The 57,671-nt window shown below is 49.6% G+C and carries 45 protein-coding genes (1 of these 45 running past the window's edge); 15 read left to right on the plus strand and 30 right to left on the minus strand.

The annotated features are described in order from the left end of the window. Positions 1-295 precede the first annotated feature (295 nt). Positions 296-1,114, plus strand: coding sequence for an SDR family NAD(P)-dependent oxidoreductase (locus tag F4Y64_07110; protein MXX97369.1), 819 nt, complete (start codon positions 296-298; stop codon positions 1,112-1,114). Positions 1,115-1,896: 782 nt separating this feature from the next. Here F4Y64_07110 and F4Y64_07115 read toward each other — a convergent pair. The 10 genes from F4Y64_07115 to F4Y64_07160 form a co-directional block, all read right to left on the minus strand. After that, positions 1,897-2,691, minus strand: a complete 795-nt coding sequence (locus tag F4Y64_07115) for a DUF1080 domain-containing protein (GenBank protein ID MXX97370.1) — start codon at positions 2,689-2,691, stop codon at positions 1,897-1,899. Further along, positions 2,642-3,892 (minus strand): nucleoside permease, encoded by a 1,251-nt coding sequence (locus F4Y64_07120; protein MXX97371.1) that lies wholly within the window; start codon positions 3,890-3,892, stop codon positions 2,642-2,644. Before F4Y64_07120 ends, F4Y64_07115 begins: the two co-directional genes overlap by 50 nt. Before the next feature lie 136 nt (positions 3,893-4,028). After that, positions 4,029-5,885, minus strand: a complete 1,857-nt coding sequence (locus tag F4Y64_07125) for a hypothetical protein (protein MXX97372.1) — start codon at positions 5,883-5,885, stop codon at positions 4,029-4,031. A gap of 20 nt (positions 5,886-5,905) precedes the next feature. After that, positions 5,906-6,559, minus strand: coding sequence for a DUF305 domain-containing protein (locus tag F4Y64_07130; protein ID MXX97373.1), 654 nt, complete (start codon positions 6,557-6,559; stop codon positions 5,906-5,908). Between the two features lie 58 nt (positions 6,560-6,617). After that, the gene (locus F4Y64_07135) at positions 6,618-9,884 is read right to left on the minus strand and encodes a hypothetical protein (protein MXX97374.1); all 3,267 of its coding nucleotides are present in this window, start codon (positions 9,882-9,884) and stop codon (positions 6,618-6,620) included. Positions 9,885-10,104: 220 nt separating this feature from the next. Next, positions 10,105-10,758 (minus strand): hypothetical protein, encoded by a 654-nt coding sequence (locus tag F4Y64_07140; GenBank protein MXX97375.1) that lies wholly within the window; start codon positions 10,756-10,758, stop codon positions 10,105-10,107. Between the two features lie 13 nt (positions 10,759-10,771). Next, complete coding sequence (modB, locus tag F4Y64_07145; protein MXX97376.1) at positions 10,772-11,452, minus strand: molybdate ABC transporter permease subunit; 681 nt, start codon at positions 11,450-11,452, stop codon at positions 10,772-10,774. Between the two features lie 4 nt (positions 11,453-11,456). Continuing rightward, complete coding sequence (gene modA / locus F4Y64_07150) at positions 11,457-12,197, minus strand: molybdate ABC transporter substrate-binding protein (protein MXX97377.1); 741 nt, start codon at positions 12,195-12,197, stop codon at positions 11,457-11,459. Beyond that, complete coding sequence (locus tag F4Y64_07155; protein MXX97378.1) at positions 12,197-13,195, minus strand: zinc-ribbon domain-containing protein; 999 nt, start codon at positions 13,193-13,195, stop codon at positions 12,197-12,199. The genes modA and F4Y64_07155 overlap by 1 nt, the downstream gene beginning before the upstream one ends. Beyond that, positions 13,196-13,483 (minus strand): HU family DNA-binding protein, encoded by a 288-nt coding sequence (locus F4Y64_07160; GenBank protein MXX97379.1) that lies wholly within the window; start codon positions 13,481-13,483, stop codon positions 13,196-13,198. A gap of 203 nt (positions 13,484-13,686) precedes the next feature. Between F4Y64_07160 and F4Y64_07165 the strand changes: the two genes are divergently transcribed. From F4Y64_07165 to F4Y64_07180, 4 genes are all read left to right on the plus strand, one after another. After that, positions 13,687-13,866 (plus strand): hypothetical protein, encoded by a 180-nt coding sequence (locus tag F4Y64_07165; GenBank protein ID MXX97380.1) that lies wholly within the window; start codon positions 13,687-13,689, stop codon positions 13,864-13,866. 67 nt (positions 13,867-13,933) lie between these two features. Further along, the gene (locus F4Y64_07170) at positions 13,934-16,684 is read left to right on the plus strand and encodes a phosphoenolpyruvate carboxylase (GenBank protein ID MXX97381.1); all 2,751 of its coding nucleotides are present in this window, start codon (positions 13,934-13,936) and stop codon (positions 16,682-16,684) included. Between the two features lie 229 nt (positions 16,685-16,913). After that, the gene (locus F4Y64_07175; GenBank protein ID MXX97382.1) at positions 16,914-18,023 is read left to right on the plus strand and encodes an AAA family ATPase; all 1,110 of its coding nucleotides are present in this window, start codon (positions 16,914-16,916) and stop codon (positions 18,021-18,023) included. Beyond that, positions 17,990-18,712, plus strand: coding sequence for a DUF4276 family protein (locus tag F4Y64_07180; GenBank protein ID MXX97383.1), 723 nt, complete (start codon positions 17,990-17,992; stop codon positions 18,710-18,712). The genes F4Y64_07175 and F4Y64_07180 overlap by 34 nt, the downstream gene beginning before the upstream one ends. Positions 18,713-18,922: 210 nt before the next feature. Here F4Y64_07180 and F4Y64_07185 read toward each other — a convergent pair whose 3' ends face one another. The 3 genes from F4Y64_07185 to moaA form a co-directional block, all read right to left on the minus strand. Further along, a complete protein-coding gene (locus F4Y64_07185) occupies positions 18,923-19,858 on the minus strand; it encodes an alpha/beta hydrolase (GenBank protein ID MXX97384.1) in 936 nt (311 codons plus the stop codon). 158 nt (positions 19,859-20,016) lie between these two features. After that, the gene (locus F4Y64_07190) at positions 20,017-20,781 is read right to left on the minus strand and encodes an endonuclease/exonuclease/phosphatase family protein (GenBank protein MXX97385.1); all 765 of its coding nucleotides are present in this window, start codon (positions 20,779-20,781) and stop codon (positions 20,017-20,019) included. 61 nt (positions 20,782-20,842) lie between these two features. Then, positions 20,843-21,925, minus strand: coding sequence for a GTP 3',8-cyclase MoaA (moaA, locus tag F4Y64_07195; GenBank protein ID MXX97386.1), 1,083 nt, complete (start codon positions 21,923-21,925; stop codon positions 20,843-20,845). Between the two features lie 200 nt (positions 21,926-22,125). On the opposite strand from moaA, the gene argG reads away from it, so the two are divergent. The 9 genes from argG to F4Y64_07240 all read left to right on the plus strand — a co-directional run bounded on the left by argG (position 22,126) and on the right by F4Y64_07240 (position 31,230). Continuing rightward, positions 22,126-23,316, plus strand: a complete 1,191-nt coding sequence (gene argG, locus F4Y64_07200; protein ID MXX97387.1) for an argininosuccinate synthase — start codon at positions 22,126-22,128, stop codon at positions 23,314-23,316. Beyond that, positions 23,313-24,311, plus strand: coding sequence for an N-acetyl-gamma-glutamyl-phosphate reductase (gene argC / locus F4Y64_07205; protein MXX97388.1), 999 nt, complete (start codon positions 23,313-23,315; stop codon positions 24,309-24,311). The genes argG and argC overlap by 4 nt, the downstream gene beginning before the upstream one ends. Then, positions 24,311-25,483 (plus strand): aminotransferase class III-fold pyridoxal phosphate-dependent enzyme, encoded by a 1,173-nt coding sequence (locus F4Y64_07210; GenBank protein MXX97389.1) that lies wholly within the window; start codon positions 24,311-24,313, stop codon positions 25,481-25,483. Before argC ends, F4Y64_07210 begins: the two co-directional genes overlap by 1 nt. Continuing rightward, entirely contained in the window at positions 25,476-26,492 is a 1,017-nt protein-coding gene (locus F4Y64_07215) for an N-acetylornithine carbamoyltransferase (protein MXX97390.1), read from the plus strand. Before F4Y64_07210 ends, F4Y64_07215 begins: the two co-directional genes overlap by 8 nt. Next, positions 26,489-27,268, plus strand: coding sequence for an acetylglutamate kinase (gene argB, locus F4Y64_07220; protein ID MXX97391.1), 780 nt, complete (start codon positions 26,489-26,491; stop codon positions 27,266-27,268). The genes F4Y64_07215 and argB overlap by 4 nt, the downstream gene beginning before the upstream one ends. Beyond that, positions 27,265-28,341 carry a M20/M25/M40 family metallo-hydrolase gene (locus F4Y64_07225; protein MXX97392.1) on the plus strand — a complete coding sequence of 359 codons (1,077 nt, stop codon included), beginning with the start codon at positions 27,265-27,267 and terminating at the stop codon, positions 28,339-28,341. The genes argB and F4Y64_07225 overlap by 4 nt, the downstream gene beginning before the upstream one ends. 149 nt (positions 28,342-28,490) lie before the next feature. Then, positions 28,491-29,837: an anthranilate synthase component I family protein gene (locus tag F4Y64_07230; GenBank protein MXX97393.1), complete on the plus strand. Its 1,347-nt coding sequence runs from the start codon at positions 28,491-28,493 to the stop codon at positions 29,835-29,837. Then, the gene (locus F4Y64_07235) at positions 29,834-30,418 is read left to right on the plus strand and encodes an aminodeoxychorismate/anthranilate synthase component II (protein MXX97394.1); all 585 of its coding nucleotides are present in this window, start codon (positions 29,834-29,836) and stop codon (positions 30,416-30,418) included. The genes F4Y64_07230 and F4Y64_07235 overlap by 4 nt, the downstream gene beginning before the upstream one ends. Continuing rightward, a complete protein-coding gene (locus F4Y64_07240; GenBank protein ID MXX97395.1) occupies positions 30,406-31,230 on the plus strand; it encodes an aminotransferase class IV in 825 nt (274 codons plus the stop codon). The genes F4Y64_07235 and F4Y64_07240 overlap by 13 nt, the downstream gene beginning before the upstream one ends. 74 nt (positions 31,231-31,304) lie before the next feature. On the opposite strand, the gene F4Y64_07245 is transcribed toward F4Y64_07240, so the two are convergent. The 16 genes from F4Y64_07245 to F4Y64_07320 form a co-directional block, all read right to left on the minus strand. After that, positions 31,305-32,864: an exo-alpha-sialidase gene (locus tag F4Y64_07245; protein MXX97396.1), complete on the minus strand. Its 1,560-nt coding sequence runs from the start codon at positions 32,862-32,864 to the stop codon at positions 31,305-31,307. A gap of 154 nt (positions 32,865-33,018) precedes the next feature. Beyond that, positions 33,019-33,954 carry an N-acetylneuraminate lyase gene (locus F4Y64_07250; GenBank protein MXX97397.1) on the minus strand — a complete coding sequence of 312 codons (936 nt, stop codon included), beginning with the start codon at positions 33,952-33,954 and terminating at the stop codon, positions 33,019-33,021. Continuing rightward, positions 33,951-36,530: a sodium/solute symporter gene (locus tag F4Y64_07255; protein MXX97398.1), complete on the minus strand. Its 2,580-nt coding sequence runs from the start codon at positions 36,528-36,530 to the stop codon at positions 33,951-33,953. Before F4Y64_07255 ends, F4Y64_07250 begins: the two co-directional genes overlap by 4 nt. 189 nt (positions 36,531-36,719) lie before the next feature. Next, positions 36,720-40,046, minus strand: a complete 3,327-nt coding sequence (locus tag F4Y64_07260) for a S8 family serine peptidase (GenBank protein MXX97399.1) — start codon at positions 40,044-40,046, stop codon at positions 36,720-36,722. A 75-nt stretch (positions 40,047-40,121) separates the two neighbouring features. Further along, entirely contained in the window at positions 40,122-41,732 is a 1,611-nt protein-coding gene (locus F4Y64_07265) for a citramalate synthase (protein MXX97400.1), read from the minus strand. Continuing rightward, positions 41,732-42,298: a 3-isopropylmalate dehydratase gene (locus tag F4Y64_07270; protein ID MXX97401.1), complete on the minus strand. Its 567-nt coding sequence runs from the start codon at positions 42,296-42,298 to the stop codon at positions 41,732-41,734. Before F4Y64_07270 ends, F4Y64_07265 begins: the two co-directional genes overlap by 1 nt. 2 nt (positions 42,299-42,300) lie before the next feature. Then, on the minus strand, positions 42,301-43,593 hold the full coding sequence (locus F4Y64_07275; protein MXX97402.1) for a 3-isopropylmalate dehydratase large subunit: 1,293 nt from the start codon (positions 43,591-43,593) through the stop codon (positions 42,301-42,303). Then, a complete protein-coding gene (locus F4Y64_07280) occupies positions 43,593-45,209 on the minus strand; it encodes a 2-isopropylmalate synthase (GenBank protein ID MXX97403.1) in 1,617 nt (538 codons plus the stop codon). Before F4Y64_07280 ends, F4Y64_07275 begins: the two co-directional genes overlap by 1 nt. Before the next feature lie 25 nt (positions 45,210-45,234). After that, entirely contained in the window at positions 45,235-46,305 is a 1,071-nt protein-coding gene (gene leuB / locus F4Y64_07285) for a 3-isopropylmalate dehydrogenase (GenBank protein MXX97404.1), read from the minus strand. Beyond that, a complete protein-coding gene (gene ilvC, locus F4Y64_07290; GenBank protein ID MXX97405.1) occupies positions 46,306-47,322 on the minus strand; it encodes a ketol-acid reductoisomerase in 1,017 nt (338 codons plus the stop codon). It abuts the gene before it with no gap. Between the two features lie 24 nt (positions 47,323-47,346). Next, on the minus strand, positions 47,347-47,913 hold the full coding sequence (gene ilvN, locus F4Y64_07295; protein ID MXX97406.1) for an acetolactate synthase small subunit: 567 nt from the start codon (positions 47,911-47,913) through the stop codon (positions 47,347-47,349). 24 nt (positions 47,914-47,937) lie between these two features. Then, on the minus strand, positions 47,938-49,737 hold the full coding sequence (gene ilvB, locus F4Y64_07300; GenBank protein ID MXX97407.1) for a biosynthetic-type acetolactate synthase large subunit: 1,800 nt from the start codon (positions 49,735-49,737) through the stop codon (positions 47,938-47,940). Positions 49,738-50,075: 338 nt separating this feature from the next. Beyond that, the gene (locus tag F4Y64_07305; protein MXX97408.1) at positions 50,076-50,954 is read right to left on the minus strand and encodes a hypothetical protein; all 879 of its coding nucleotides are present in this window, start codon (positions 50,952-50,954) and stop codon (positions 50,076-50,078) included. Next, positions 50,951-52,219 (minus strand): phosphoribosylamine--glycine ligase, encoded by a 1,269-nt coding sequence (gene purD, locus F4Y64_07310; GenBank protein ID MXX97409.1) that lies wholly within the window; start codon positions 52,217-52,219, stop codon positions 50,951-50,953. The genes F4Y64_07305 and purD overlap by 4 nt, the downstream gene beginning before the upstream one ends. Before the next feature lie 14 nt (positions 52,220-52,233). After that, a complete protein-coding gene (gene mutS, locus F4Y64_07315) occupies positions 52,234-54,768 on the minus strand; it encodes a DNA mismatch repair protein MutS (GenBank protein MXX97410.1) in 2,535 nt (844 codons plus the stop codon). Positions 54,769-54,824: 56 nt separating this feature from the next. Continuing rightward, positions 54,825-56,159, minus strand: coding sequence for a hypothetical protein (locus F4Y64_07320; GenBank protein MXX97411.1), 1,335 nt, complete (start codon positions 56,157-56,159; stop codon positions 54,825-54,827). Positions 56,160-56,326: 167 nt separating this feature from the next. Here F4Y64_07320 and F4Y64_07325 point away from each other — a divergent pair, with 167 nt between their 5' ends. Next, a complete protein-coding gene (locus F4Y64_07325) occupies positions 56,327-57,601 on the plus strand; it encodes an HD domain-containing protein (protein MXX97412.1) in 1,275 nt (424 codons plus the stop codon). On the opposite strand, the gene F4Y64_07330 is transcribed toward F4Y64_07325, so the two are convergent. Next, on the minus strand, positions 57,596-57,671 hold the final stretch of the coding sequence (locus F4Y64_07330) for a sugar phosphate isomerase/epimerase (protein ID MXX97413.1). It continues 875 nt past the right edge of the window; only the last 76 of its 951 coding nucleotides appear in the window; the start codon falls outside the window, past its right edge; its stop codon occupies positions 57,596-57,598. The two genes, F4Y64_07325 and F4Y64_07330, sit on opposite strands and share 6 nt — an antisense overlap.

The following is a 57,671-nucleotide window of genomic DNA, read 5'->3' on the forward strand; positions in this document are numbered from 1 at the left end:
TAGGCTCTGAGAGACTTTTTTTGCTATTCTTGAATTTTCGGACAGACACTAAGTAATGTCCAATTGCAGAGATGAAGATTTCTCCCGAGGATCGGGATGACATTCCGGTGAGCCTTACCGGATGCCCTATGCGCCATTGCCTTCTTCCATGTTCTGAACCTATAATGAAGGTAATGGTTTCCTCAACGCATGTCAAACTTCGTATATAATCCCATTATATTGAGTGGATCAACGCCGCGGCAGATGCTCACACGTGCTACGTCTTCAGACAACGCCGATGGCAGGAGTAGCTAACTTGGGCAAGGTCATACTCATCACCGGAGCCTCCTCCGGCATGGGCCGGGAGGCTGCGATCCTCTTGGCCCGTGGGGGGCACACCGTGTACGCAGGTGCACGCCGGGTGAATCGTATGAAGAATCTGTCCGAACACGGCATCACTCCGATCGAGATGGATGTCTCGAAGGGTGAGGACAACGAGCGAACCGTGTGCGAGATCATCGATGCCCAGGGACGCATCGACGTTCTGATCAACAACGCGGGTTTCGGTCTCTACGGGACAGTAGAGGACATCCCGCTCGAAGACGCCAGATACCAGTTCGAAGTGAACCTGTTTGGCCTCGCCCACCTCACCCAACTCGTCCTGCCGCATATGAGGGCGCGGCGCTCAGGCCGAATCGTCAACGTCTCGTCGATGGGAGGGAGGATTTTTACTCCCCTCGGGGCTTGGTACCACGCCACCAAACACGCCCTCGAGGGCTGGTCGGACTGCTTGCGTGTGGAAACCGCCCCCTTCAACATACAGGTCGTCGTTATCCAACCGGGTGCGATCAGGACCGAGTTTGGCGACGTAATGGGAGCCCGCCTGAGGAAATACTCCGAGGACACGGCCTACAAAGCCCAAGTGGACTCGCTTCTGAGGCTGATGGACAGCATCGAACCAAGTGACCTCGGCACCGGGCCGGAAGTTCTCGCCAAGGTGTTCGTCAAGGCCGCGACGGTCCGAAACCCGCGCCGGCGATACGTCAGCGGCACGATGGCGCGCCCCCTGATGTTTCTCCGCAAGTGGTTCGGGGACGGACTCTACGAATTCATGCTGCGCCGCATGTTCCGCTGATGTCATCGGGCCTTACCACGACGACTTCGAACTCCCGTCACCCGAATGGGATTTCCAGCCATTTCAACCCAGTCAGCTCGGATTCGAGTCCACCGGCAGGGAGGGCAGATCGTGCAGTCCCCATAGAACTTACGTGACTTCTTGCCTATCACGAAGCACACCTAATTCTAATAAGCCGAACAAAGTCTCTTCAGTTACGAATTCATATATGAAGCAGATCTCTCCCACTCGATTCGATCCAAGTCACTGATCCAGAATTTAGTAACTTCTTTGCCGGCTCTCCGTAAAGGAACACTGGTTACAACCGATTTACTTACCCGGCCGATTTCTCGGCAGTCAAGTGCCCAAGGGAGACCTGGACGAAATCAACCTAAACACAGATACGATTGACTGGCGACTCCACTTAGGGGATTAACTGAGTTGACGGCCTGAGGCATTTCGCAGACCGAGATGGAATATCATGGTGGCGAGGTAATTGCTCCAGATGGCCTGATTTTTGTTGGAAGAGATGGTAGAAAGATGGGACAAGATTCGGGGCGTGTGTCTGACATTGGGTTTGCCTGAGTGACGCAGCTCGAGTCGGTTGGCTGCTGAGTGAGACAGAAGAAAAAAAACGAGCCTTGGGGACCCAAACCCCCAAGGCTCTCACCACTAAACCTAATGGTCAAAGATAGTGCATCGAGACATACTTTGAATACAAAAGACGCACGCCAACGACAAATCTTCATCGTTGAACATTCAATCCCGCCTCAATTCACCTGCAAGATCCCGAGGGTTGTGGCCTAAGATGCAGACAAGCGACGGATTCGAATATTCCGGAACCACACCGGATCACTGTGATCCTGCAGACAGATATGCCCCACCTTCGTCATTCCATAGTCGGGCATGTCAATCCATTTGCTCTCAGCAATAGAGGCCTTCCAGGCATCACTCCACAGCTCATAGGAGACGATCTTTTCACCGTTGAGCCAATGCTCAACCTTTGCTCCATCAACAACAATACGAGCTTGATTCCACTCTCCGACCGGATTGACTACATCCGCTGATGGGGCATGCATATCATAGTTTGCTCCCGCGTGACGATCTGCGCCCTCCTTGGCGTCGGGGTGTGCGTCATTATCCAGAATCTGATATTCCGGACCGGTACGCCAAGGGTAATCATGTGCCTCAGATACCCTGAACATGATACCACTGTTGCCCGCAGGGGAAATTTTCCACTCCAGTTTCAACTCGAAATTCTCATACTGCTCTAACGTGATAATATCACCACCTTCTCCCTCACCCGAAAAATGTAGTGCCCCATCTTCACTGACCTGCCACGCCTCGGGAATCCCTTCGCCCCCATAACGTCGCCACTGATCAGCACCAAGCTCCTGCCAGGAAGTGTCTGCCGTAACGGCTTCATCAGCTACTTCTACCGAAGCTTGTGCCGAAGTAGAATGCGTTACCAAAAAAAGTGCACCGGTCATTGCGCCAGCTACAATTAATCGCGTCATCATTGTAATCGAGGGTTTGTGAAAGAATAAGCTATTCAGTTTGCACTTCGGCAGATTTATCGTAATCCGCAACTTTGTCATCGAATAGCAGAACGAAGGCCAAGGAGAACACGAACGTTGCAACCGCAAAGATTGTCCAGAATGTACCCCAACCAGCGATATCAAGCTGTCCGTTGTCTCCAAACGTATTTACGTAGGCACCACTTAATTGAGTTCCCAAGAAAAACCCAATTCCCTGGGTAAGGAGAACGAGCAGCCCCTGCACTTGACCGCGGACTTCGGGGGCGGTTTTCTTATCAATGTAAATCTGCCCGGTGACGAAAAAGAAATCGTAGCAGATCCCGTGAATCAGAATTCCAATCATGATAAACCAGTACATCCCCACACTGCCCCCTAATGCGAAGATTGCAAAGCGGGCAACCCAAGCCAGCATGCCAAGAAGAAGCATCCACTTCACTCCCAGGCGGCGGAAGAAAAATGGAATCATGAGCATAAAGAAAATCTCGCTCACCTGCCCCCATGCCATCTCCCCACTAGGGTTGGCAAAGAGATTTGTGCCCGTAAAGACCTCCGTATTAACTTGAGAAAAATACAGTGGTGCGTAAGGGAAATATGTTCCGAACGCAATGAATATGAGCATTGCTGCCGCAAGGAAGACCACAAAGGACTTGCTCTTTAGTGCATTAAATGCATCAATACCAGCGATCTGCTTCCAGGAGGTGGATTGCCCTCTTGACGGTGGTGGTGTGTAAGGAAGTGTAAAACTATATAGTCCAAGAAAGAGCGCGGCGCCTCCTCCGATATAAAGCGGAGTCGGAGAAGCATCTGCCTGGAGGACATATCCCATAAATAATCCAATGGCAGCCCAGCCAATCGTTCCAAAAACACGAACCACCGGAAATTCCTTTTCCTGATTCTTTAAATGATGAAAGGCCAGCGAGGCTGTAAGTCCAAGGGTTGGGAAGTAGCAGAGTGCATGTAACCCCAAGAGTGGAAGGAAGAGATTCGTCCCGGCAGCCGATGGCATCATGCACATGGCGGCACCAGCAATCAGCATGAGTACGCCCAAAAGCTTTTCCGAATCAAAGAAGCGGTCCGCCACCATCCCGAGGAAAAATGGCCCAATAATGCAGGCAATCGGCCCAAGAGCATAGGCTAATTGAATCCAGTCTCCAATCCCCTCCGCACTCATATAATTGCCCAAGGTAGGTGCCCAAGCTCCCCAAATAAAGTACTGGACAAACATCATTACGCTAAGGCGTGCAACAAGTCCTACATTCATCTCAAATCTCCTGTTGATTGACGGATAAAAGAAACGCCGCAGGATCGGTAATCGTACGGCGTCCGAAATACACAGAAACAACCATCCCAATTACGGGATACTGATTCGATCCGTGCTAATATAATCAAGATTTCAATTAATTCTGAGCCTCAATAAATTCTTCCACACGACTGACGATGACTTCCGGTTCAGTTCCATCCGCCTCTGACTGATCAATCTCAGCGCGGAGAGCAGCGATCTCGTCAGCACTTGCCCCATCATTCCTCTCCAATTGGTCTACATGCGCACGCGCGAGTGCAAATGAAGGAGGCCATTCATAGGTCGGCTGTTTTTGCGCATTCAAATATTCAAGCTGCACCGTATTTGCCGCCGCAATCTCGTTCTCCGTGAGAAAACCACTCGGAACAAGCTCGAAAACATCGAGACCACGGGCAATCTCACTATTGTAAATGTATCCGTTATACCAGTAGACAGACCAGCTTCCGCCCATCTGCATTTGATCTGCAGATACGGGACCACGGTCATGGTAGGCAATCTCAATCACATTGGCAGGGTCTGTCCAGTCCGTGATAGAAATCCCACCCTGATACCAGGACTGCACAAAAATATCCCGCCCTGGGACAGGAATTAGTGATCCATTGTGTGCAACACAGTTCTCCTGCTCCGTCTGGGGCACGGGAAGCTTATAATAGCTCTGGAAATGCATCTTGTTCTCTTCATCAATCGTGAAATAGGCATTTGCGCCCCATTCCATCGGATCGGTCTCACGGCATTTGGGGCCTCCACCACCACCCCACTCATCGGTGAAGAGGATTTTTGAACCATCATTGCTGAAGGTTGCCGAGTGCCAGTACGAAAAATTGCTGTCTGCGACGGCATCCAGTCGGAATGGATTCTCTGGATCAGAAATATCAAGAAGAATACCATAGCCTTCACAGGCGCCGCCAGCTAAACCGATTTCTGGATACAGTGTGATATCGTGGCACTGATCTGGACCACGATCCTGATCATCTCCACTTCCCATCATGGCAGCGATCATGTCTGGAAGAGCTTCGCGAAATGCCATGGTGTCTGCCGCGGTTGGCTCGGTAATTCCCTCCTCCTCAAAATATGAACCACTCATTGCGACGACATACCGTTCCGGGAGAATCATCGTGCGTGAGCCCATTTCGACAACAATCTCCCCACGTGCCCTGGCTTCTTCAAACTGGGCTTTTTCAGCCTCTGTTGGCCCATGCACAGGCGGAGCAGTCAGGTCTTCGAAAATTCGTGGAGAACTGACGATCGCTGCCTGAGTCGGATCAGACAGTGGCACTTTGATGACTTCAATGCGGAAGAGTGCGGATTCGGGATCTTCACTCGGAGACATCCCGGAACATCCAGGTAATTCATCTGCCGGGCGGACGGGAGCGGATCCAGATACATACACGTAAACATTCTCATCATCACCAGGGTCCTTGAGCAGTGAGTGGGTATGAGATCCCCGACAGGTCTGGACATTATGGACATACTGTGGATCCAGTACATCCGTGATATCAAAGATTCGAATCCCTCTCAGACGATCCGGACTCACGCTTTCCTCTACGCCCTGGTCTCCGCAGTCAAGCCGTCCGCCTAGCCCTTCACCCGAAACAAATAGTAGGTTTTCATAGACAGACACATCACTCTGAGATGCAGGACATACATATTCTTTTGCAAGGATGGGAGTACTTGGATCAGACACATCCCATATCTGAATACCATTATAGTTGCCCTGGAAAACATAATTCCCTTTGAAGGCAAGGTCACTGTTGGTTACACCAATGAAATTTTCAGAGGGCGGAACAGTCGCAACCATGTTTAAATTCCAAATTGCCTCTTCCGCATCAAACAACCCCGCCTCAAGGCCAATGCGTGGATCATCAAGAACCATAGCCTGCTGGGCAAAGCTGATGTCTAACCGAAACAGGATCACAGTCAGGACCATGGTGGTAAGGAGGGTACAAGTTCTCATTTGTCTTTCAAGTTTGTGTTTCAGTGTGCAACTCCAAGATCATCCAGCATCAGTTTCATGCGATTAATCTCCGTAATCTGATCAACGTGGATTTCTGAAGCTAATTTATAGGTGTCATCACCGGTGATGGCCCCATCTATTTTGAACAATTCTCTAACCATGTGGACAGCTCCCTCATGGTGCATAATCATGTATTCCAGGAACAACCGGTCAAAATCTACACCTTGGGCGGCTTCAAGCTCTTTCAGTTGCGCGTCGGTAAGCATTCCCGGCATATGTGTGTCGTGATGATCCGCGCCATGAATCATCAGAGAATTTCCCTCGATCATGATATGAGGAACCACCTGATCCCGCTTACGCAGCCACTCCTGCATGATTCGGATTTCATCATTCTGAGCATTAATAATCCGGGCAGCCAAAACCTGAATTGTTGGACTAGCCCCATTGGGCTCTGCAAATGATGACATGACAAGAGCCTGTGCATGGTGTGCAATCATGCCCGTCATAAAATCTACATCCGCCTGGGAAAAACGTGCAAGTGCGCTATCCTTGCGAGCCCAAAAAAGTGCTTCCAATTCCTCAGAATCCTGAGCAATGGATGGTACTACTACACACAGACCGAGGAAAAGGGGAAATCCGAACCGAAGCGATAACAACAACTGTTTTCCTTGCATAGCCGGTCGTTCAACTGGGAATTTCTGAAAATGTTACAGGAAATCTACTCTAAAACGGTTAAAACACCGCAGATAACTGCATGCGAACCGTGTGGACTTGAGGGGCATCCTGAGGGCTGCGCCCCGTATAAGTTAGGGTGGCCCGTAAAACACGGTTCAGCTGCATCCATCCGTTTACGTGCCAGAGGAGAGAGCGTCCCCCCCCCCTGCCGTCGGTGAGTTCAAAAAATGCAAGCCCCCTCGAGTTCGGCTCCGCCGTCAATACGACACTGGCAAGTTCAAAACGTGCGCTGATGTTGGATCGACCTGCCCGATCCCACGAACCCTGTAGCGGCAGTTTTATAACCGTTGCCTTCCCCCTTGTCCTCGTGCTTTTCCGGGCATAATCCAATCCACTGGATAATCGGATATTTGACATAGCTGACCACTGAATCTTCTGCACGAATGACCTGGTTTGAATATCGAACTCCCGTGAACCGAATGCAGTACTCTGATTGATTTTATCCGAGAATACCCCTCCTGACTCAAAGGCCCACACATCTCCAAGGCTCCATCGTATCTGCGCCCGAAATTCATCAATACTCCGCATCTCCGTGTCGGCCGCAAAAACATTGGTTGAGCGAATTTTTCGCCAGGAGGTATGGAACCCATACTGAGGCTGATTTCTAAAGAGCCAGAGATCCTGCATCAGATTGAGCGTACCGCGGACAGTGTTTTCTGGGTGACGAAACCTGGATTGCCGCAAAAGATAGATATTCACCGGATCGGAATCTTTGCTTTTTTCCTGTACCTCTATCGCTGTTTTGAGCGTGACCTGACGGAGCCATTTTTGCCATACTGTCTTTGGGGTGCGCCAGCGTTGCATTCCTTCAAACTGGATATTCAACCGAGCTTTTAACCCTGTTACGGATTGCAGCGAGTCGGATGGGATCAGCGTACGTGCATACACTCCTTCGTTTTGGGTGACTTCCGGCGTGAACTCATCAATCTCAACAACCCCATTCCCGTTGGAATCATTCCAGACATACTCTCCCAACTCTGGTCCGGTACGAATGTAGATCTCCTGCAGTACAGGGGTTTGCTCAGAGAGTGCCTCATAAAACCAGTTTAAGCGTAATAGTCGCCCCCACGGCTGTGCACGACCATCCCAGCGGACAACCAAGGATCGCTCATCTAATAGCCCTTGGGTGGTTTGAAAGAAGTCCGTATAATTTGTGTACTGTACGCCTAGCCGCCCTTGGCTTTGAAAAGACTGCCGCTGCCCTGTTTGATAATTCATACTGGTTGTTGCGGTACGTCTTCCGGGTAGTAAACTGTAATTGCCCGACCAAAGGTGTTCCTCCCGCCAGTCAACCCCCGCAGACCACATGCCCCAGTTCCCCTTCAGCTCTACTGCCGGAGATATTTCCCAGTACTGCTGCGAGTCCTCTCGAAGCCCCTGACTTATGTGTTGGTGACGCTGGCTCGTCTTCAAGCGTGTACGGACATTTAAGCGATTCTGCAACAATGCTTTGCTGGCTAGCACTTCATGTCGGACCCATCTCCCCCTCACTGAATTCGCATCACTCTTAATATGGGTGAAGAGATAGTTGAGTTTGGGCAAATAGGGTTCGTCAACGATGAGTGTTGCCTCCCTTCGATCCCCTCTGAATACCCCGAACTGCTCCAATTGACCGATCGTGCCGGCGATTGAGGATGTTTCAGACAACTGCCAGGCTGCACTTGCTTCATCAATCGTTTCCTGATGTGCCTGGACAAGCCCACGATCAATCGGCAGATTCCAGGAGCGCACAAATTCAACTGGCTGCGTTCGATCAAATGTAGCGAAATTCTCCCCTCTTCGGCGACGATTGGCGGTGAATTCCATTTTGCCCAATCCAACGGGCAAGTCGCTTACCGTCAGGCGGATATCGTAGCTGTGCGCCCGGTCGTTGTCTGCATCCAAGGAAGAAAAGCGGTTTTCATCACGATAGGAATGCGCCCACTCTCCCGCGATCTCGACATAGCGGATCGGTGCAAAACTTCCCCGCAAATCAAACATACGCTGCTGCGCTGGCTTCGGCAATACACGTATCGGTGAATACTCTCCCTGCCCAGGGCCACGATAGCTATAAATAATCCCATTCGTGGTTTGACCTTGCCGCACATAATCTCCCTGTCCAGATCCGACCCGGGTAAATTCAACTCGAAAAACTTCACTCTCGGAAGCATCTGTAATGGGTAAGTAGATCTGATAACTTTTTCCAGCGACCGTCGTGTCTACTTGCGTATAGTGTACCCATGGCGCATCAGGATCATAGGTTACCGGGGTTGCACCACTGCGCGAAGCCTCCGAGTCTCCCAACTGGGCAAGGAGCTGCTTATCGTCAGTGGTGAGCCCGAATTCCTGATCAAATGATTTACCATCCGCTTCTCGGATGAAAGTAACTCCCAGAGAGGCTAATGGCGGTCCGGAATCTCGCCCTGTCGTGGCAACAATAGCCTCCGTCGCAGCAAGAGTGCGAGTGAATTCTGTTGTTCGGTATTGAAACTCAACCGCGATTCGATGATGGTACTTGATCAGGCGATTTGTTGTGAAGGTGATCTCGCCTGTAGCATAGTCAATCACATAATCCCGAGACTCGCCGCGTTCCAGGCGAACACCATCCAAGTAAACGGCTTCTGAGCCTGGTATGACGAGAATAAACGGTTCATTTGCACTGCCTTGGAGCCTGTAGGGCCCTTGCACCCCATCTTTGACTTGGAGGTCCTGGGTCTTAAACAGCCCGCGTGACGTCGCCGCTACTGCGTGCAGTGTACCGCTTGGCGTCTTGAATGGTAATGGAGTCGTAATTCCAACCCCTTGAATCTTTCGGTTGAGTCTGGCGAACGTACTGTGATCAAGATCTAATTGAAAGTCACCCAGCTGGGCTGAACTGAATGGTGTATCAATTTCTATGAATACCCGGTCCAGTTCGCTCAGTCGCTGCGTCGTTCCTTCAGGAAGAATGGGAGTGTTTTCATCCGTCAGTGCTGCTCTCACGTGGATATTCGGTGAAAGCTGCCCTGACATCTGCAGACGCAACCCTGACTCAATCGTTGCATCGCGATTATTGCCTGCCAAGATGCCACGCGTAATGGATCCACTCCGTCTTAGTTGAGTCGGTTGCGACAAGGGCGCCGACTCCTCCAGTTGAGTTGGAACCAGTGAATCCGTTGGAGGCAAAGGCCCCAAGACCCTTGTAAACTGATCGGGAAGATTTAAATCCCAGATTCTGTAACTGACCGTCGCTGTATCATTCGCGGCAATGGACGGGATCCAGAGGCGATGAAACCGGGTGTCCAATTGATAATCACTTGGACCAAGTCTTCTGCCCTTCGCTGATACAACCAGTGTGCCTGGGACGGTAAAAGGATGCAGAACAAATGGTTGTTCTCCCGTCAGAGTATCTACCCTGGCTTGTGGAGCCTGGCCAAATGTGGAAGAAGAGCATAGCACTGCGCAAAGGTAACATATACACAATATGCTCCCCGATTTCGCAATCCAAACAAATTTTTGTGCCTGCCTAAACCCCAAAACTAACGTCGTCCGCTAGCTCATTGGTGTCATCTGATCGAATGGCAACGCCAGCTTTCTCAAGAAGATGTCCGCACTGATGAATGCCTTGCACAAGCCCTTCCACTAACTGCCCCGCCTTTATATGTTGCCGAATTGTAGTCACAACCTCTATCCAATCATCCGTGTCAACCTTTGCATTGATACCGGCGTCCCCCACAACTTCAATCCGATGTTCTAAAAGTGATACGAAAAGCAGAATGCCCGTACGTTCACGAGTTGAGAACACTTCTTTCTCTACAAAGGCCTGCATTGCCCGCCGATGGGTTGCAAGGGCCAACCTGACCTGTCCTGCGAAGCGGCGCTTTACGGCGGGGATCCAGTGTACTAGAGCAGCACCAATCGCTGCCGCTGTGATGATCAAAAGTACCGGTACTATACCTTCTGTCAGGCTACTACCACCCCACCCCGAGAACCAGCGGGTCCCCAGAACGACCGTGTACGCCAGGATTGCAAACAAACCAGCCCCCCGCCAAACGGCGACCTCATGCGAAGCACTCTGTGGAACGATATAGGGGACGATCTCTCCTGATGTTTGCTTTTCGGCTGTAGCTACCGCTTCTTTAATCCGATTGAGGTCAGCCTCGGTCATCATTGCCTTCATGGAATTCAAATCACTATGTACGTGTTAGACGTGTTGACAAATAAGCGTATACAGACAAGCTCAGGACACTCAAAGCTACGGCCACGAGGACCAGTCTAACTAGGGATGCCTCCGTACCAACCTGTCCGAGTCTGGTGAATACGGCAAGTGGGACAGTTTGGGTCCGTCCGGGGATGTTGCCTGCAAAGACAATCGTTGCCCCAAACTCCCCAACAGCTCGAGCAAACCCAAGAATAATACCCGCAATGATCCCTCTTGTCGCAAGTGGAAAGGTTACCCATCGAAATATAGCCCAACGTCCACCACCATATACCGATACTGCCTCTTCCCACTCAGGGTCAATCTGTTCTATGGCTACACGAAAGGTCTGGACGATTAGGGGGAATGCCATTACCCCGGCAGCTATCGCTGCTCCCATGCTGGTAAATGCCAGTTCCAACCCAAACAGTTCGTTCAGCCAGCTTCCCACTTTTCCCCGTGGCCCTAACAGAATCAGGAGTAAGAGTCCTGTGACAACCGGAGGAAGTACTAATGGGAGTTGGACAAGATTCTCAATCACAAACGTTAGTGCAGATCTTCTACGAGCCAAGTACCAGGCAGTCAAAATGCCAGGGATGACCATGATTGCTATGGCGACCGTAGCAATTCGAGCCGATAATAGGATAATGGACCACTCCTGTCCAAACGTATCCATCTCTCTAAGAGTCAAATCCGAATCGTTCCCATACGTCCAACTGAAGCGAGTCTGTCACGAAAGCAACAAAGGCCGCCGCAGCTTCGGGGTGATTCGTTTTGCGAATTGTAGAAATAACGTAGTTGATCTCCGGTGTACACGAATCCGGTACCTGGAACAATACGTTCAATCCAGGCGCGAGTGCCGCATCCGACCCATAAACCATAGCAACGTCCGCCGCCCCGCTGACCACTGCAGTAAGTGCTGCCCGAACATCTAAAGTCGGAATAACCATGGATTCAATGGTATCCCATACCCCGGCACACTGGAGTGCCTGTTTACCATAAACACCCGCCGGAACATGCGAAGGATCTGCCACTGCAAGTCGCCGAGCAGTTGAAAGCTCTGAAAGATTGGTCATTGGGGAGGTTGTCAACGAACCAAGGACAACCAATTTATTCCGTGCAAACGTAATTTCTGAACCAATCGTCAGGTTACGTTGCTGTAAGTAATTGATCCAGTCTGGACTAGCTGCCATAAATACATCTGCAGGGGCACCCTGCTGAATTTGCCTTGCAAGCAAAGAGGTCGGACCAATGTGCGTGTGGACCGTGATTGTCGGCTGCTGAAGTTCAAAGCGCCCGACTACCTCATGGAGCGCATCCGTCAGGGAAGCAGCAGCAAATACTGTGATAGAGGCGTTCGGGGAGTCAGGGGCCGGACTGCACCCAAAGGCCAGACAGACTGCGACCAATAATAGTCGCATTACAAGTTTGTTTGTTCTCGGATCGTTGAAATTAACATCGTTGCACGTTGATAGTGCATTGAAGTTGAGTCAGGGGACAAGGTTAGAACTCGCTCCAGTTGGGTAATTGCTTCTTTGGTGCGATTGATTCGGGCAAGCATGAGCCCATAGTTAAAGTTGGCATTTAAGTGATCCGGATCCTCTTCAAGCACCTTTTTAATCTCCGTAACCCCGAACATTGGACTACCCGTATTCAAATAAGCGGTCGCCATATCTGTGCGAACGTCAAGATCACTGGGATTCAGAGTTAAAACTCTCTGGTACGCACTCACGGCCTGGCCTGCAGCAACGCTGCGTATTTGAGGTTCCGGCTCGTCCGCCATCCAATCGTAGTACAAGTCTCCAGCTGTTTTCCAATCTTCGGCCAGTCCGGTCTCGTCCGCGATCTCTGACTGCACCTCTGCCGCCATATCCGGTCGCCCTCCCTCGACCAGAACATAAGTTTTCTCACGTTTAAGCACAATGGAGAGCGCACTGGTATCACTTTCAATCGCCATATCCAACTCATTGATTCGACCGGCTAATTGACCCGAAAGTGCTGATTGTGAAGAAGCCTCTGTAGTTGATGGTGCGGCAGAGAGTGTGGGCTCCTGAGGCGGCGACACTCGCTTACTGACAAGGGTTGCGATAAACAGTACAACCACCAGGAGTACACCAAGCCCAACAATGGTAAACACCTGCATACCAACTCCCGATTCGACATTGGCTGGACGCTTACGGGGCTTCGGTGATTGCGGCGCGGTCGGCAGTCTTACACTCATGCTCTGCAGTTTTGCACCACATTGAGAACAGAAGTTCGACGCGTTTGGGTTCTCCCAGCCACACGAATTACAGTAAATACGTCCCGGTGGATTTTCCTTAGGTCGGCGTACAGCGTTCGTATCCACTGGCCAGCCACACAGATCACAGCGGTCATTCTCTGCAGGAAGCCGTGCCCCGCATTCTGTACAGATCTCCATTTATTCTGAAGTCCCCCCGTTGATGCGATCCTTAAAGTCTTTCGAGGGTTTGAAGATGGGAACTTTCCTAGCCTCAATACGGAGTGATTCACCCGTTGCAGGATTGCGCACATTCCGGGCGGGACGATCCTGGATGCGGAATGAACCAAACCCACGAAGTTCTATGGATTCTCCCCGAGCCAGGGTCTCTTCAATGGTTTCCCAGAATCCAACAAACACAGCTTTGGTTTCCAGCTTGGTTAAGCCAGTCCTTTCAGAAATCGCCTCAATTAGCTTCGCTTTGGTCACAATAAAATGCGCTTTGATAACGACGTAAAAGCCGTTATTCGTTTCTGGTATGGTCCTAATCAAGTTACACTAAAAATTGCTGTAATTGTGCCATTTCCTCGAAAGCAATGCCCTTGCACGAATGGGTTCAGTTGAATTTTGCTTCGAAATATTGCTTAGTGGACGCACTTTACCGACAATTGATCATAAACATGCATTGCCCCATGAAATCCTTCCAGAAAACCGTTCATGTTGTTACCCGAGAGTTGCGGTGCATTTTGGAGAATATGGCTGGGCTCACCTTCCCGCAGAAAAAGCTACTGCAGAGGGAGAGACGAAACCTAGCCTCCGTTCGATATTTCTATGAGCAAGAGTCTATCATAGACGTACAAGAGACCGACTGAGAGGAGACCATGTCGCCAGGTTGGGACGAAAAGTTCACCAAGGCATACGCCGCAAGAAGTATTTGATATGAATTCTTGGCAGGGATTAAGCTTTGAAGCACACGGTACGGGAATTTCTGTACCTCTGAGCGAACAGATCAATCTTTTGGGTGGCCTACTCGGCCGTGTAATTGAAGCTCAGGCCAGCCCTGAAGTACTGGGTTTGGTTGAGGAATTACGTCAGTTGACCAAACAGGCAATCACGCAGCAGGAACCCCATCTGCGAGATCAGGTGATTGAGCGAATCAAGGGGTTGGATCTTCAGGAAATTGAGTGGCTGTTACGTGCCTTTACAACATTCTTCTATCTAGTCAATCAGAGTGAACAGCAAGAGATTATTCGGATCAATCGAGAGCGTGCACGCCTGCTTCCCGAGGCGGGTCGTGTAGATTCAATTGATGAAGCAGTTGGGATTCTTCGGCGTGCAGGTTATGAGTTGGAAGATGTCTTAAAGATTGTCTCCCGCCTTGATATACAACCGACACTAACAGCACATCCCACAGAAGCACGCCGTCGAACCATTTTATACAAACAAGAATTTCTGGCCTCCCTCATTGATCAACTGCGCTATAGTAAGCCAACCCCGGGAGAGCGTGACGAACTTCTTTATCAAGTCCATAACCAAATTGGACTCTTGATTGCATCCGATAAAGTCCGTGCAAGTAAGCCTACCGTGATTGACGAAGTTGAGAATGGACTCCATTACCTGCGGAACGCCATCTGGGAAACGATCCCACGCATCCATAAAGATGTAGCCGACGCAATTGAGCGCCATTACAATCAGACCGTGGATGTGCCCGTGTTCCTGAAATTCAGATCTTGGATTGGAGGAGATCGGGACGGTAATCCCAACGTAACCGCAGAGATTACCCGGAAAACCTTCTCCATGCACCGTAGAACAGCATTGGCCCGCTATTTAGAGGATTTACGTTCGTTGCGCAGGGATCTGAGTATTTCCGAACTGCAGTTAAAAATCCCTGAGACCCTTTACGAGTCCATAGCACGTGATAAGGAGGTGCTAAGTCTGAGTGCTCATGAGGCGCGCCAATTTGTGCAGGAACCCTTCCGACAGAAAATCAGCTTCATGATGCAACGCATTGAGTTGGCGCGGGATGGGGATTATGAGATCTATAACAGTGCGAATTTTATTGCAGATCTGCAATTACTTGTACATGCCCTGGAAGACATGGGGTATGAAAGTCTGGTCTCTCATGGACGATTGGGGAAACTCATCCTGCGTGCACAGGCGTTTGGATTTCACATGGTTTCCCTAGATATACGGCAACACAGTCGTCATCATGACAATGCCGTACATGCATTGCTCAGGGTTTCGAATGTCTGTGATGACTATTTGGGTTTGGCGGAAGAGGACAAGCTGGCGCTCTTGACAAAAGAATTACAAAATCCTCGACCTCTTTTACCACATGGTGTCAAATTAGAGGAAGATGTCCAGGAGGTACTCAACACGTTTTCCGTGGTTAAGGAGACGGTTGAATGGTCTCCTAACGCCTTGGGTAGCTATGTGATCAGCATGACGCATGCCGTGAGCCATGTGTTGGAGGTTCTATTGCTCGCAAAGGAGGCTGGGCTTTGGCGTATTGAGGGGAATCGCGTGCACTCTCCTATTGATGTTGTTCCTCTGTTTGAAACCATTGAGGATTTGGATCTTGCCGGGGTCTTGTTGACCAATATGTTTGAGCACCCGGCATACAAGAAGCACCTTGAGCATCGTGACAATATGCAAGAGGTAATGCTTGGCTATTCCGACAGCAACAAGGACGGCGGGTATTGGATGGCTAACTGGGCCTTGCACAAGGCAAAGAGGCATATTGGTAAGATCTGTAAGGATGCTGGCATCGACCTCCGACTCTTTCATGGCCGTGGTGGAACGGTCGGCCGCGGCGGAGGACGTGCTGGTCAGGCAATTATTGCGATGCCCCGCATCATCCATAACGGCCGGATCCGATTTACCGAACAGGGTGAGGTGATTTCATTCAGGTACGCCCTTCCCGCAATCGCACACCGACATTTAGAGCAGATTGTACGGGCGATGATGATTGCTCCGCTGCGTGTAGCCGATGTAGAGGAAGATGCGATAATTATGGAGCGTATTGCAGATGTGTCCATGAAAACTTACCGGGAACTGATTGACGATCCAGAATTCTGGCCGTGGTATGCCTCCTCAACCCCAATTGAACAGATCAGTCGTCTTCCGATTGCATCCCGTCCGGTTTCTCGTGGCTCGGTACATCATGTAGATTTTGACGACTTGCGTGCGATCCCTTGGGTCTTTGCCTGGACTCAGACCCGCTATATCGTCCCAGGATGGTATGGAGCTGGTGAGGGGCTTCAGAAGTTACTGAAAGATCACGGTTCGGACCTCAAGCGGATGTACAAGCAATGGCCATTCTTCCAGGCAGTCCTCAACAGTGCCCAACGCGAGATGGCACGAGCGCGATTGGATGTTGCATCAGAGTATCTGACTCTCTCTTCTGATCCAGAAGCAGGAAAACGGGTCAATTGCTGGATTGTCGAAGATTACAAAAAGGCAGAGGCAGCTATACTTGAGATTACCGGGTATGAGAGCCTGTATGGGCATGTACCTGTATTCAGGAAATCTGTCAAACTTCGTAACCCCTACTCTGATGTGTTGAACCTGCTTCAGGTTGAGCTAATCCGGCGGAGTCGCAACGATTTAGAATCAGACCAAGAACGGTTGATTCATGCATTGCTCCTCAGCGTGAACGGGATTGCAGCTGCAATGCAGAGTACCGGGTAACACTGGATGGGGCCATGATCATATCGACGATCAAATAGCTTAATCCCAACTCGAAATTAAAACACGGTGAGAGTATGCAGATTCGTCTTCATAGAATTAATTCATCCTTTGGAATACTTCTCTGTCCTACCACAAAAAATATCTTGCCTTACCTAAGGAGTATAAATCTGGATTGATCCACCACTCGTGAAAGATGTATTTCCATTAAATTAATCTGTGCAAAAAAGTGTTGCTTCGAAATCGGCTAGAGCGAATTTCTCTGACAGGATTCAAGACGCTCAATCCACTTACTGACTTTGAGCCACGATCGCGGACGGTGCTGATCGGCCCCAACGGGGCAGGGAAATCCAATTTCATCTCATTTTTTCGTATGGTGAGCTATGCGCTATCTGGACCAGACCAGTTGGCCCGTTATGTTGCTCAACAGGGCGGCTCTCGCCGAGTCCTTCATGACGGACCGGATTGCACGCGTGAAATCAGGGCCACATTAACGATCCAAACCTCTTCTGGAATGAGTGATTACGACTTTCGTCTGTTCCATGCTGCCGGAGACACGCTGATATTTGCCAATGAGCGGTATCGCTTTACTCGCTCGGAATGGGAAATAAAGCCAAATTGGAATATGCTCGGTGCGGGGCATAAGGATCCAGAGCTTCTGAAGGCTACAAGTGATCACCTGACTGCACGTGTCATCCATACTTTGCTACGGAAGATTGTGGTCTATCAGTTTCACAACACATCTGATAACTCACGGATTCGTGGAAAATGGTCAATCAATGATAACCGTTGGCTTAAGGAAGACGCGGCAAATGTCGCTCCGGTACTCCACCGCCTGAAAACCCAAGAACCCCTCTATTACCAGCGTATCGTTGATCATATCCGACTCGTTCTACCGATGTTTTCTGACTTCGAGTTAGAGCCGGACTATGGCAACTTGATGTTGCGATGGCGAGAAAAAGATACGGATGAGGTATTCGATGCCTCTCAGGCATCAGATGGTTTCCTCCGTATCGTCGCCCTGATCACTCTACTTCTTCAGCCATCAAACGACCTACCAGACACTTTAATTCTTGATGAACCCGAACTCGGGCTACACCCGTTGGCAATTAATATTATCGGCAATCTAATCGCCGCAGCTTCCGTTAAGATCCAGATCATTGTGGCCACACAATCGGTTCTGATGGTTGACTGTTTTGACCCCGAGGATATCGTGGTTGTTGAACGACCAGGTCGTGCGTCGACATTTCGACGACTTGACTCCCACAAACTTGGTGAGTGGCTCTTCGACTACTCTTTATCAGAATTATGGGAGAAGAATGTGATTGGAGGACAGCCTTGAAGTCTTATCGGCTTAACTTCATCGTAGAAGGGAAGACTGAAGAAAGATTCGTCAACCAAGTGTTGCAAAGTTACTTCGCTGACCAAGCAATTTACACCGCAGTGCACTGCGTTACGACCCGGCGTGACCGGCGTATGCCAAACATCATGGAACGAGGTGGTCTGACAACTTACCGCCACGCATACAAAGACATTCAGAAATGGATCAAGGAGGAAAAGACTGAAAATGTCAGATTCACAACCATGTTTGATCTGTATCGACTGCCCCCCAACTTCCCCGGTTACGAGGATGCCAACAATGAATCCGATCCCTACGTTCGGGTGAGGGCCTTGGAAAAGGCGTTGGAGGAATCCATCTGTGACCGACGATTTATTCCGTACATTCAGCTTCACGAGTTTGAAGCCCTACTGTTCTCTGATATACAGCAACTCAGCCTACAAGTCCCGGAGTATTCAAAGGAAATTCATAAGTTGGTGAAAATAGCGTCAGATTTCAGCTCTCCCGAATTGATCAACGACGGACGAACAACGGCGCCTTCGAAACGGATTATTGAGGCAATCCCTGAATACAATAACCTAAAGGCGTTTGTTGGTCCGATTGTCACTTCAAAGATTGGCCTCCCGATACTCAAATCGCAATGCCAACATTTTCGGGAATGGCTGGAGAAACTGACGACTGCCTTTACCTGACTGTAGCGACATTCAATCCCTTTCTGAGGGTTATCAGTGGATGATCTTTACCAATACTTGTCATTAGCCCTTCAACGATCCGCTGTATTGGGGGCAAATCCTATGTTACCCGATCATCACAATTATCCTCCCCTCCTATTTAGTTGATCGAATACCCGTCTGGCTGAATTTCTGGCTCCTGCAACAGTAAATATGTTGTACCGAACTGTTTTAATTGTGGCAAAACTCAGTAACGGCATCCAGAACGGTCGTCACGATATCCTTGCGGTCATAAAAGTCAAATTGATTGATATCATCCGCTAACCATATTTTCTGGACCGGAACTCCCACTGCCTGTTCATAAGCAGCAGCACCGGAAGGTAAAGCCATCCCCTCCGAGCCAACCAGCAGGGTTGGTTTCTTTAACCTTGATGCGGATGAAAGAGCATTGTAGGTAAGCCAAGGCTTCCAGCTACAAACATTGAATTTATTGTCGTATTCTGGAATCAGTCCCCTGTGTTCCTCGGTGTAATAAGGTGCCTGAAACATCACAGATGTATCATCAGTCGCACTGGCGGCAATCAGGATCTCAGGAGAATCTGATTGCTCTGAGGCCTCACTGGCACTGATAAGTTTATCCACCGCATCATCACCACCATAAATGTTGACTGCCATACCTGGATCATGAAGCCAAGGGGCTACTAACGCCAATTTTGAGAGGTTTTTACTATCGGCTGCAGCCTCAGCCATATAACCGGATGATGCACATATACCAAGTCCGCAGAGATTTTGAGAATCAACATCATCACGAGTCATGAAATAGGCAATTGCGGCGTGAATATCTTCGGTCTTAACAGCCGGATCTTCCACATATCGGCGATTCCCCTGACTCTCCCCCCAACCTGTGAAATCGAATGCCAGTGCAATCGTCCCACGCACGGCAAGCTCCCGAGCATAAGCACCCGCCATCTGCTCTTTGACTGTTGTCCAAGCCCCGGTGACAATAACAGCTGGAAATCGGCCACTCTTATCAGCAAGCTTTGTCCACCTTGGACGCGCAGGTTTATACAGTATTCCCTTGAGAGTAACACCTGCACTCGTGAACGTAACCGCTTCCGTTTCGATACCACTTGGGTCGGGAGTATTCTGCAGATTAATGAATTCCATGTCTGGCATTTTGGCTCAAGAAATCAAACAATTTCGCATATAACTATAATGGATGTATGATGTGCTCCCGATTGATTTTTTGAACGAATCACGCCTACTAACGATTTCGACAACTCAGGTACACAACCTTGATTCCCCACAATTCTTTTCGGCGGACACTACTGAGTGAGTTGGATCTGTGCTTTTACAGGCAGATGATCGGAGACATATCTGCCATTTTGAATTGAAACTACTGCTTCATAGCTGGAGACATCCCATTCGGGCGATACGAGTACGTAATCAATTCGTGGGGCTTCATTAAGTTGATCATTTTCAAGAAATCCACTGAATGTACCCACAGGCCCGATTACTGGCATCTTACTCACCACGTGCGCATCCTTTAATAAATCTTCTCCGGTTAAAGTCACAAAAGCATCAGAATCCGGGGTTGTATTCAGATCTCCGAGCAACAATACGGGCTCGCTGAGTTCCTGAATGCGCTCTGCCAAAAGCTTTGCACTCTGCATCCTAGCTTCAATTCCACGGTGATCAAAATGTGTGTTTACGACATGGATATCCAGATCTGTACCCCGCACTTTTAAGTGTACTGAAGTGGCCACTCTGGGAAGGGCAGCGTCCCAACCTCGACTCCCCGGTTGCTCGGGAGTCTCAGATAACCAGAAGGTTGTGGTTCCAAGTAGTTCAAAGATGGCTGTCTTGAAAAAAATCGGGGCAAACTCTCCACCTTCTTTACCGTCATCTCTTCCGACTCCCACCCAATCATAGTCGGGAAGCTGCGCAGCTAATTGTGCAACCTGATGACTGAGTGCTTCCTGAACCCCAATCAGGTCGGCCTGCCGCATCTCACTGGCAACCCACTCTACCCGATGGCTCCATGCACTTGCTCCATCATCGGGATTATCATAGCGAATATTGAAAGACATCGCTGTAAAACCCGCAGGTGTGGGTTGAGCGAGTACGACCATGATCAGCAGATTAAACATGTTATCCTCCTATCGTAATCATTGGGCGATTTTTAGAGGCTGCAATGAGATGCATCCCGGCATGCCGAGCGTGTTTTCTGCTTACCGCTGTATGGATCAGTTCCAGTAAATCCTGATCACTGGCTCCACTTCGCATTACACGGCGTAGGTTTACTTCGGAGCGCCCAAACAGACATACTTTTAGGTGACCATCTGCCGTGATCCGGAGACGATTGCAGCCTTCACAGAAATGATCTGTCATGGATGTGATAAACCCGACTTGACCAAGAAACCCCGGGACTTTGTACAGTTTAGCTGTTTCATTGCGGCCGTTGTGCAGTGCCTCAATTGGATACACTCGGCGAATAATACGGAGCATCTGGTCGTAAGGGACCAGTTTATCCTCATTCCAGCGATTACCATCAAAAGGCATGAACTCAATGAAACGAACCTCGATCGGACGATCACAGGTGAATTCAACAAAGTCGACAAGCTCATCCTCATTCACTCCCCTCATCACAACACAGTTGACCTTGAGCGGAGAATATCCCATCTTTAGAGCACTTTCAATTGCAGCCAATACAAGCTCAAGGCCATCTCGACGCGTGATCGCTTTAAAGCGATCAGGCTGCAATGTATCCAGACTTACATTGATCAAATTCACTCCAGCTGCCCGTAGTGCATGTAGCCTACGTTTTAGCAGTAGCGCATTGGTCGTCATCGCAAGGGTCTGAAGTCCTGGCAAGGAGCCTAGTTCTTCAGCAATTTTTTCAATCCCTGACCTGAGTAGAGGCTCTCCTCCAGTCAAACGGATCTTTGTCACACCCTGCTCAACAAAAAGCCGTGCTAAACGGATGATTTCCTGATCCGTTAACAATTTTTCGGGCGATGTCCAGTCAAGCCCATCTTCTGGCATACAGTAGCCACATCTCAGGTTACAGCGCTCAACAAGTGAAATTCTGAGATAGTTGTGCACCCTTCCAAACCCATCCGAAAGAACGCTGGCCTGACTCTTAGCGGGTGAATAGGATAATGGGAAATCATCGGGAACCTGCGACGTAGGGATGATGTCTGGCTCCGATAAAACCTTAAGTTCGAACATCATCTTTGCACTGCGAGGCTACAAGCAAGTTCTACAACAGTCGGAAATGTAAGATCTGATCTCCAATCTGCCAGATTGAACAACTCTGACAAAGTGATCTGGTTCGTTCATGTGTTGATCAACCCTGCGTGTGGTTTGGGACAGTTATTGATCCAAGGTTACCTCCATGCGTTAAAGTGCGGCTGTTCAGGAATCGAGACAGAATGGGAATCGTACTGGCATTTAGTGGCGGCTTAGACACCTCTTTTTGCGTTCCATACTTGCGTGAAAAGTACGATGAATCAGTATTTACCGTAACGGTGGATACTGGCGCATCCCTGGATGAGACTGCCTTGAAAGCTCGCTCCATACAGCTTGGGGCAGAAAAACATTTTCACATTGATGCCCGTCAGACCCTGTATGAGGACTATTTGAAGTTTCTCATTATGGGAAATGTCTTACGTGGAGGTGTATATCCCCTCTGTGTCGGCGCAGAACGTGTGGTGCAAGCTCTTGAGGTTGTCAAGATTGCCCGACAGGTCGGAGCTCGGGCAATTGCGCATGGCTCAACGGGAGCAGGCAACGATCAAGTACGATTCGATTCTGTGGTCCACCTGTTCGCTGATGAAATGGAACTCATCACACCAATCCGTGATGAAGGACTCACTAGGAAGGACACAACAGGATTTCTTCTTGAGCGAGGATTCTCCGTCCCTGAAAAGACGACCCGGTATTCCATCAATGAAGGGCTCTGGGGAACAACCATTGGAGGTGAAGAAACGCTCGGGACCGCCAAGCCATTACCGGATGAAGCCTACCCACATACTGTACCTGCCGCTGAAGCACCTGAAGCAGGCCTTGAGCTGCGTATTCAATTCGAGAATGGCTTACCCATTGCCTTGGATGGTGAGGAATTGCCTCCCGTTGCATTAATCACCAAACTTGCCTCTGTCGGTGCCAAGCACGGAGCTGGACGAAATATTCATGTCGGGGATACGATATTTGGACTCAAGGGACGAATTGGATTTGAGGCTCCTGCCCCTCTGATTCTGATCACCGCACACAGAGAGTTAGAGAAGCTTGTCCTCACCAAATGGCAACGCTATCAAAAGGATCAGTTGAGCGACTTCTATGGTATGCTACTCCACGAAGGACAATACTTCGATCCCGTAATGAGAGATATTGAAGCATTCCTGACCTCCTCCCAGCATGGGGTTACCGGTTCCGTATTCGTTCGGCTTTATAAGGGTAATATTTCCGTCCAGGGCTGCGAAAGTCCCTATTCCATGTTTGATAATGGCGTGGCCACTTATGGCGAAGAGACTGCTCTCTGGGATGGACCCGATGCTCGCAGTTTTTCGAAACTCAGCGGCCTTCAAGCTTATCTCGCGTACAAGGCACGCTCGAAAAAATGATTCGTACAGCAGTTCTGCATGGCAGCGGCTACGTTGGCCGTGAGCTTATACGACTGATCCTTCAGCATCCTCATGCATCGCTTGCATGCGTCACCAGCCGAACCTATGCAGGGAAACCACTGCATGTCGCACATCCAGCACTACGAGGACAACAAAAGATTCAATTTACCGCTGCTACGGAATTTGATGCGTCAGATATTGATGTCGTATTCGTGGCTGCCGAACATGGTAAGGGGGCGGCGAGCGTCAGAGCATTGATTGATAATGGATATACGGGATACATTATTGACATGAGCTCTGATTTCAGGTTTAAAGATGTATCGAAGTTCGAATCACTCTTTAATGTGAAACACCCTGCTCCTGAACTGATCCCCGAATTTAAATACGGACAACCAGAACTCTTTGCCCCCTACTCTACCCGTTTCATTGCGAATCCTGGTTGTTTTGCGACGGGAATGCTTCTTGCTATCTGGCCGATTAACCAATGCTGTGCGGAAGCCGACGCTTCTATCATCGCACTCACTGGAGCATCCGGTTCAGGAATTCGTCCAAAACCAACGACTCATTTCCCAGAGAGAGATGGGAATGTACGAGCCTACAAGGTGCTTGATCATCAGCATTTAGCTGAGATTTCACAGTTTGTCGGTTCCGGTATTCATCTGGCTATGGTGCCGGTATCTGGACCCTGGACACGCGGCATATGGGGAACAATCCAACTTAAATCTCCCCTACCTGAATCCGAAATTGCAAAATGGTTCAAGGACCTGTATGATCACCATCCGCTCATTCGACTCTGGCCAGGTAAACTTCCAGAACTGCATTATGCCGTCGGTTCTCCGTATTGCGATTTGGGATGGGTCATGCGAGATGAAGATCTCGTGATTGGCTTTGCTTTAGACAACATGCTTCGCGGGGCTGCTTCACAAGCAATCCAGAACATGAATCTGTTGACGGACTTGTCGATCACAACCGGGCTTGTAGCGGAAACTCACTGATGAAAACGCAAACGATCTTGAAGGATGAAGATACATTTCTCATCCCGACCTATAAGAAAATGCCCCTCGCACTCGTGCGTGGCAAAGGATGCTATGTATGGGATGCGGATGGGAATCGTTATCTGGATTTTTACGGAGGCCACTGTGTGACTGCCCTTGGGCATTGCCCTGCCCCGGTGGTGGATGCAATTCAAAAGCAGAGTGAGCGGCTTCTCTTTTATTCGAATGTTGTTTACAACGATACCCGGGCTCATGCTGCTAGGCTACTGGCAGAAATGGCGCCACTCCATCGGATTTTCTTCTGCAACTCCGGTACGGAAGCAATTGAAACGGCGCTCAAGATCGCTAGAAAATCCACCGGCCGAAACGGTATCATCTCTACAAAAAACGGATTTCACGGACGTACTCTTGGAAGCCTGGCAACCACCTGGAATCCATCCTATAGAAATCCTTTCAAGGATGTATTGGCATCCGCGCATTATTTCGCCGAGTTTGGAGATCTGGAATCTGTAGAATCGATCCTTTCTCGGAACGAAGGCATTGCAGCCATACTCCTTGAGCCAATTCAGAGTATTGCTGGAATCGTAGAAGCTTCCAGCGATTACTTCCAAGGGCTCCGCGAGCTGTGCAATCGACATGATGTGTTGCTGATTTTTGACGAAATCCAGACCGGTGTGGGACGCACCGGCACATTTAGTATTAGTGAACAATTTGGAGTAACTCCAGACATGATCACGCTCGCTAAAAGCCTCGGATCTGGGATTCCCGTCGGTGCGTTGTTGTTAAGTGACCGACTCTCTGATGAAGTTCAGTATGGAGATCAGGGATCTACCTTTGGCGGAGGCATGATTGCAATGAGCGCTGTCATCGCAACCTTGGAATCGATCCAAAATGATGGCCTGATGGAGCGAGCGCCGGAAATATTTGATGCCATTGAGACTGCGATCAAACCGTACGTGACTGAAGTGTGCGGACACGGCTGCCTGATCGGCGTAAGGACTGAGCTGAGTACAAGTGATATTCTTCCAGCTCTGCGTAAAAATGGCGTATTAGCCGGTGGAAGTGCAGATCCGAATGTCATGCGCCTCATGCCACCTCTGATCACCAATGCAGAGCATATTTCAGAATTCGCTGATGCGTTCAAAGACGTGATGGTGCGTGCTCATGCCTGATTCAGGACTGCATCACTTATTTGATTGGCATCTCGAAGATAACTTGACATGGGAAGAGCAATTAGCTCGTACCCGCCATCATTATCATCGCCCCCGATCGTTACGCAAACCGGACACTCTCCGCAGTCTTGGACTGCTCTTCTTTAATTCCTCGTTGCGTACACGCACATCTATGGAAGTAGCGGCAGCTCGACTCGGTGCTCATACCTCGGTCATTATCCCGGGATCTGGTGTATGGGGAATGGAATGGAATGATGGTGTTCGTATGGATGGCAAATCAGTAGAGCACATCCGGGAGGCGATTGGCGTACTTTCACGATACTATGACGCGTTGGGCGTGCGCCTATTTGCAACAGGTACTGATTATGCAATTGATCAAAGCGAAGCACGATTCAAAAAAATTCTTGAGACTGCTACTGTACCGGTTATCAACCTCGAATCCGCTTTATATCACCCTTGCCAGGCCCTGGCAGACGCTGCAACGATCAGAGAACACTTCAGTGATGAAGTCAAAGGACGACGCTTTGTTCTTTCGTGGGCATGGCATCCTCGAGCATTAGCACAGGCCGTACCGAATTCTGCCCTTTTAATGGCAACCCGGCTTGGCATGCAGGTCACCATTGCGCGACCAAAAGGGTTTGAGCTTGACCCTGAGATTATGCGACTCGCGGAATCATATACGTCAAAGCATGGCTTCTCATTAACAGAAACAGATGATCAGGACGCTGCCTGCGAGGGAGCAGACATCATTTATGCCAAAGCCTGGGGAAGTCAGTTGCGTTATGATGATCTGGACCAGGAAAAAGTGTTACGCGATCAGTACCAGAGTTGGCAAGTTCGAGAACACCATCTCGGTAATGCCGCCTTTATGCATTGCCTCCCTGTGCGCCGGGGAGTCGTGGTGGAGGATGCTGTTCTCAACAGCTCACAAGCCATCCATCTATTGCAGGCAGAATTTAGACTGCATGCACAAATAGCAATCCTAGAACGAGCCTGGAATCTCATATGAGAGCACCAATCGTGATTAAGATTGGCGGGGCTGTCCTTGATAATTTGACACGATTCTGGGATCAGATCAAGGCCATGGATTCTCCTGTGGTGATTGTACATGGTGGTGGAATCCAGTCAACCAGTTTGGCCAACCGACTTGGTCATGCTCCCAAAATCATTGAAGGGCGCCGGGTCACGGGTCCCTTGGACCTTAAAATTGCTGAGTGGGCGATGAGAGGCGCCGTGAATGTGAAGCTGGTAGCCGAGGCAAATGCCTGTGGACTGAAAGCAGTTGGGCTTAGCGGAGCTGATGGAGCCATGATAAACGTCCGTCGACGCGAACCATGGCTTATTGATGGTGAGAAAGTTGATTTTGGCTGGGTTGGTGAAATCGTCTCCATTGATACCACCCTGATTGAAACGATTTCTGATGCTGGATTCATCTCCATCATCGCTCCACTTGGCATTGACAATTCGGGACAGCGCTACAATGTCAACGCGGATACGGTTGCCTACACACTCGCAGCACGTATCCATGCAAAAGAACTACTTCTGGTAACGGATTCGGGGGGTGTTCTTCGAAACCTGAACGACCCTTCTTCACTACTTCGAACATGTTCCCCCTCCGACGAAACAGCCGGGATCACACAGGGATGGATCAGTGGAGGGATGTCTGTAAAGATTCAAACAGCACGCAGTGCACTCGAAAAAGGAGTTTCCAGTGTGTGGGTTTTAGGAGTAGATGATCTGCTCGAGAAACAGAATGCCACTTCAATTATCATGGAGAAAGAATGAGAGAAAAAAAGGTGCTCAGCCTGCTAGACTCAATGATTCGATTCCCATCATTGAGTGGTCAGGAGGATGAAATTTGTTCTTACATGCAATCCTATGTGGATCAAGCGGGAATTCAAAGCGAGCGTATTGAAAATAGCTTGTTCTTCTGGTTAGGAGATGGGCCAAACAAATTGCTCCTGGCATCTCACCTAGATGTAGTCCCTCCCTCTTCCAGCCATCCCTATCCCCCCTTCGATGCTACGCGCATAAACGGGAAGATCTATGGTAGAGGTGCCTCAGATGCAAAAGCATCCGGGGCTGCCATGACATCGGCACTCCTGGAGTTAGCATCCGAAAATTGGAAGCCGGAAGAGGGTCAGCTCATCGTTGCCTTGACCGAGTGTGAGGAGACTGATTATGAGAATAATGGCCTACAAAAACTCTTGCAGACCAAGCTGCCGCGGCCACAGTCTGCATTAGTCGGTGAGCCGACGAATTTACTCCCCGTAGTTGCTCAGAAAGGATTGCTTGTATTACGGCTTGATGCCAAAGGCCACAGTGCTCATGCAGCTCGGCATGCGCTTGGAGAGAACGCAATCCTCAAGGCTGCAGATGATATCCGGCGTTTATTGAAACTCAAGTTCGATCGGTGTCATCCCATTCTGGGGGACACCAGCATGAATGTGACGACCATCCAAGGGGGAGTTGCCCGAAACGTGATCCCCGATCATTGCACCATTTATCTAGACATTCGAAGCACTCCCGCCTATACACACGATGAAATCGTCGCAACGATTCGCGCTGCCGTGGAATCCGAGGTCACTGTTCACAGCGATCGGATTATCCCCGTATGTACTGCGACAGATGAGCCCATCGTGGAAGCTTGCCTGACTGCAGCCCCTGGGACTCAACCAGAGGGCTCTCCAACTGCAAGCGACTGGATATACTTGCAGGGGATTCCTGCGGTGAAAATTGGCCCCGGCTCTAGTGAACTATCCCATACGGCAAATGAGCATGTGGACCAATCTGAGGTCGTTCAAGCTGTCGACTTCTATAAGACTGCCGTGAAGAAATATTTTAGCTTGAGCAGGTAGAATACTCTTCTCTCACTTCTCCGAGTCGGGCTGTGACAAAATTATGCCAAACACGGGAACACGGAAGATACACTTCTTTATGAGCGGCGAGTAGTAATTGGACGAAGGGCATCATCAGAATCTCCTCGGTCGGGAGATGCAGCAACTGTATGTGGGCACTGAGATTAGCAGCGGTAGATCTACAGCCTCTGGCGCAGAAATATGCGCAAGGGCATGGGTTAATCTGGCTAGACAGTTCATCAAGATCTCTGCGGTTTGACCGTTACTCCTATCTCTGTATTGATCCGGTTGAATCCATCCCGGCAACGGCAAAGATGGATGATCTGCGGAGTGTACTCCATCGTTATACGACTGTCAGATGTATGGAGGACGGTCCTCCATTTCAGGGGGGATTGGTGGGGTTTTTTGATTACGAGTTTACCGAAAATGGTTCCCCAATAGCCATACAGACTCGTAACCAAGGCGGTGCAAACTGCCACTTCAGGTTGTATGATACAATTGTCGCTGTGGATCACCATGCCGACCTTACGTGGATCATCTCGTCTGGCTTTAAAAATGGATCAAACAAGCCGTGCGAGGACATCGCAAAAGCACGCATCAATGCAGTCAGACAGGATATTCGGGACATACCAAAACCTGTTACTCCTACAGTGGATCTTATCTGGCGCAATGAGATCACAAAACAGGACTATTTGAAAGCAGTGCATGATATCCTTGATTTCATTCACGCCGGAGACATTTACCAGGCGAACTTTGCTCAGACTTTCGCGGCAGATTTACCCCGAGATACAGACCCGTTGCATATCTATCTTTCTACCCGAAAGAGTAATCCTGCTCCCTTTTCTGCGTATGGCGTTTTCGGCAAGCGGAGCATTGCATGTACCTCCCCAGAACGCCTGATCACCGTGAATGCGCAGGGACTGGCCGAAGCAAGACCGATCAAAGGAACGATTGCACGGTCAGACTATCCCGATGAAGATCAACAGCTCAGAGAGCGGCTTCTCAAGTCTGAAAAGGACCGCGCTGAAAATATCATGATCGTGGACCTACTTCGCAATGACTTGTCACGAGTCTGTAAGCCTCATTCGGTGAGAGTGCCTGAGCTTTGCGTACTGGAATCCTATGCCGGATTGCATCAACTCACATCTTCTGTTCAAGGCCAGTTAGAGGATGGTAAGGATGCCTTTGATCTTTTGTCTGCTGTGTTTCCTGGAGGATCCATCACAGGAGCACCGAAACGCCGTTCCATGGAGATCATTGATCAGATAGAACAATTTTCCCGTCGTGCCTTTTGCGGATCATTTGGATATTTTGGGTTTGACGGTGCAGCAGATTTTAACATCATGATCCGGACTATTCAATTCCAAGACGACCGTGCATGGCTCGCTGTCGGGGGTGGGATTACTTCTTTGTCCCATCCAAATGAGGAGTATTCTGAGACCTTGCTGAAGGCACAGAAGATACTTGATGGGACTGAAAAAGCAAGCGTTGAATGATCTTGATACTTGACAACCGAGACAGCTTTGTCTATAATATCAGCCGATATTTCAGGGAGCTTGGTGAGGCGACCGATGTGGTTGGATCTGATCATGTAACGCTGGATGATATCGAAGTAATGCAGCCCAAAGCGCTGGTAATTTCGCCAGGTCCCTGCACACCAAATGAAGCCGGGATCAGTTTGAGTGTAACTTCGCATTTTTCTGGGCGAATCCCGATCCTGGGTGTATGCCTCGGCCATCAGGTAATCGCACAGTCCTATGGCGCGGTGGTGACACATGCCCGGTTCCCGAAGTATGGTCGGGCAAGCTCTATGATACACGATGGATGTGGCCTGTTCAAAGGGTTACCCAATCCGTTGACCGCAGGCCTGTACCACTCCCTAATCGTGACACAAGTTGATAAAAGTGATCTGATCATTCAGGCCAAATCACCAGAGGGGGAAATCATGGCCCTGCGACACAAGCAGAACCCTACATTTGGAGTTCAATTTCATCCAGAATCAATATTGAGTAAATCTGGACATGAACTCCTGCATAATTTCGTACAGATTGTAGAGCGGTTTCAATGTTCCTCTTAGAGCAGTTGGGCAGACAACACGCAATTCGTCCTTTTGATCTACGAGATCGGGGACTACTGCTCGCAGATGGGGTATTTGACACATCCTTGATTGTGTGCGGCACCATGGTCCTGCGCTCGGCTCACGTGAACAGGCTTGTGCGTGATGCGACTGCGCTTGAGATTAACATTGATCAGCAAAGGATCAACGATCTACTTGATAACAACCTGACCGAAGATCAGAATGGAGTGTTGCGCATCACGGTTACATCAGGCCCTGCAGAAAGATGGAGTTTGAATACTCAAATGATACCCCCAACAGTTCTACTGAGCCTATCACCGCTGAACAGGAGTGATCAGTTTAAGCCAATCTCACTGCAAACCAGTCTTATTCGCCGAAATCATACCTCACTCACAAGCCGCCATAAAACCCTTGCCTATACGGATAACCTGGCGGCTCTGCGAGCCGCCCGCACTGAAGGCTATGACGATGCACTCTTCTTAAATACCCGCGGAAATGTTTGCTGCGTTACGACCGGGAATCTGTTTCTGAAAATTGGCAACACCTGGATGACTCCACCGGTCTCCGACGGTATCCTGCCAGGGATCATGCGTCAATGGGTTATGAAGACTGCTCCACACATAGGTCTTGGAATTATAGAACAAACGATAACGGAAGACGAGTTGCGGTTCGTGGAAGCTGCATTCATGACGAACAGCGGGCGACTAGCGGTGCCAATTTCAAAAATGGACGGGCGAGAGCTTCGGCCACAGTTACCAGATGGACTGGAAGACACTGCCATGGAGCTGGTCAGGACATCCAGCGAGCATTGAAGTCCGTCCAGATCCGCTTGAGAATTTTGAACGGGTATTGCTCGACCACTTTCATTGCTGCAAGAGCCGAATATTTAGTTCTCAGCGACCTTGTTATCAAGCTCTTCGAACGTAAAGCGAACGCTCATAATGTAAGGGGACTCGTTTTTTGTCCAGTGACCATACGTAGTAGTAACCACGGTCCCGTCGGGAAGTATCTCAACTCCCGGATAGGCAGTATCAGCCCCCTCGTGGTTGTCCATAAGTCGTACACGATACTGTCCTTCCTGACCATGCACGATATCCTCATACGTACCAACCCATCCGACCCAGTCGCCCCATGTGGGTGAAACATGTGTACGGTCACGAAATGAAATAAATAGTCGACCATCCGGGCCGTAGATGGCCTGATGTCTGTCACCGGTGAGAGCGCCTGTGACTTCCATTGGTGTACTCCATGTTGCGCCTTCATCATCCGAGAACGTTACGAAGCTGTTGAACTGACGGCTATTCTCTCTCAGTAACATGGCGATTTGTTGGCCGTCGGGGGACCGAATGACACCTGGTTCGCACAGATCAGCCACGGGATGCGTAACGACAACTTCGGGCTGACTCCAAGTTAGCCCGCCATCGGACGATACGGTCTTGTACACATAAAATTGTCCCCGCTCTTCCTCTCGTCCATTGATAAACCTTCCATCGTCGTGAAAAAATGCCATATAGCGGCCATCTCGCAATCGAATTACATCTCCCATAGCTACGATTCCACCAAAATCTCCAATGGGATCTAATGGGCTCCAAGTGTTTCCTTCGTCCTCGGAAACAGCCATACGGATGGGATACAACCCGGAAAACATGATTAAGCGCTTTGTCCCATCACGATCAATTACCGGATAGAGTGTTGGGACCTCCTGTGAGGTTGACCAGTTGTCCGGCACGGGGAGGCGGTCACTCCAAGTGAGCCCGCTGTCGTGACTTTTCTTCATCACAACTGCACCGCGTCCGTGTCCCTTTGGATATACGGTGATGATTGTATGCTGGTCATCCAGCAGCACAGTGGTTGGATGGCCGAGGTACTGGTTTGACTCTCGATCTACTAATACTTGTCGGTGAGTATCTTCGGCAAGGTCAACGAGCGGGATACTGAATCCCCCGGGCCTGTTTGTACCACTTGGGTGGAAAACGCCCGTGGTGACAAATTCCCGGATGTGGAGTTCACCTTTTGCCAAAGGCGCTACACGGCCAAGCGAGGAAAATGTGAACCCAAACCGCCCGATACCTGCAAAGCTACCCACTGAATGAATCAACTGATCATCAATCAGAAACCGGATTACACCATCTGTTCGGATAGCTTCAAAAGTAAACCATTCTCCGGGTTCAAGATGGGGGCGGGCATCACCAAGAACTACATGATGCCAGCCTGCTAAAGCACCAGACAGGTATAGCTGTTGATTGGGGCCATCAAACCCGAGATAACTCTCTCCCAACTGGAATGCTGCGCCCGTAGCGTTTAGCTCGGGAAGGCTGAGCTGTGCTGTTATCTGGAAATCCCCCGTCGCAAGGTCACGATCGGCGAACAGCCCTGCTTCATCTGACGTGCCTGATACAATTGCGATGTACCCATTCTGCTCAACCCATGTACCCAGACTGCCCATTTTCACGACACCGTTCTGGGTGACGGTAATAGTTTCTTGTGCCAGGGCCGCGAATGTCAATAGTAATGTGCCCAAGAGAATACACACGAGTTGATTGATTAATATGAGGCGTCGCATAGGTAATGAGAAGGGTGCTTTAAAAGTGGGACAATTTTCAGTCGGCATGTTTTCGAGCCCATTCAAAAAATCCGATTTCTTCCAGTGCTTTGCGCATTTCTGAAATTTGGGCCGGTGTAGCGGTGGAATGGGGCAATCTGTGGGGGCCACAATCTTGGCCGATCAGACCCATAACAGCTTTGAATCCTGCACGTCCACAGGTTTTCAGAATTACTTTTATCATCGTAGATGCCCTCGCCTGATGGCGCCGGGCCTCTTCTATCCGTCCCTGTTCGCAGCAGGTAATAAGACGGTTATAGAGTGGTGTAGCAAAATTATATGTCGTACCCACTGCTCCGCGCATGCCTGTCATCCATGCACCGAGAAGCATCTCATCGACGCCACATACAAAGTCATACCTTTCGGCATAAGGACACGCTGAGACTTCGTGCAGACGTGTATCTGAAAATTTTACACCAACGAGCGAATCCAATCGCGACACTGACAAACTCAGGAAATCATTCAGATCCAGCTCTACCCCCGTCTTTCCGGAGATATGGTAGTAGTAGAATGGGAGATCCGGTGCACCTGCAGCAATCACAGCCAGACAGTCCACCAGTGATCTTGTCGATTCAGGCTTGAAATAATAAGGGGGCGTGGCCGAAATAGCACTGGCTCCAATCTGTTGGGCATGCCTGGCGAGGGTTTGTGCTTCCTGTAGACTGTTATGTCCGACATGGACCACCACAGGTACACGGCCGGCAACAGCCTGCATAAATTTTACTGCAGTATGCTGCCGCTCGCGGAGTGTCAGTGAGACCCCTTCCCCCGTACTACCCAATACATATAATGCAGAGACACCATCTCTTAGTAGATGTTCGACTAAGTCTGGGATACGGTCAAGATCCACTAGAGCATCATCTTTCATGGGTGTGAACGCTGCCGCGGTAAGACCTCTCAGCCGGATTGATTTATCGATTGGCGCCTGCATCATTCCGATTCTTGTTTCGGCAACCCGCTTTCCAAAGTATAGATTGTTAACCCGCTAAGCTGTATGTGACGGCTGGGAAGAATGTTACTCATGATGTATCCTACGACAAAGCAGGTCAATATGCCAATACTTGCATAAAGGAAGAAATGAATGGCTGTGAAAGCACTTACTAAGTAGAGTACGATTGCACTGGTACAGGCGCCAATCAGTGCCCCAGTACCATGTGCACGGCGCGTAAAAATACCCAGAGCAAAGAGACCTGCCAGGCTGCTCCCCAATAATCCCAATAATTCAAGGAAAAAGTCGAACAATGAAGCAATTTCGATTGTAGCCATTAGTAAACCAATGGTGGTAGCTAGAAAGCCTAATCCAACAGTCAGCCATTTGGCCAATCGCAGACGGATTGACGCAGTGGAACGCGGCTTAAATCTTTTGTAAAAGTCGCATACCAGTGCGGCAACGGCGCTATTGAGACTACTGTCAAGGCTGGACATGGCTGCGGCAAAAATCCCGGCAATCAGGAGGCCTGATATACCTTGGGGTAACTGCTGTATGATAAACAGCGGGAAGATTGCATCGGTTGATAGCGAAGGCTCCAGAGCGCTTGCGTGCTGTTGGTAGAACACAAACAAGGCTGTCCCCAAGCAGAAAAAAAGCAAGCTACCGGGGATAGTGAGTACTGCATTAGTCCAGACAGATCGTGCAGCAAGTTTTTCATTTGCCGTGGTTAGGTAGCGTTGAACTACCGTTTGATCCGCTGTATAGGGGATCAAGTTGCTGAAAATTGAACCTCCCAGCACCACCCAGACTGCCGTAGTCGTCGCATCCCACGACCAGGTCAGAATATGAAATTTGTTCTGAGCGGTGGCAACTTCTATCAATCCAGGAGCCCCACCCTCAATGTTCGAGACCAAGACAATGAGGCTCAAAAAAGCGCCGCCTAAGAGTACAATTACCTGCATTACATCTGACCAAATAACGGCTTCCATGCCTCCCAATGCTGTATAGAAGGTGCTCAGTAGTCCCATTAGTAATATGGCCAAGTAAAGATTGAAGCCTGTAACTGCGGATAAGGCTATTGCAGGGAGAAAGATCACTACTCCCATACGTCCGAGCTGGAGGAGAACGAATGCAAGGCTACCGAAAAGTCGAACTGCTACATTAAAACGTCGCTCTAAAAATTCATAGGCCGTCGTTATCTGGAGTCGGCGGAAGAAGGGTAGATAAAGATAGACTACTATCGGGGCAACCAGCAGGATGGCAATCTGCCCAAGAAAGTACACCCAATCCGTAGCGTAAGCCTTGGCGGGGATGGCCATGAAGGTGATGGCACTCAGCTGTGTTCCGAAGATGCTGATTCCTGCTGCCCACCACGGGATACGTCTACGAGCTAGAAAGTAATCAGTATCACTTTTTCCACGGTTCCAGAAGTACAGACCCATTCCTGCAAGGACCAGGAAATAGACAACCACGACAACGTAATTTATTGTGCCGAACGGGGCGACTGTATTTCTGGGTGTGACCTTCCAAACCGCGGCAGTTCGTACTCCCGGGCGTGTTTCACCACTTGAGATGAAAATATTATCGCCTTGTTGCACTGTTGGGACAGTGACCTGCCCCATGGGCAAAGTTCCCAGCTGCGCCCAGGTGTCCGTGATGACGTGATAGGCCAGCACGTTACGGCTGAATCCAGGGTGTTGGTTGCCGAGCTCTTGAACGCGATCTACATCTACTCCAGTATTACCTCCCAATACTAGAAGGTGTGAGGGGCCCAAAGTGATTGCAGGAGAAGGGGCCGCAGCTGTAGGATACGGTAGATCGTGCAGTTGCTCCCATCCATGTTGAGGGTCATACCGATAGGCATCGGTGAGAAACTCGTAAGCCACTGAGTCAGACAAATTTGGCTTCAACGCGGTACCACTGAAGAGATAGAATTCCCCGTCTAAGGCACCCGACACAGCACTATGTCGAGATGGACCAGGCAAAGATTCGAGTATTTGCCATTGCGCATCAGGATCAGCAAGATCCAATGCCCAGAAATCCTTGCTCGCGACGGTATCGTTGGGGGTCTCCAGTCCTCCGGCTATGTAAAGGATATTTCCAGCTACGGCCCCGCTAGCAAATGCTCTGGGTTGTGGAAGTGCTGGCAACAATCGCTGGGAGATGCTCTCGCCGTCCCAGCGCAGCGCAACCACCTCCACAAAATGCTCCAGGGCATTTCCCCCGCCTGCACAGATTACTTCATCTTCCCATTGGGCTGCTACTGCATAGCCCGTCGGCCTGGTAAGTGTGAATCCGCTTTTCCACTCACTGAAGGAGGAGGTCAGAACGTAGAGGCTGTCAGTCCAGATCTTCTCCCCACCCTGCAGATACGGGTCCCGAAAATGTGCACCTCCGGCCACGACCAGTGCTCCATTTGAGATTCCTGCGCATGGACCACCTACTCCAATTGGATCCGGGAGATCAGGCAACCGATACCAATCAAACAATTCTCCGGTTCGCACGTCCTGGCCTTGCAGCGCAGCAACTTGAAATAGTAGGATAAATAGGAGAAGGACTCGCTTGGCCAGTTTTATCATGGATACATCGCCCAGAAAGAATATTTAATCTCAGGGGTGAAGGTAACCTCCTGCTACATCAGTTGGGCGGCACCATATAATCAGGGATTAGAAACAGACTGGGGGAACAATGGACATGAAGCAAGAGGAGGAACACAAGAGCGCTCCTGGTTCTAATGACAATGGACCATTTCCTGACCCTTCAATATCCTACCGTACGATAGTCATGGCTTTTGATCGCTCAACCAATTCTCCATCCATGTCTACTCTTAGTGTGTAATAATAGACTCCCGACATTAAGCCCCCTGTACTGATTTCCAAACTATGCCCATGGCCTGCGCCAAACTCACCATAGGGCACACTCTTGACAATTCTACCTAATACATCAGTTACGATAACTGAAATTTGTGCTGGCACTGGCAAATCAAATTCTATCCTTGTTGTCTCCGAAAACGGATTCGGATAATTCCCCCATAGGGTCAATGACATGGGCTGCTCTAATTCTTCAATATTCACTCCCAGATTGTCTGCAATCGTGATCACTACCTCCTGCGTGATTCCGTCGTAACCGCCCCCAGATCCAGTAATTGTGAGCGTCACTTTATCATTTACATTATCTTCATCTCCAACTGTGCTCAGCGTAACTGTCTGAGCAGTGGACCAGTCGTCAACCCCAAAGGTCAAAATAGTCGGAGAAGGTATCAGGTCCGTGTTTTCATGTCCACTCAATGTCATCGTTACCTCATTGGATGGCTTAGCCTTCAGCGCAACCTCGAATGCTATCGAGTCTCCCTCCACAACCGATAACCGTGTTGGTGCCGAAATCGCTGCTACATCAATCCAGCGGTCATTCCTGAGTTGGAGCGTACGCTTTGCATTTTCTACAAGTTCATTTTGATTCTCACCATAGACCATAGCAAAATCCACTACAACTTCTGAATTTACATCAACTGAGTAAGGGCCAGAACCTATTAACTGTGCATCTCCAGCTCCACTTCCCGTTCGTGATGGGCTGATGATCCCTCCCGTCAGTCCCTCCCAGACATCTTCCGGTTGATTCAAGTCCCCAATCTCATTGGAGTCATAAGTTCTGTAATGTATTCGGGCATTTTCGGATAGTACAGCGAATCCCACATAGCCACTCCTTGAATTGTGTTCCTGATCTAGATTCACATTAGGGAAAAATCTTTCAATATTCCCATCTTGATATCTGGCCATACTATATTCACCAGTACCAAATGAATCAAAATACAGTCCAATGAGCAAATCCTTGATTGCCGTACTGGTCTGGTTACGTATTGTATATCGAAAAAGCACTCCATCTTCGAATTGACTCTGCGTATTCACAAGTGATTCCTGAATAATTTCTAGGCCTGGGGGAAGCTTGTTTGTCTTGTTCGTCATCGTCACACGGCTTACTTGCTCCCCGCTCCCATCCTCCAGAAATTGCATTGAACTAACAGGCACAAAATCTTGGCTCTGAGGGCATCTCATAAACTGACACTCAGGTACGTTGAACACAGAACCTGCAACCGTTCTGGGAGCTATCCCAACCAGTAATCCTGCCTCATCCATCAACCCATCTCCTTTCAAGTCCATTTGCCCCAGTGTTTCTTCGCAATGCCAGTGCGCCCAAACTTCCCCCGTATCCGTATGGCCAATATTCCCCTCCGAGGTCATGGTATAGCTGAACGTGGCCGTTTCATGCAATGCCAATTCTACAGGATTAACGTATAACTCAATCGCATCTGATCCACTCACAACCCCTCCATCTGATATACGGATACGGGGCTCAATAAACAAAAATGACCGGTAGGGGAAATTTGGCGTTGCCATGACGGAGAAATCTATGGATGTTTTCGCGCCACTCGGCAGCGATCCAACACTGAACGTATTTCCACTCGGAAAGACGATACCAGGAGATTTGGCAACAAACTCTACCGTAACGTTCTCTGCATCGGCCAAGAACGACTCAAATGTTGCAGTTATGTTTATCTGTTCTGATGGGCGAAAGCAATAACCTTTCTCACGGTCAGTCACTTCCCACTCCACCATTCGGATGGACACTTTATCTGTCTCCGTTACGGCGCGATAGGCATTCACATACCCCCGTCCCAGTAGTCCTTCATATGAAGGGGGATGCTCCTGATATATTTTCTCATCCGCAGTTACTCGAATCTGCTCACGTATTTGCACCGGTGAAAACTCAGGAAACTGTGTCTTCACCAGTGCTGCGATTCCAGATACCAGAGGAGCCGCAAACGATGTGCCCCACCAAAACCGATACTGATTATTCAAATCCGTGGTCATAACTCGAACCCCAGCCGCGCAAACATCAACACCATATCCATAATTCCACGCATTCTGATAGGACTGGCCTTCTGTACCACAAACACTTAGAGTTTCCTGATACGATGCGGGATAGCTCCGAGGATTATACCCGCCCATTTCAAAGTCATTGTTCGATGCCGAAGCGATCACAAGACTCCCGAGGTCGAGAGCTGCCCGCATAGTAAGAGCATCAGTTCTAAGGGGACCATAATTGAGTCGGCCATAGCTGGCATTGATAATATGTGCCCCGTTAATCGCAGCGTACAAAACCCCTTCCCAAGTGTAGCAAAACCGACGGCTATTCGGTCCACACGCCACGTCAATGGGCATAAATTTTGTATTCCAACTGGTTCCAGCCAAGCCTATACCATTGTCTGCTACAGCAACTGCTGCACCTGCAACAGCAGTCCCGTGGTTATTGCCCTCCAGAGGTCTGGAATTATTCGTATCATCTGAAAAACTCCATCCGTGCAGATCATCTATAAATCCATTTCTATCGTCATCTATTCCGTTATTTGCAATTTCTCCGGGGTTCTCCCACAAATTTGCCCGCAGGTCATGATGCTCCCAATCTGTACCGGAGTCCACGATTGCAATCACGACATCCGAATCTTCTCCCTTCACGACCTCCCATGCCTTTGTCATTTCCATCATTTGCATATATCCTTCGTTCGAAAACAAAGGATCATTCGGCATAGGTGGGGATTGCTTTCTCACTCCCCCGATTGGAACTGGAAATGCAGACACGGAATGGCGATACTGTGGCTCAGCGTACACAACTCCCGGGTTGGCCTCAATTATCCTAGCAGCGTGGTTCGGAGATATCTCCGCATCGTACCGAACACGGTACACTCGTTCTAATTCTTGAACACTCGCCAGTTGTGCTCGCTTGCCCCTCAACGTATTCAGAAACGGAAATGCCCGCTCCACTGATTGTACTTGTAGTACCGGTGGATAGGCAGCTTTTCCCAGATATGCGCCCTGTTGGTACTGAACGATAACTATCCCCAGTTTAATATTCTGCTCTGCCTGACGCGACTGAGATAGACTCGGTGCCACAAAACACACTACGAACAGTAGACATGTGGCAAGCCACTTCCACATTGGCTCACTCACAGTCCAGATCGACGAGATTGATTGTCCTTGGGCGGCTCGGGACAAGACGGTTGTTATCAGAATCGGTGTTCGCCTGATATCTGTGTTCATATGTGGCTTTGAGATATAGGCTGCAACAATAACAGTTCTGCAAGAGGCTCACACAATGAACAGAAATGACCGCAATCAGAATGCACTGACGGCTTCCGCCTCCTCTGTCTGTACAACAGGTTTGGTGCGCAAAAGATAATAGCGCACGCCATCAGTTAGCGCCTGCCAACTGGCATCCAGAATATTTGGGGAGACCCCCACTGTATGCCAGATATCCTCGCCGTTTGTATCGTGATGTTCGATCAGGACACGCACAGAAGCTGCCGTTGCTTCCTCTGGAGTAAGAACACGTACTTTATAGTCAGCGAGGCGTAAGGCTTCCAAGCGAGGATAGAAGCGACAAAGTGCTCGATTCAATGCCTTGGACAAAGCATCTACAGGTCCAACTCCCTCACTAACCGCAAGCTCACGATGATCTCCTACAAAAACAGCAACAGTAGCCTCAGACCACTCCGATCCTTGATCATCCTGTTCACTGTATACCCGTAGCCGATCCAGTCTGAACATCTCTGTATCTTCCCCCTGTATCGTTCGAAGCAATAGTTCAAAAGATGCCTCAGCACCCTGAAACTCATAGCCAAGGTGCTCTAACTCCTTAATGCGCTGGACCGCTCGCCGTGCCTGATCATTATCGTCGAGTGTAATCCCTAGCTCCTGCGCCTTGTAACGCACATTGGACTGCCCGGACAAGTCCGAAACCAATACCCGCCTTTTATTCCCCACCGCCTCAGGGACCATATGCTCATACGCAGACGGTTCTTTCATGACCGCCGATACGTGAATTCCACCTTTGTGCGCAAAAGCACTTCGACCAACAAATGGAGCACGGTCAATTGGCAACATATTACAGATTTCATACACGAACTGACTCAAATCTGCAAGTGTAGCCAACTGCTCTTCAGAGACACACCGATACCCCATTTTATGCTGAAGACAGGCAATCACTGTACATAAATCAGCATTCCCCGTACGTTCACCGATCCCATTGATTGTGCCTTGCACATGACGCGCTCCCGCTTCGACCGCAGCAATACTATTCGCGGTTGCAACACCACTGTCATTGTGCGCGTGAATACCAATGACATGCTGATTCATCACGGAACTTACATGCTCTGTGATTCGTCCGACATCTGCTGGCATACTCCCACCATTCGTATCACACAATACCAGCACGTCCGCACCTGACTCTGCAGCGGCACGTAGAGTGGCTAATGCGTATTCGGCATTGTCCTTGTACCCATCAAAAAAATGCTCTGCGTCATATATGACACGGCGACCGTTCTGAGCCAGCCATTTGACTGACTCCGCAATCATATCCAGATTTTCTTCCTTCGTTACCTTGAGGGCCTTCTCTACGTGCAGGATCCAGCTTTTACCAAATATTGAAACGGTATTCGTTTCGGCTTTGATGAGTGCAAGTAAATTGGGATCTTCACCTGGGAGGTTCTGTACGCGACGGGTAGACCCGAAAGCACAAATATCTGCCTGTTGCCAGCCTTCCTCAATCGCAAGTTCAAAAAACTCCTGATCTTTCGGATTCGATCCGGGCCATCCCCCCTCAATCACATTAATTCCAAACGCGTCAAGCCTGTGTGCAATACGAATCTTATCATTTACCGAAAGCGTCACATGCTCGCCTTGGGTACCGTCGCGAAGTGTGGTGTCAAATAATTCAATCCGTTCCATTAGGCAGTGGTAATCAGGCCATTCTTCCTTGCATATTCGAAGACGTTGCCCGCGTTAAGAATATCGGCCACATCTCCCAACGGTTTTAGTAGATACTCTTTCCCAGTCGTATGATTGGTTAGCTGCCCAATAGTTGTATCAAGTTCTAGTCTATCTCCGGTGCGGATTTCATGATTGATCTTCTCGTGAGACTCAAAAGGAATCACAAACCCTCCGTCAATCGTATTTCGATAAAAGATTCGCGCGTAGCTCTGGGCTACAACCACCTCGGCACCCGCCTCCGTCAATGCAAATGGTGCATGCTCCCGCGATGATCCACATCCAAAATTGACACCACCAATAACGAAGGTAAACTTGCTGATGTATTTGTCTGGATCTGTGAACGGAATATGACCTTGAGGGAGTCCTTGATCTTCTGCAGGGACACCGCTCATGGCAAAACGACCATACATACGTCGCTCGTCCGGTTTCTTAAGACTGTAAACCAAATGCTCCGCAGGTATGATTTGATCTGTATCAATCGCATCACCAACGACGTAAGCCAAACCACGAATAATTGATTCCATAACTACACTAAAACTTCTCTGGGATCTGTAATAACACCACTGAGTGCACTCGCGGCTACCGTCAGCGGCGATGCCAAATATACTGAAGCCTGCTTCGAACCCATACGACCGGGGAAATTACGATTCGTTGTAGAAATCACAACCTCATCTCCCTGCATCCGACCAAACGTATCTGGCGGTCCTCCCAAACAGGCGGCACAACTCGCCTGCCCCATCTTGCATCCTGCATTGGCAAATACATCCCAAAGCGTGGTTCCATCAAGCGTTTGCGTTCGAAGTGACTCGCTAATCTCCGTCGTAGCAGGCACGATATACGTATCGATCACGACCTCTTGTCCCTTGATGATCTGAGCAGCCGCCTGAAAATCTTCCAATTTTCCACCCGTACAACTTCCAACGTACGCCCGGTCCAAGCGGGTGCCGGCAACCTCCATAACACTCGCACGATTATCTGGTCGATGAGGTTTTGCCACGACAGGTTCCAGGGTTGATACATCGTAGCGGTATTCTGAATGAAAACGTGCGTTCTCATCACTGTAGATGCATTCAAACTCGTGATCAGTCCGTGCGCGTACATATTCAATTGTGGTTTCGTCTGGTGCAATAATCCCGTTCTTCCCCCCTGCCTCAATGGCCATATTTGTCAGTGTCATGCGTTCCTGCATGGAGAGAGAATAGACGGATTCTCCATCAAATTCCATTGCACGATACGTAGCTCCATCGCAACCGATTTCTCCAATCACGGCCAAGATCAAATCTTTTGCCATCAGATAGGGAGGCAAGGCTCCCTCGAAAATAAAGCGCATGGTCTCAGGTACGCGAAGCCAGATCTTTCCAGTTCCCATGATGAGAGCTGCATCCGTATTCCCAACTCCAGTTGAGAACATACCGAAAGCTCCAGATGTGCAGGTATGGCTGTCTGTACCAATCAGCAATGAGCCAGGTCGGTTAAACCCCTCTTCAGCAAGAGCCATATGACATACTCCCTTATACCGGGGGGAACCTACATCATAATAATGTGGCAAGTCATGCTCCTGGGCAAACTCCCTGAGTAGACGTACATTCCGATTGGCATGATGATTCTGCGTGAAGATGTAATGATCTGGGAGGATCACCAGTTTTTCTGGATCCCATACCTTGGCATCCTCACCAAACTCACGTTTGAAAATGTCAATGGTTGGGGGACCACACACATCATGGGTCATCAGAATATCTACGTCCACCCAAACACTTTCACCAGGCGAGATTCTTTCACGACCACAATGGCGGGCAATAACCTTTTCTGTAATTGTCATTAATCTTGTCCTCCGTCACTACCAAATGATTGCATAATTCCATCAGAAACAAACTCTTCTCCGCTGCTGGCCCTGAATGCCTCTAACTGATTTAATGCCTGAACATATGCATTTGCAGAGGCTTGGAGGACATCCGTATGGCGGGCAATACCTCGGAAAAGAGTCCCATTCTCGCTGATCAGAACCGTAACTTCTCCCATTGCGTCTTTTCCCTCGCCAACTGATCGAATCCCATAGGATACCAAACCGTGGTGGCTTCCGGCTGCCATATCAATCGCTTTATAGATCGCCGCTACCGGGCCATCTCCTTCGGCCACCTTTCGACAGGATGTATCTGATGAGTTATGATAGAGAAGTACTTCAGCACGTGGCATCCTGCCAGTCCCACAGTTCACAGATAGATGATCCAGGCGATAATGGACCACGGCTCCGTCTCCTTTCTTTCCCTGTGCCAGTAACACCAGGTCCTCGTCAAAGATTTCTTTTTTTCTATCCGCAAGCGTAACGAACTCCTGATAAACATCCTCTTTTCTATCGGAGCCTACAAAGATGCCCAGCTTTTCCAGTCGGCTGAATAATCCGTGTCGGCCCGAATGTCGTCCGAGGCGAATCGCTTCTGTTTCCTGCCCTACATCCTCTGCCCGCATGATTTCATAGGTCTCCCGACTTTTGAGTACCCCATGTTGATGAATCCCGGCTTCATGGCTGAATGCATTCGCACCGACAACCGCCTTATTCGGAGGCACAGCGAAGCCGGTGGCAATGGACACCATTTTACTCGTTGCTGCGAGGAGACGCGTATTAATGCCTGTCTGCGTACCAAAAAGCTGGCTACGTACATGCAGAGCCATCACGACTTCTTCCAAGGACGCGTTTCCCGCCCGCTCACCAATGCCATTCACGGTACATTCGACCTGACGAGCTCCGGCCAATACTCCCGCGAGAGAATTCGCGACCGCTAGTCCCAAGTCATCATGGCAGTGGACAGACAAAGTCACTTTATCTATGTCAGTGCACTGTTCTTTTACGGTCTTGAAGAGATCTGCATATTCTTTAGGAACGCAATAGCCTGTTGTATCTGGAATATTGATCGTGGTCGCTCCTGCCTTGATCGCGACATTGATGACTTCGACTAAGTAGCCAACACTGGTACGGCCTGCATCCTCTGCACTGAATTCTACATCATCGGTGATGGAGCGAGCTTGACGCACCGCCCGATCTACCATTTCCAGTATGGAGTCGCGTTTTGCCTCAAGGGTCCGTCCATACCGGTCCGCCCCGAATTTAGCCGCCAGATGAATATCACTGGTACCTATGAATGTATGGATCCGTGTATTATTCCCGGTCAACAGTGCTTCGCCTGCAGCATCGATATCCCCTTCAATCGTTCGTGCCAAGGCTGCAACAACGGGCCCGTCAACTTCCTGGGCAATCCGCTGGACCGCTTCAAACTGGGCAGGTGACGAAATGGGAAACCCGGCTTCAATGATATCCACATTCAATTTGGCAAGCTGGTGTGCAATACGAATCTTTTCTGCGATATTCATGGAGGCACCAGGTGCCTGCTCACCGTCACGCAGCGTTGTCTCGAATATTAATACTTTATCGCCAGACATCCGAAGATCACTCTTGTGGTCTCAATTATACAGTAGTTGTAGAAATTGTGAATGCATGCTCAAGTACGGCATTGCTAAACTCTACGGTTGAAGCCGTTCCGCCCAGATCATAGGTAAGGATTCCGTCTTCCAGAGCTTTTACAACCCCATGCTGTATACGTGCACCGGCCTCCGTCTCTCCCAACATCTGCAACAGCATTACGGCACTGAGGAGCGCGCCAGCAGGATTTGCATACCCCTTCCCTACTATGTCGGGTGCGCTCCCATGGACCGGCTCAAATAAGCCAACCTTGCCTCCTATACTTGCCGAAGGTAGAATACCGAGTGATCCAGGTAGTGTGCCAGCCAAATCACTCAGGATATCTCCGAATAAGTTACCGGTCACGATCACATCAAACTGGGAAGGCCTGAGGATCAACTGGATTGCGGCATTATCTATGTATAGATGCTCCAGCTCTACATCTGAAAATTCGGCGTTATGAATCTCGGTAACGACACTCCGCCAAAGTTGTGAAACTTCAAGGACATTTGCTTTATCCACAGAAGTGAGGCGCCCTCTGCGTTTCCTTGCAAGGTCGAATGCAGTCCGAACAATTCGCTCAATTTCGTCCCGGGAATAGACCATAGCGTTGGAGGCCTTCTCTTCCGTGCTGCTGCGTGGGGTGCCAAAGTAAATCCCTCCCGTAAGCTCACGGACGATCAGAAGATCGGTCCCGGCCACACGCTCTGCCCGCAACGGGGAGCTCTCTACCAGGCTCTCAGGCACAATTACTGGTCGCAGGTTGGCGTAGCCGCCTAGAGCTTTTCGTAGAGATAATAGAGCCGCCTCGCATCTTCGTGATCCAGTCTCATGATCCCATTTGGGGCCGCCAATCGCCCCCAGAAATACTGCATCGGCCGCTAGGCAGGCATCACGTGTAGCGTCTGGGAATGGTGTGTCGAACTGGTCCAAAGCTGTACCACCAATTGGCCAACGCTCCAGCTTCACCTCGAAATTAAACTCATCGGCCGCAGCCAATATGGCCCTTTCAGCTTCTCGAGTTACTTCTGGCCCGATCCCATCTCCAGGTAATACCGCAATCTGATATGCAGACATCTATGCAGCTTTCTTCGTTTCTACGCTACTCTCGTTCTTTCTGAGCCAGGCCATCATCTTGCGCAACCGCTGCCCTACTTCCTCTACTGGATGGGCGGCTGTCTTTTCCCGGTAAGACTGAAACGTCGGTTGCCCATCCTCACATTCAGCGATCCATTCCTTGGCAAACTGGCCGGACTGGATTTCTGCAAGGATTCGTTTCATTTCATCTTTTACCTGCGAGCCAATCACCCGAGGACCTCTTGAATAATTACCATACTCAGCCGTATCACTGATCGAGTAATTCATGTAGGAGAGTCCTCCCTCGTAGTAGAGATCTACAATGAGTTTGAGCTCATGAAGAACTTCAAAGTAAGCAAGCTCTTCGGGGTATCCTGCTTCAACCAGTGTCTCAAATCCTGCCTGGATAAGGGATTGTGACCCTCCACATAGCACGGCCTGCTCTCCAAAGAGGTCCGTTTCGGTTTCATCTTTGAAGTTAGTCTCAATCACGCCTGCGCGTGTTCCACCAATTGCATCGGCATAGCTGAGTGCCAGATCCAACGTGCTCCCGGAAGCGTCCTGTGCAACGGCAACAAGGCACGGTATTCCCTTCCCTTCTTCAAACGTACGGCGAACCAGATGTCCGGGCCCCTTGGGCGCTACCATAAAGACATCTACTCCTTCTGGAGCCTGGATTTGGCCGTAGTGGACATTAAATCCATGACCAAACGCTAAAGCTTTTCCTGGTATGATATGCTGAGAAATTTCAGCTTCATATACGCGCTTCTGATCCTGATCCGGTATCAGGATCATCACCACATCCCCCCAGGCGGAGGCATCTGCTATGCTCATGACTGTGAGTCCTTTCGCGCGCGCCTTATTAGCAGATTGTGATCCAGCCCGAAGGCCAACGGCAACGGTTGCACCACTGTCCTGTAAATTCAATGCATGGGCGTGCCCCTGGCTTCCATATCCAATTATCGCAACCTTCCGCCCCATGACGATGGCAGGGTCCGCGTTATAATGTACCCTCATGTGTTGTTTAATTATTTGTTCAAGTTAAGAATCCCGCTGCATAGCAACCCGGCCACTCCGGGCTACCTCAACAATCTTGTGTGAGGCCATCATGTCAATGAAGGCATCAATCTTTTTCGACGGACCCCGAAGTTCAAAAGTCATGGTTTTGGACGTGATGTCCACAACCTTGCCACGAAAGATCTCATTGACAGAAAGAATTTCGGAGCGGGAATCCGGATTATAGCAAACCTTGAGTAGACATAACTCCCGTTCTACATAATCGGTATCCGTCAGGTCAATGACTTCAATCGTATCTACCAGGCGGCTGAGCTGCCTTAGAACCTGCGCAATGATACGACCATTGCCCGTGGTAACGATATTCATCCGGCTTACGCTAGGATCTTCTGTGACCCCGACAGTGACGCTGTCAATGTTGAAGTCCCGGGCTGAAAACATATTTATGACGCGAATGAACGCACCAATTGAGTTCTCTACTTGGACCACAATCGTGTGCGATTGTATCATCTCGCTGTCATCCGGCTGAATTGGCTCTCCTGCGGCCTTTTTTCGGATGATCTGCTGAGGCGTGAGTATCAGTGTGTCTGCCATTTATTCGGGTTTTTTAATCACAGATCAGACAAAGGAATTGGGTGTCATTCGATCTGTGATCATATCTCCGGTTGCTGCTCCGGCCGGAACCATTGGGAAAACCATCTCCTCTTTTGCTACAGAAAATTCCATCAGAACCGGACGGTCCGTGACTTTCCATGCCTCATCAATAATCTCTTTTGCTTCTTCGGGAGTGTTCGCGCGAAGACCAACACAGTGATGGGCTTCCGCAAGTTTCACAAAGTCAGGGTTGGTGTCTGAAAGATCCGTATGGCTGTATCGTTCCATATGGAAGAGTTCCTGCCATTGCCGCACCATACCGAGGAAGCGATTATTGATGACCGCGAGCTTGAGCGGAAGTTTGTGCGCAGCCGCTACACTCATCTCCTGTGCATTCATCACAAATCCGCCATCCCCGCTAATACAGACGACGGGTCGGGAAGACCCAATCTCACGCATTCCAAAAGCAGCTCCCATGGCTGCCGGCATCCCGAATCCCATTGTACCCAATCCGCCACTGGTGATATGGGTGCGGGGATGAAGAAAGCGAAAATACTGAGCGGACCACATTTGATGCTGCCCTACATCCGTAATCAAAACGGCATCGCCTCCAGTTTTATCACGCAACTGCTCAATCACGCCCTGAGCGTGTAACTTCCCATCCTTCTGATACTGCAAAGGACATTCCTGACGCCAGGTATCAATTTGCTCCAGCCACTCTGTGGTATCCTTTGGGTCTACCAAGGGAATGAGGCGCTCCAGCACAGTTTTTACATCACCCAGAATCGCACAATCTGCAAATACATTCTTGGAAATGCACGACTGATCAATTTCAATATGAATTACTTTTGCATGGGGGGCCCAAGAATCAAGCTTCCCAGTTACCCGGTCGTCAAAACGAGCTCCAACTGCGATAATGAGATCGCAGTGCTGTACTGCCTGGTTCGCCCACCAGGTTCCATGCATTCCTAGCATTCGGAGTGCAAGGGGATCCTCTTCTGGGAAGGCCCCCAGTCCATGCAAAGTGGTGGTTACCGGAATACCCGTGTACCTTGCAAGTTCGGTCAAGCTCTCCGAGGCATCACTATTAACTGCGCCGCCACCTACATAAAGCAGTGGTCGTTTTGAATCAGCGATCATGCGTGCAGCCCGCTGCAGCTTTTCGGGACGAACGGCCTCCGGGACAGCATACCCTCGCATATTCACGGTTTCCGGATATTGAAAGGGACCCTCTGCTAACAGAACATCCTTTGGTAAATCAACCAGCACTGGACCTGGGCGCCCGGTTCGGGCAATGTGATAGGCTTCCTTCACGGTTCGGGCCAAATCCTTGATATCGCGGACCAGATAACTGTGTTTGGTAATGGAGCGTGTAATTCCGACTGCATCACACTCCTGGAACGCATCATTGCCAATCAGACCTGTAGGAACCTGTCCGGTAAAGACAACGATCGGCACGGAATCCATGTATGCATCCGCGATTCCCGTAACTGTGTTCGTGGCCCCAGGTCCACTAGTAACCAGAACCGTTCCAACCTTCCCTGTCGCTTTTGCATATCCTTCTGCCGCGTGTGTCCCCCCTTGCTCATGTCGAACCAGGATGTGCTGGAACTCGGGATTGATTCGGTGCATCTCATCATACACCTTGATGACAGCACCACCGGGATGTCCAAAAATAATTTTGACCCCCTCGGCCTCAAGAGAGCGGAGAAGAATCTCAGCACCCGACATCACCTGACTTGTGCTGGTGATCTCTGGCCGGACCTCTGGGAGCGAGTCCCCCGTAGTTACAGGCTGTACCTTTGTATGTTCGTCGTAAGTCATGATTCAAATGAATGGTTACCTACATTGGGCAATGATACCAACTAGTAAGCAGGATGTCCCTTTCATCGTTGACATCCTCACCAGTTGCACAAAATGAGATACTTTGCTTGATATTTGAAACCAGTTCCTAACAGCAAGTTCGGTTTAACTGAACTAGTACGATGTTTATGCCGACTGGTTTAGAGATCAGGCGTGAAATTTGCTCAACCAATGGTCGCCGCATATTTCCAGCCCCTGCTTGATCCAATAAAATTACTCCCCTTCCTGTAGGCGGTAACAGCATTGATCTACTCGGAATCCACAATTGCAACGATGTCCCAACCACACATTTTGTACGCTCATATCTCCAACCGCAGTAACTGAATGGGAGTCAGAAGTAGGATAGAATCCAAGAGCGGTACTGCTGCAATCAGTGGATCATCAAGCGGAATGACCATCTGACGGGACAGGATACCCTGATGGCTATATATCCAAATGGATTGGGGAAAAATGATCCATAACCCCTCCTGCGTAACCGTAATACTATTCGGGTCTGATTCAGCTTTTAAGTTGCGTATATGTCCACCGAAATAATCATAGACCTTGACCAGACCAAGAGCACGATCAGCAACATAGAGTGATGATGCGTCGGTTGTAAGACTGATCGGCTCGACCAGTTGCCCAGCTCCAGAACCAAACTCCCCGATCACACGCTCCAAGCGTCGACTCGCGTCCCATTTTAGAACACGCTGGGATGATGCGTCAATGGCGAATAGTTCTCCCGCGACCCCCGTTGCAACAGCAATTGGCTGCCCCAACGCCGTTGAAAATCCACCCTGTAGATCAAGCCGAGGAGAGTGCCCTAATTCACGGTCTGTGTTTCTTGGAACCCGGATCGTCTCCAAATGCAGAAGTTCTTTGGAGAATCGGAAAAGATTGCCTTTCTCTGCATCTGCAAGAACCCAGATCAGTCCATTCCCCGGATCAACATCTGAAAGCTCCCCAAACACTCCGGCATTCGTACCATCTAGGCGTGCCTTGATTTCTCCGAGATGGTCCAGCTGCAACAGCTCCGAAGCTGAAACCACATAGATCAAGCCTTCCGGATCAATGGCAAGGCTTCGTGCTTCTGGAATCTGCGCGATCACTTCGAATTCGGTTTGAAGCGTATCCTGCGCTCCCCCAACCCGTGCGAGAACCGTTGACAGTATCAACAAACTTGCCAGGACTTCCTTCATTCGCGATGTAATGCACGGTGCCCAATATCACGGCGGAGGTGTTTGCCATCAAACTCTATGAGGTCTGCCGCCTGATAAGCATGGTCTATTGCCTCCGGGAGTGTAGCACTGATTGCCGTTACTCCTAGTACACGGCCACCGGCCGTCAAGATATTTCTCCCATCCGACTTTGTGCCTGCATGAAATACGAGTGTCCCTGAAACTTCGCCAGCGGCCTTGAGGCCGCTAATCACGCATCCTTTGTCATAAGACCCTGGATATCCCCCACTGGCCAAGACCACACATGCTGCAGCTAATGATTGTTTTTCCAGTCGCAGGTTACCGATCCCTCCTGTTGCAGCGCGCAATAGAATTTCAACCGGATCGCCCCCCATGAGGGGCAGTACCACTTGCGCCTCAGGATCACCAAATCTGCAGTTAAATTCAACGACCTTCGGGCCTTCGTCCGTAATCATCAGACCGGCATACAGGCACCCTTTGTACAGTCGCCCCTCCCGTGCCATTCCTTCGAGTACTGGCTCAATGATACGTGAGCAAGTAGTCTCAATCAGACTCTGCGTCATGACCGGAGCTGGAGCATACGCACCCATTCCTCCAGTATTTGGTCCCTGGTCATCGTCAAATACACGCTTATGATCCTGTGCAGAATCCAGAAGGAGATAGTCATCTCCATCTGTGAGAACAAACAAACTCGCTTCCTCGCCCTCCATCCACTCCTCGATCACAATTTCTTTGCCGGCATCTCCGAGACTCCCCTGGATCATCAATTCGTGCAGTGCCCGTTCTGAATCTGCAATGTCCTCGCACATGATGGCACCCTTACCTGCAGCGAGCCCTGAGGCTTTGATCACACACCTCCCCAGTGTTTGAGCATAACTTTTGGCCTCATCAATTTGATTTGAATGAAAATACCGCCATTGCGCTGTTGGAACAAGGTGCCGTTGCATGAACGATTTGGCAAATGCCTTGCTACTTTCAATCTCAGCCGCGGCAGCCGATGGGCCAAAGCATGGTATTCCCACATTTTCCAAGGCATCTGCAAGCCCCTCAGCAAGGGGCACTTCCGGCCCTATAATTACCAAATCGATTTTCTCGTCCCTAGCAAACGATACCAACGCTGTGAGGTCCGTTGCCTGAACAGGGATATTCTTCCCGAACTGCGCCGTCCCGGGGTTCCCCGGTGCAATAAATAGAACATCTGCACCGCGCACAGCCCATGCCAGCGCGTGCTCACGCCCACCACTTCCAACAATGAGAATTCGCATGGTAAAGCTATGGTTTAATCAGACTGCTCCTTCAACTCGGCCAGAAGCAACAATGCCTGCATTGGTGTGATTTTATCTGGATCAATTTCCTTAAGCCGATCTCGCAGTGGATCTGGTTCCGGTTCATCAAAGAGGGGCATCTGAGTGGATTCAATCTCAGGAGAGATCTCTCGGCTCACCGTTTCCTGCGACTCCAGCTCCTGCAGAATTATTTTCGCTCGCTGTAACAGTTTCGAGGGCAAGCCCGCCATGTGGGCTACCTCAATTCCATATGAGTGATCTGCGGCACCACGAACCAGTTTACGAAGAAAAACAATCTTGCCTTTATGCTCCTGTACGTGAATGCGATGATTCTCTACTCGCTCAAGCTGCTCTTCCAATGCATTCAGTTCATGGTAATGTGTCGCGAAGAGGGTTCGTGCCGCAATCGAATCATTCTGATGTAGGTATTCTACCAGAGCCCATGCAATCGAGAGCCCATCGAACGTGCTGGTACCCCGACCTACTTCATCTAAAAGGATGAGAGAGCTTTGGGTGGCGTTATTGAGAATGTTGGCAGTCTCATTCATTTCCACCAGGAAAGTGCTCTCACCTGCAGCCAGATTATCCGATGCACCAACCCGGGTAAAGATGCGATCAACCACACCAATTTGTGCTTTTTTCGCTGGCACAAAACTTCCTGTCTGTGCCATCAAAACAATCAAACCCACTTGGCGCAAGACGACACTCTTACCCGCCATATTGGGGCCTGTGATAATCAGTATCTGATTCTTGTCTGGATCGATGTTCACCGAGTTGGGGACGAATGTTTCGGCGATAGATTGCTCCACAATAGGATGTCTCCCGTCAAGAATTCGAAGGCATCGGGAGTTATTCAACTCCGGCCTCACATATCTTTCACGCACCGCTACCTCCGCAAATGCCACCAGACAATCCAATACAGCAATCGCTGTCCCCAAGTCCTGAAGTTCCTGAGACTTTATGGATAAATTAGCTCGCAAGGAGTGTAGCAGTTCATTCTCAAGCACTGCGATCTTTTCTTTTGCACCAAGAACACGTTCTTCGTACTCCTTCAACTCACTCGTGATATACCGCTCTGCATTGACCAGCGTTTGCTTACGAACGTAGTCCCCAGGGACCTTATCTCGATGAGTATTTGTAATCTCAAGATAGTATCCGAATACTTTGTTATAACCTACTTTGAGGGATGGGATACCGGTTCGTTCGATTTCACGCTTTTGTAATGTCTCAATGAACTTTTTCCCTGAACTGGAAATTTCTTGAAGTTCATCCAGATCGCGGCTATAACCTGAGCGAAAAATCTGCCCCGAGGATTCATCCAGAGCCTGATGGATCATTGACTCGACCTCGCTGCATGGGTTCAGGGCCTGGGCTAGTTTTCCCAAAACCGGACATTCCGATGCATTCAGTTGCAAAATTATATCTGGCACCTGGTGCAGGGCAAGCCCCAGACTTAGAAGCTCCCGTGGAATGGCACGCTGTGTACAGATTCTGGCAACTACCCGCTCAATATCACAAACCTGCTTTAGGTGATCTTGCAAGCTACTTCGGATATCCGAATTTCCAACTAGTGTCTCCACAGCATCAAGCCGCCGATTGATCCGCTGAACATCACGCAGTGGCTGAAAAAGCCATCGCCGTAATGTCCGCGCCCCCATGGCAGTAAAAGTATGATCCAGAAGCTTGACCAAGGTCATCGCCTTGGAATCCCCATGAAGAGGTGTAAGCAGTTCAAGATTCCTACGTGTTTGCGGATCAAGGAGCATCGTGCCTTGATCCGTTTGCAGGCGAATCTTTTTGATGTGTTCTGGCTTCCCTTTTTGGGTTTCAATCAAATAGTGGAGGACTGCCCCTGCTGCAACAATTCCCTCTCGTAGCTCAGAAACGCCAAACCCCTTCAGGGAATGCGTACCAAAGTGTTCGAGTAGTGTGAGGTTGGCAAAGTCATAATCGAAGACCCAATCTTCACGCGGTGTGACAATGTAGCCTTGGTTACGCAGATCCTGAACGGAGTCCCGGATTGATTTATCAATCAGGATCTCCGATGGCTCAATGCTTTGTAAGAGGTTGCTAAGCCGAAAATGGCTAACCTCCGTAAGCACAAACTCACCGGTTGAAACGTCCGCATAAGACACCCCTGCCTGCCTCTTTCCATAATGTACTGCTACCAAGTAGTTGGCCTGCTTCGGTGAAAGTGTTTGGTCCCGAAGTGATACCCCAGGGGTGACGACTTCCGTTACTCCTCGTTTTACCAGAGATTTTGTTGCCTTGGGATCTTCCAACTGCTCACAAATGGCAACTCTCAGCCCCGCATCAACCAATTTGGGAAGATGATTTTCAAGCGCATGGTGAGGGAATCCTGCCAGTGCTACACTCTCTGTCGCACCATGTCCTCGCTTGGTCAACACAATTCCAAGTACGTCACTTGCCCTCAGGGCATCCTCTTCAAATGTCTCGTAGAAATCGCCCATGCGAAACAGCAACAATGTATCCGGATTCTCTTCTTTAATCCGGTAATACTGTCGCATCAGCGGTGTTTTACCTATGTTCTTCTGTGGCATAAATTACAGCAGGTGAGCCTCGATCATACCGGATATCCTCTCCATGAGCTAAGTGCATTTCTTAAAGAGCCAATATATGCCCCCTGTTCACTACACCATTGAACGATGGCCTCAAAATGTTTGCCCCATCCTGGATAATCCATTTCTTCCCCAATCACATTATGCCACAATGCAACCCCTACTCCACCAAATTTCTGGCACATTCTTAGAATTTCGGTGCTTTCGTGGATAGCTTCTTCCACTCCATAATTCTGCCGGTTAAAGAGAACCCCATCCATCAAGAGCAGGGGCATTTCCCACAGGTCCATCACCTCGTTCCTATTACAGTCAAACTTTAAAAATGGCATACAGGTACCATTCCTGAATCCTGCACACTCCGAAAATCCAAGCGATGAATCAATCAGGAAGCCGGCTTCAGCCTGCAACCGCGGTGTGATCCTGGGATCATAGCGCAGGAAATGTTGCCGGACACTCACGGGGGGCGTTCCAATTTGATTGGTGAGTGTACGGCGCTCGCTGCGCAAATAGCCGGGATGCGCATATGCATGGTAACTAGGATGCAACCCAATTTCAAAATCATCCGACTGCAGATCCCGCAGCATTTTTTGCAAGAATTTCTGATCCAGTCGATAATCCACATCATTGGGGCCATGAGCGGCAGCTTTAAGAAAAACGGTTGCGCTCCCATACCTGCGAATCAAACGATGCATTCGATACAATGCAGTTTGAAATGCATCTCCGGGCGTGAAATAACTTTGGATAAATTGAAATAACCTGCGCCACCTCTCCATACCATTCACCTTTCGGTGATTCAGAAGAAAATAGTGCACCTTCTCCCTGAGAATCATCCCTAACCGCCAATGTTGAAGATAGTCTACATCAATGGTCGGACAAAATGCCCACTTTTTCCCCGCCCAAGTCTTTGACGATACCTGAATCCCCGCTGCGACAAGTTTTCCTTGAAGCACCTCACGATAACAATCCACAACCGGAATATGCGTCACATTCAGCATTGCCTGAAGTGATTCTTTGTGAGGGAAGCGGCCATGCGGGTCCCTCGCGATAGTTGCATTCTCCTGCCAGCCGGAGAGCCAATAAAATGTCGATGCGACTAAATCATCCCCCGTCTTTGACGAGAAAAGAACTGGAAAATTGCAGCCGAAATTGTCTTGCCATGTAACGGAAGCCACATTCAGTGGGGCAAAATCATCAAAGAAATCTTCTGAGTTGGGAGCTAGCGGCAATACAATGATCTTTGGGTCAAGCCCGGAGGGCGCATCCCCATAGTAGATTCCCCGCCCGCCCAGCTTACTGCGGGACTGAAATATCGGACCCAAACCAAGCGGGCCAAGTAACATGCGTATACTATACTCAGCCTTAGGCCTGTATTGGTGGCCCACTTCAAGGCACACGGGAATTGCTGAATTCATTGACAATTGTTTTTCTTCATACCGTCAGTTCCCGCATCAAATTAAGCAGTTTGTCCATTCTCTAGGTGACTAGCTGAACGCCGGAAAGCATTATAATGGCCCGTGATCTTACCGTACTTGCTGACCCTGTCCATGGATTCATTAAAATTCCTCAGAAGATAATCCAATCACTGTTAGAATCCCTCGAAGTGCAAAGACTTCGTCGGATTAAGCAGTTGGGGATGGGATCTCTCGTTTTTCCTGCGGCAGAGCACAGTCGCTTTCCACACGCTTTGGGAGCAATGGGACTGTTATCTGGCGCATTAGACAGTTTTGAAGCGAAGGGAACTCGCATCGAAGAGGAAGAGCGGCTGACCGCTATGGCGGCGATCCTCTTACACGACATTGGCCACAGTCCCTTTTCGCATACGCTCGAGTCCAAGCTGATCCATGATACGAAGCACGAGGAGATAAGCATAGCATTGGTTAAGCGCCTCAAATCACAGATGGGCAGCCTGCTTGACATGGCGATAGAAATGCTTGAGGGTAACTATGAAAAACCATTCTTTAATGCTTTGATTTCCAGTCAACTGGATATGGACCGTCTCGATTACCTGTGCAGAGATTCTCATTTTACCGGGGTTGCCGAAGGCAGGATCGGAGTTGGCCGGATTCTACGAACATTATGTGTCCATCCTGCCGATGGCGGGTCTAAATCCCACCTTGCCATTGAGTCTAAAGGGGTATATGCGGTTGAAAATGTGCTCATTGCAAGAAGGCTAATGTACTGGCAGGTGTATGTTCATAAGACAGTCATTGCTGCAGACCATGCACTTGTAGGGGCCATTGATCGGGCTCGTGACCTGATTCGCAATGGTGACGATGATGCCGTGCATGGAATATCTCCGACCCTCTATTGGTTTCTCAAGGAGAATCCAGATAAGAGCCGAGTTATTGAGGATCAGGTTCTGACTCGCTTTCTTGATTTAGATGACTCCGAGGTGATTTACAGCTTAAAGCAGTGGTGCACCAGTAACGACCGAATTCTCGCGGATTTATCGCGTCGGATTATTACCAGGGATTTATTCCGTTGCACCTTTCTAGAGGAAGAACCAAGCGATCATCTTCGTGAAAACTGGAGGGACCGCGTAACGCATACTCTGAGGAAAATGGGGATTACAAGCCCTGAAGCCCATACCTATTACTTAAAAGTCGGCAAATCCAGTCACGCGGCCTATAAACCGGACAAGAATGTCGTGCATGTCCTGAGTCCTCAGGGTCACCTGAGCGAGCTGGGTCAGTACGCGGATGGAGCCGCAATCAATGCCCTCACCAAGTTTGTACAAAAACCATATGCCTGTCACCCAAAAACCGTCGAGTTAGAGCTATGATTCCAGGGCGTTACGGCAGTACTCTACACACTTGCCCATTTCCTCCATCACACTGGATCCCTCGGGAATC

This window comes from Rhodothermaceae bacterium (genome assembly GCA_009838195.1).
Taxonomy (GTDB): domain Bacteria; phylum Bacteroidota; class Rhodothermia; order Rhodothermales; family Bin80; genus Bin80.

Excerpts from the sequence above, each read along its gene's own strand:
- F4Y64_07115 (MXX97370.1), bottom strand. The coding sequence starts at position 2,691 with ATGACAAAGTTGCGGATTACGATAAATCTGCCGAAGTGCAAACTGAAT.
- F4Y64_07120 (MXX97371.1), bottom strand. The coding sequence starts at position 3,892 with ATGAATGTAGGACTTGTTGCACGCCTTAGCGTAATGATGTTTGTCCAG.
- F4Y64_07125 (MXX97372.1), bottom strand. The coding sequence starts at position 5,885 with ATGAGAACTTGTACCCTCCTTACCACCATGGTCCTGACTGTGATCCTG.
- F4Y64_07130 (MXX97373.1), bottom strand. The coding sequence starts at position 6,559 with ATGCAAGGAAAACAGTTGTTGTTATCGCTTCGGTTCGGATTTCCCCTT.
- F4Y64_07140 (MXX97375.1), bottom strand. The coding sequence starts at position 10,758 with ATGAAGGCAATGATGACCGAGGCTGACCTCAATCGGATTAAAGAAGCG.
- modB (MXX97376.1), bottom strand. The coding sequence starts at position 11,452 with ATGGATACGTTTGGACAGGAGTGGTCCATTATCCTATTATCGGCTCGA.
- modA (MXX97377.1), bottom strand. The coding sequence starts at position 12,197 with ATGCGACTATTATTGGTCGCAGTCTGTCTGGCCTTTGGGTGCAGTCCG.
- F4Y64_07155 (MXX97378.1), bottom strand. The coding sequence starts at position 13,195 with ATGGAGATCTGTACAGAATGCGGGGCACGGCTTCCTGCAGAGAATGAC.
- F4Y64_07165 (MXX97380.1), top strand. The coding sequence starts at position 13,687 with ATGAAATCCTTCCAGAAAACCGTTCATGTTGTTACCCGAGAGTTGCGG.
- F4Y64_07170 (MXX97381.1), top strand. The coding sequence starts at position 13,934 with ATGAATTCTTGGCAGGGATTAAGCTTTGAAGCACACGGTACGGGAATT.
- F4Y64_07180 (MXX97383.1), top strand. The coding sequence starts at position 17,990 with ATGGGAGAAGAATGTGATTGGAGGACAGCCTTGAAGTCTTATCGGCTT.
- F4Y64_07185 (MXX97384.1), bottom strand. The coding sequence starts at position 19,858 with ATGGAATTCATTAATCTGCAGAATACTCCCGACCCAAGTGGTATCGAA.
- F4Y64_07190 (MXX97385.1), bottom strand. The coding sequence starts at position 20,781 with ATGTCTTTCAATATTCGCTATGATAATCCCGATGATGGAGCAAGTGCA.
- moaA (MXX97386.1), bottom strand. The coding sequence starts at position 21,925 with ATGATGTTCGAACTTAAGGTTTTATCGGAGCCAGACATCATCCCTACG.
- argG (MXX97387.1), top strand. The coding sequence starts at position 22,126 with ATGGGAATCGTACTGGCATTTAGTGGCGGCTTAGACACCTCTTTTTGC.
- argC (MXX97388.1), top strand. The coding sequence starts at position 23,313 with ATGATTCGTACAGCAGTTCTGCATGGCAGCGGCTACGTTGGCCGTGAG.
- F4Y64_07210 (MXX97389.1), top strand. The coding sequence starts at position 24,311 with ATGAAAACGCAAACGATCTTGAAGGATGAAGATACATTTCTCATCCCG.
- F4Y64_07215 (MXX97390.1), top strand. The coding sequence starts at position 25,476 with ATGCCTGATTCAGGACTGCATCACTTATTTGATTGGCATCTCGAAGAT.
- argB (MXX97391.1), top strand. The coding sequence starts at position 26,489 with ATGAGAGCACCAATCGTGATTAAGATTGGCGGGGCTGTCCTTGATAAT.
- F4Y64_07225 (MXX97392.1), top strand. The coding sequence starts at position 27,265 with ATGAGAGAAAAAAAGGTGCTCAGCCTGCTAGACTCAATGATTCGATTC.
- F4Y64_07230 (MXX97393.1), top strand. The coding sequence starts at position 28,491 with ATGTGGGCACTGAGATTAGCAGCGGTAGATCTACAGCCTCTGGCGCAG.
- F4Y64_07235 (MXX97394.1), top strand. The coding sequence starts at position 29,834 with ATGATCTTGATACTTGACAACCGAGACAGCTTTGTCTATAATATCAGC.
- F4Y64_07240 (MXX97395.1), top strand. The coding sequence starts at position 30,406 with ATGTTCCTCTTAGAGCAGTTGGGCAGACAACACGCAATTCGTCCTTTT.
- F4Y64_07245 (MXX97396.1), bottom strand. The coding sequence starts at position 32,864 with ATGGGCAGTCTGGGTACATGGGTTGAGCAGAATGGGTACATCGCAATT.
- F4Y64_07250 (MXX97397.1), bottom strand. The coding sequence starts at position 33,954 with ATGATGCAGGCGCCAATCGATAAATCAATCCGGCTGAGAGGTCTTACC.
- F4Y64_07255 (MXX97398.1), bottom strand. The coding sequence starts at position 36,530 with ATGATAAAACTGGCCAAGCGAGTCCTTCTCCTATTTATCCTACTATTT.
- F4Y64_07260 (MXX97399.1), bottom strand. The coding sequence starts at position 40,046 with ATGAACACAGATATCAGGCGAACACCGATTCTGATAACAACCGTCTTG.
- F4Y64_07265 (MXX97400.1), bottom strand. The coding sequence starts at position 41,732 with ATGGAACGGATTGAATTATTTGACACCACACTTCGCGACGGTACCCAA.
- F4Y64_07270 (MXX97401.1), bottom strand. The coding sequence starts at position 42,298 with ATGGAATCAATTATTCGTGGTTTGGCTTACGTCGTTGGTGATGCGATT.
- F4Y64_07275 (MXX97402.1), bottom strand. The coding sequence starts at position 43,593 with ATGACAATTACAGAAAAGGTTATTGCCCGCCATTGTGGTCGTGAAAGA.
- F4Y64_07280 (MXX97403.1), bottom strand. The coding sequence starts at position 45,209 with ATGTCTGGCGATAAAGTATTAATATTCGAGACAACGCTGCGTGACGGT.
- leuB (MXX97404.1), bottom strand. The coding sequence starts at position 46,305 with ATGTCTGCATATCAGATTGCGGTATTACCTGGAGATGGGATCGGGCCA.
- ilvC (MXX97405.1), bottom strand. The coding sequence starts at position 47,322 with ATGAGGGTACATTATAACGCGGACCCTGCCATCGTCATGGGGCGGAAG.
- ilvN (MXX97406.1), bottom strand. The coding sequence starts at position 47,913 with ATGGCAGACACACTGATACTCACGCCTCAGCAGATCATCCGAAAAAAG.
- ilvB (MXX97407.1), bottom strand. The coding sequence starts at position 49,737 with ATGACTTACGACGAACATACAAAGGTACAGCCTGTAACTACGGGGGAC.
- F4Y64_07305 (MXX97408.1), bottom strand. The coding sequence starts at position 50,954 with ATGAAGGAAGTCCTGGCAAGTTTGTTGATACTGTCAACGGTTCTCGCA.
- purD (MXX97409.1), bottom strand. The coding sequence starts at position 52,219 with ATGCGAATTCTCATTGTTGGAAGTGGTGGGCGTGAGCACGCGCTGGCA.
- mutS (MXX97410.1), bottom strand. The coding sequence starts at position 54,768 with ATGCGACAGTATTACCGGATTAAAGAAGAGAATCCGGATACATTGTTG.
- F4Y64_07320 (MXX97411.1), bottom strand. The coding sequence starts at position 56,159 with ATGTTACTTGGCCCGCTTGGTTTGGGTCCGATATTTCAGTCCCGCAGT.
- F4Y64_07325 (MXX97412.1), top strand. The coding sequence starts at position 56,327 with ATGGCCCGTGATCTTACCGTACTTGCTGACCCTGTCCATGGATTCATT.